Raw genomic sequence first — 57065 nt, 5'->3', positions numbered from 1 at the left:
CAGGTGACCGGGAAGCCGAACATCGTCTGCTCGGGAATGCCGTAAGACCCGTCGGACGGGATGCCCATGCTCACCCACTTCCCCTGGGTGCCCAGCACCCAGTCGTGCATGTGGTCGATGGCGGCATTGGCGGCCGAAGCGGCCGAGCTCAGGCCGCGCGCCTCGATGATGGCCGCGCCGCGCTTGCCCACCGTGGGCAGGAACACGTCGCGGTTCCAGGCGTCGTCGTGGATCAGGTCTTTCACCGACTGGCCGCCGACGGTGGCGAAGCGGTAATCGGCGTACATGCTCGGGGAGTGGTTGCCCCAGACGCAGACTTTTTCGATTTCGGCCACGGGCCTGCCGATCTTCGCGGCCAACTGGCTGAGTGCGCGGTTGTGATCGAGCCGCATCATCGAGGTGAAATTCTTCGCGGGCAGATCGGGGGCCGATTTCATCGCGATATAGGCGTTGGTGTTGGCCGGATTGCCGACCACCAGCGTCTTGACCGAGCGTTTGGCCACGGCATTCAGGGCCTTGCCCTGTGCGGTGAAAATCTGCGCATTGGCCGAGAGCAGGTCGCGCCGCTCCATGCCGGGGCCGCGCGGGCGCGCGCCGACCAGCAGGGCGTAGTCCACATCCCTGAAGGCAGTCATCGGGTCGGAATGCGCGCTCATGTCGGCCAGCAGCGCAAAGGCGCAGTCTTCGAGTTCCATCATCACCCCTCTCAACGCCTTCTGCGCCTTTTCGTCGGGAATTTCCAGGAGCTGCAGAATCACGGGCTGATCGGCGCCCAGCATCTGGCCGGAGGCGATGCGAAACAGCAGGGCGTAGCCGATCTGGCCGGCGGCGCCGCTGACGGTGATGCGCACGGGGGCTTTGGACATGGTGAGGCTCCTGGTAAGTTGTTTGTCAGTCGAGGGCGCTTCGATTCTTTGTGCGCCGCAATGCGCAAGAAGTGTAGGCTGGTGATGGCATGCAGTCAATTACTCTTCTATCTTATATAAGACATTTTTTATCAAACTCTGGACAAGGCGGGGTGGGCTATGCTGCAATACAGACCTGATGGCTACGCATACCGTTCCCGATCCCGCGCCCGAGTTGCAGGCCACTCATGTGTCCACTGCGGCGCTCAACCCGAGCTTCAGTCCCTTGTATCGGCAGATCAAGGGATTGATCACTCGCAGTCTGCAGCAGGGCGAATGGAAGCCGGGGGAGATCATTCCCAGCGAGGCCGATCTGGCGCGGCGTTTCGGCGTCAGCCAGGGCACGGTGCGCAAGGCGGTGGACGAACTCGCCGCAGACGGCCTGCTGCTGCGTCGACAGGGGCGCGGCACGTTTGTCTCGACGCATCATGAAGAGCGGGTGAAGTTTCGCTTTCTACGCCTCGTGCCTGATGCCATCGCCGAAGGTGCGCGTGCGATGCCGCAGCCCATGGAGCGGCAATTCCTGGAGTGCAAGCGCATTCGTGCCTCTCAGGATGTGGCGCGTGCGCTGGGGATCAAGGCAGGTGAGGGCATCACGCAGATTCGCCGCCTGCTGCTGCTTGCGGGCGAGCCCGTGGTGTATGAGGACATTTATCTGCCCGGCCCAGCCTTTCGCGGCCTGACCGCAGAACGGCTGGAGAGTTATCGCGGCCCGCTCTACGCTTTGTTCGAGTCCGAGTTTTCGACCCGCATGGTGCGGGCGGAGGAAAAACTGCGCGCGGTCAACGCCAGTGCACAAGAGGCCGAGCTGCTGCGGGTGCGCGAAGCCGAGGCCCTGCTGCTCGTCGAACGCCTGTCATTCAGTTATGGTGAACTGCCTGCGGAGTACCGCCGTGGGCTCTACAACACGAGGCATCATCACTATCGCAACGAATTGAATTGAGCGCCCCCAGACCTGCCGCATTCGCGTCAGGCCCCCCGAGGGGGATGAGAAAACTTGGGGCGGCCCTACGTTTTCTCATGAGCGCCCCCAGGGTCGGCTCGCCGACCCGCCCCCCGTGGGGGTCAAGAAAACTTGGGGCGGCCCTGCGTTTCCTTGAGAGCCATGTGGACGATTGAAAACCGGTGCCGACGAGCAGCTTGTCGGCATGCTGCAATGCAATAGACTGGAAACATCAACAAAACTTCGAAGCGATTCGCCACGGCTTCGAATCAGGCCATAACGGCATCTCGCCATGCGATTTCTGTTCACAACGAGGTCAGCGTCATGACAAAACCTGCTTCGCCACCGGCTCGGCCGGTCTACCGCAACATCCACATCACCCAGATCGTGACCTACCGGCTGCCGCTGGCGGGCATCGTCTCCATCCTGCACCGCGTCAGCGGCGCGGTGCTGTTTCTGGCGCTGCCGCTGGTGCTCTGGGTGTTCGATGACAGCCTGCGCAGTGCCGACAGCTTTGCTGCCATCGCGCAATTTCTTTCACACTGGTTCGTCAAGCTCATTCTGCTCGGCCTGTTCTGGGCGCTGATGCACCACCTCGTCGCCGGGGTGCGGCATCTGTGGATGGATGCCTTCCATGCCGTGAGCAAGGCGCAGGGCCTGCAACTGGCGATCATCACGCTTGCGGTGTCGCTGGGCCTCACGGCGCTGTTCGGTCTCAAGCTGCTGGGGGTGTACTGAAATGGGTACTGAAAGGATCGCAAACAAGCGCCTGGTCGTCGGCGCGCACTACGGGCTGCGCGACTGGTTGGCGCAGCGCGTCACCGCCGCCGTGATCGCGGTGTTCACGCTGGTGCTGCTGGTCTATTTCCTCGCGCCCGGCTCGCTCGACTACGCCCGCTGGCACGGCCTGTTCGCGCAGCAGTGGATGAAACTGTTGACTTTCGTCACGGTGCTGGCGCTGATCTACCACGTCTGGGTAGGCATGCGCGACATCTGGATGGATTACGTCAAACCGGTGGGTGTGCGGCTGCTGCTGCAGATCGGCACCATTCTGTGGCTATTGGCTTGCGCGGGCTGGGCCCTGCAAGTGTTGTGGAGGGCGTAATGCAGGTCAGCAATCGCAAATTCGATGTGGTGGTGGTGGGCGCAGGCGGCTCGGGAATGCGCTGCGCACTGCAACTGGCGCGCGCCGGGCTCGACGTGGCGGTGCTGTCCAAGGTGTTTCCCACGCGCTCGCACACGGTGGCCGCGCAGGGCGGGGTGGCCGCCTCGCTGGGCAATATGAGCGAGGACGACTGGTACTGGCATATGTTCGACACCGTCAAAGGGTCGGATTACCTGGGCGACCAGGACGCCATCGAGTTCATGTGCCGCGAGGCCAACAGCGCGGTGTACGAGCTCGAACATTTCGGCATGCCGTTCGACCGCAACCCCGACGGCACCATCTACCAACGCCCCTTCGGCGGCCATACAGCCAACTTCGGCGAAAAGGCGGTGCAGCGTGCCTGCGCCGCGGCCGACCGCACCGGCCATGCCATGCTGCACACGCTCTATCAGCAGAACGTGCAGGCCCGCACCCATTTCTTCGTCGAATGGATGGCGCTCGATCTGATCCGCGACGCCGAGGGCGACGTGCTCGGCGTAGTCGCGCTCGAAATGGAAACCGGCGACGTGACGGTTTTCGAGGGCAAGGCCACGGTGCTGGCCACCGGCGGGGCAGGGCGCATCTTCGCCGCATCGACCAACGCCTTCATCAATACCGGCGACGGCCTGGGCATGGCCGCGCGGGCCGGTCTGCCGCTGCAGGACATGGAGTTCTGGCAGTTCCATCCCACCGGCGTGGCCGGCGCCGGTGTGCTGATCACCGAGGGCGTGCGCGGCGAGGGCGGCATTCTGCTCAACGCCAATGGCGAGCGCTTCATGGAGCGTTATGCCCCGACCTACAAGGATCTGGCGCCGCGCGACTTCGTCTCGCGCTCGATGGACCAGGAGATCAAGGAGGGCCGCGGCGCCGGGCCGCACAAGGACCATGTGCTGCTCAAGCTCGATCACCTCGGCGCCGAGACCATCATGAAGCGGCTGCCTTCCATCCGCGAAATCGCCATCCGCTTCGCCAACGTCGATCCGATCAAGGAGCCGATTCCCGTGGTGCCGACCATTCACTATCAGATGGGCGGCATCCCGGCGAACATCCACAGCCAGGTCGTCGTGCCGCAGGGCGACAACCCCGCGGCGGTGGTGGGTGGGCTCTACGCCATTGGTGAATGTTCCTGCGTGAGCGTGCATGGGGCCAACCGCCTGGGCACCAACTCCTTGCTCGATCTGCTGGTATTCGGCCGCTCTGCGGGCAACCATATTGTTAACAGTGGCATTCACCAACGCAGCCACAAACCGCTGCCCAAGGACGCCGCCGACCGCTCGCTGGCGCGTCTTGCCCAACTCGACGCCTCCAAGAGCGGTGAAGGCAGCCATGTGGTGGCCGACGCCATTCGCGCCGCGATGCAAACCCACTGCGGCGTGTTCCGCACCGAAAAGATCATGGCCGAGGGCGTGAGGGCCCTTGCCGACATCGCCGGCCAGGTCGATCGCATCCACCTCAAGGACAAATCCAAGGTGTTCAACACCGCGCGCATCGAGGCGCTGGAAGTCGACAACCTGATCGAAGTCGCCAAGGCCACGATGGTCTCGGCCGAGGCGCGTCAGGAAAGCCGCGGCGCGCATTATCACAACGACCATACCGAGCGCGACGACCAGAACTGGCTCAAGCACACCCTGTGGTGGCGCGAAGGCAACCGCCTGAGCTACAAGCCGGTGCAGCTCAAGCCGTTGACCGTTGAGCCCTTCAAGCCCAAGGCCCGAACCTTCTGAACCCTCTCTTTTGAACAATGCGCCCGGCAAGACACGGGCAACAGGAGCGCCCATGAACGACACGCGCAAGATGAAGTTTTCGATTTATCGCTACGACCCGGATAAAGACGCCAGGCCCTATATGCAGGACGTCGAGGTGACGCTGCAGCACACCGACAAGATGCTGCTCGACGCCATCCAGCGCATCAAGTGGGAGGTGGACGATTCCCTGTCCATCCGCCGTTCCTGCCGCGAGGGCGTGTGCGGCTCGGACGCGATGAACATCAACGGCAAGAACGGCCTGGCCTGCATCACCAACCTGCTCACCCTCAAGGAGCCGGTGGTGCTCAAGCCGCTGCCGGGGCTGCCGGTCATCCGCGACCTGATCGTCGACATGACGCAGTTCTTCAATCAATATCACTCGATCAAGCCCTATCTGGTCAACAATACCCCGCCGCCGGAAAAAGAGCGCCTGCAAAGCCCGGCCGAGCGCGAGGAGCTCAACGGTCTGTACGAGTGCATTCTGTGCGCGTGCTGTTCCACGTCGTGCCCGAGTTTCTGGTGGAACCCCGACAAGTTCGTCGGCCCGGCAGGTCTGCTGCAGGCCTATCGCTTTCTTGCCGACAGCCGCGACGAAGCCACCGGCGAGCGCCTCGACAATCTGGAAGATCCCTACCGCCTGTTCCGCTGCCACACCATCATGAATTGCGTGGACGTCTGCCCGAAAGAGCTGAACCCGACCCTGGCGATCAGCAAGATCAAGGAAATGATGCTGCGCCGCGCCGTCTGAGCCTGTCATGCCGCCCGCAACCGCAGCCCCTGCCGACGCCGCCGATCTGTCCCGGCTGCGCTGGCGCGCCCGGCGTGGCATGCTGGAGAACGACCTGATCCTGCAGCGCTATTTTGCGCAACGCGAGACGCCGCTCGGCAGCGAGGAAGTGGCCGCGTTGAATGCCCTGCTGGCGCTGGACGACAACACGCTCTTTGACCTGTTGCTGCGCAACGGTCCGCTGCCTCGGGATCTGGATCGGCCGCAGGTGCGGGAATTGCTTGCAACCTTGCAACGCTTGTGAGCCCGACCGGTTCGCGGTTTGCGTCATTCCGTCCCCGGAGGCACGCTCCGGGAGTTCTACAACACAGTCCCCGGAGATTTGAAAATGACTCAATCAAGTGACAAAGCCACCCTCTCGTTCAGCGACGGTTCGCCCAGCGTCGATCTGCCCATCCACAAGGGTACGATCGGCCCGGACGTGATCGACATCCGCAAGCTGTATGGACAAACTGGCAAGTTCACCTACGACCCGGGCTTTCTGTCCACCGCGTCATGCAGCTCGGCCATCACCTATATCGACGGCGACAAGGGCGAACTGCTCTACCGCGGCTATCCCATCGAGCAGATCGCCGTGCAGTGCGACTACCTGGAAACCTGCTATCTGATTCTGTACGGCGAGCTGCCCAACGCGCAGCAGAAAAAGGCCTTCTCGGACCGCGTGACCCAGCACACCATGGTGCACGAGCAGATGCAGTTCTTCCTGCGCGGATTCCGCCGCGACGCCCACCCCATGGCGGTGCTCACCGGCCTGGTCGGGGCGATGTCGGCGTTCTACCCCGATTCGATCAACGTCAACGACCCGCAGCAGCGCGACATCTCGGCCATTCGCCTGATCGCCAAGATGCCCACGCTGGTGGCCATGGCCTACAAGTACAACATGGGCCAGCCCTATATGTACCCGCGCAATGAACTGAGCTACGCGGCCAATTTCATGCGCATGATGTGGGCCACGCCCTGCGAAGACTACACACCGAACCCGGTGATCGAGCGCGCGCTCGACCGCATTTTCATCCTGCATGCCGACCACGAGCAAAACGCCTCCACCTCCACCGTGCGGCTGTGCGCGTCCAGCGGCACCAATCCCTTTGCGGCCATCGCGGCGGGCGTGGCCTGCCTGTGGGGGCCGGCGCACGGCGGCGCCAACGAGGCCTGCCTGAACATGCTCGACGACCTCCAGGCCAAGGGCGGCGTGGCCAGGATCGGCGAGTTCATCGATGAGGTCAAGGACAAGAACTCCTCGGTGCGGCTGATGGGCTTTGGCCACCGCGTCTACAAGAACTACGACCCGCGCGCCAAGCTCATGCGCGAGACCTGTCACGAAGTGCTCGACGCCCTCGGCCTGCACGACGACCCGCTGTTCAAGCTGGCGATGACGCTGGAGAAAATCGCGCTGGAAGACGACTACTTCATCCAGCGCAAGCTCTACCCCAATGTCGATTTCTATTCGGGCATCGTGCAGAAGGCCATCGGCGTGCCGGTGTCGCTGTTCACCGCCAATTTCGCCCTGGCGCGCACCGTGGGCTGGATCGCCCAGCTCAATGAAATGCTCACCGATCCCGAATACAAGATCGGGCGTCCGCGTCAGTTGTTCACCGGCTCGGTGCGCCGCGACGTCAAGCCCATTGCGCAGCGCGGCTGATCGTTTGGCTTATTCGGGTACCGCCAGCGGAAGCAGCATCACCAGTTTGTATTCCGGGTGCAGCGCCGCGCGCAGGGTCAGTTGTTCGTAGACCAGGCGGCCGTGGCGGGGATGGACAAAGCCTCTTTCACCGCCTTCGCGCTCCTGCACATCGTTGAGTTGCCAAAGGGCGTCAAACTCGGGGCTGAGCGCGCTCAGTTCATCGATCAGGGCGCGCAGTAAAGGGGTCTGCAGACGCCCGCCGCAGTCCGCCCGGAATTCCGCGACGAGCCGCTGCGCACGTACCGGCCAGTTCTCGATCAGCTCACGCGCCTGCGGGTTGAAAAACAGAAAGCGCAGCAGGTTCGGGGGCTGCGAATCGGCGGAGGCGGCGGGCTGCGCCTGCCAGCCCAGAAACAGGTCTGCGGCGAGCGCGTTGCCCGCGCCATCTTTGACGCCTTCGTCGCTGCATCGCCTTGGAGCACCCCCATGAAACAACACGCTTTGGCCGCCCATCAGTTCGGCACCAGCGCCGCCGCCTACCTCACCAGCGCCGTGCATGCGCAGGGGCAGGACCTGCAGCGTCTTGGCGCGATGGTGCAGGCAGACCAAACCTGCAGGGCGCTCGACCTCGGTTGCGGGGCCGGACATGCCAGCTTCGCCCTGGCAGCAGCGGGTGCGCAGGTCACCGCCTTGGACCTGTCGCCTGCGATGCTCGACATCGTGGCGCAAGAGGCGCAAGCCCGCGGCCTGCATGGGCTGCAGACTTGCCAGGGGGCTGCCGACAAGCTGCCCTTCGCCGATGCCAGCTTCGACTTTCTGGTCACTCGCTTTTCCGCGCATCACTGGCCTGATGTGCCTGCCGCATTGCGCGAAATGCGCCGCGTCATCGAGCCGGGGGGAACGCTGGTCATCATCGACGTCGTGGCTCTGGAGTCTCCCCTTTGCGACACCCTGCTGCAGACGGTGGAAATATTGCGCGACGCCTCGCATGTGCGCGATTACCGCGTCTCGGAGTGGGGCGCGATGCTGCAGCAGGCCGGTTTTGCCGCGCCCAGCACGGATGATTGGACCCTGACCATGGAGTTCGCCTCTTGGGTGGGGCGCATGCGCACCCCGGCGTTGCGCGTGCAGGCCATCCACGACGTGTGGGCGCGTGCGCCGCAGGAGGCGCGCGAGGCGATGCGCGTTCAGGCCGATGGATCGTTCGATCTGTCGGTGGCGTGGCTGCAGACCCGGTCCAGCGTGGACTCAAAGCGCGCCAACTAAAATCTTTGTTTTTGACAAGTCTTGCGCGGGCCGCGCGCAAGACGCAGGAGAAGCCAATGGGCCGAACGCTGTACGACAAATTGTGGGACGAGCATGTGGTGCGCACCGAGCAGGACGGCACCGCGCTGCTCTACATCGACCGCCACCTGGTGCATGAAGTCACCAGCCCGCAGGCCTTCGAGGGACTGCAGCTCGCGGGCCGCAAGGTCTGGCGGGTGAGTGCGAATCTGGCCGTGGCCGATCACAACGTGCCCACGACCGACCGGGCCGAGGGCATCGCCGACCCGATTTCCCGGCTGCAGGTCGAAACCCTCGACGCCAACTGCGCCGCCAACGGCATCACCGAGTTCCGCATGAACGACCGCCGCCAGGGCATCGTGCATGTCATCGGCCCCGAACAGGGCGCCACCCTGCCGGGCATGACGGTGGTCTGCGGCGATTCGCATACCAGCACGCACGGCGCGTTCGGGGCGCTGGCCTTCGGCATCGGCACCAGTGAAGTCGAGCATGTGCTGGCCACGCAAACCCTGCTGGCGCGCAAGATGAAAAACATGCTGGTGCGCGTGGATGGGCCGCTGCCCGCAGGCTGCCGCGCCAAGGACATCGCGCTGGCCATCATCGGCAGGATCGGCACCGCAGGCGGCACGGGCTACACCCTCGAGTTTGCGGGCAGCACCATCGCCGCGCTCAGCATGGAAGGCCGCATGACGCTGTGCAATATGGCCATCGAGGCCGGCGCGCGCACCGGCCTGGTGGCGGTGGACGACACGACGATCGACTATGTGCGCGGCCGTCCCTTCGCCCCCACCGGCGTGGCCTGGGACAGGGCGGTGCAATACTGGCGCGGCCTGCATTCCGATGCCGACGCGAAGTTCGACCGCGTGGTCACGCTCGATGCGCGCGAACTCGTGCCGCAGGTCACCTGGGGCACTTCGCCGGAAATGGTGCTGCCGATCGACGCCCGCGTGCCCGATCCCGACAAAGAGAAAGACGCCAGCAAGCGCGCGGCGATGGAACGCGCGCTCACCTATATGGGCCTGGAGCCGAACAAGGCCATTGCCGATATCCGCATCGACAAGGTGTTCATCGGTTCCTGCACCAACTCGCGCATCGAAGACCTGCGCGACGCCGCGCAAGTGGTTGCCGGGCGGCGTATCGCGGCGAATGTGCGGCAGGCGCTGGTGGTGCCGGGCTCGGGGCTGGTGAAGGCGCAGGCCGAGGCCGAGGGGCTGGACAGGATATTCAAGGCCGCCGGTTTCGAATGGCGCGAGCCCGGCTGTTCCATGTGTCTGGCGATGAACGCCGACCGCCTGGAGCCGGGTGAGCGCTGCGCCTCCACGTCCAATCGCAACTTCGAAGGTCGGCAGGGGGCGGGCGGGCGGACTCATCTGGTGAGTCCGGCAATGGCTGCGGCTGCGGCGATTGCCGGGCATTTTGTCGACGTGCGCAAACTGTGAAGAACCACTCCATCTTTTTCAGGAGATCGAAATGAAACCATTGCTTTCCCTTCTTCTGCTCGCCGCCACGCTGCTGTCGCTGAGCGCCTGCAATACCGTGGCGGGCGTGGGCCAGGACCTCAAGGCGGGCGGCCAGGCCATCACCAACGCGGCCGACAAGTCGAAATAACCCCCCATCGCCGCGGCAACGCGCAAAGACACCATGGAAAAATTCATCGTCCACAAGGGACTGGTCGCGCCGATGGATCGCGACAACGTCGACACCGATGCCATCATTCCCAAGCAGTTCCTGAAGTCGATCCGGCGCAGCGGCTTCGGCCCGAATCTGTTCGACGAGTGGCGCTACCTCGACCACGGCGAGCCGGGGCAGGACCCGTCCTCGCGCAAGCCCAACCCCGACTTCGCGCTCAACCAGCCGCGCTATCAGGGCGCGAGCGTCCTGCTGACGCGCGACAACTTCGGCTGCGGTTCCTCACGCGAGCATGCGCCCTGGGCGCTGCAGCAATACGGCTTTCGCGCCCTGATCGCCAGCAGCTACGCCGACATCTTCTACAACAACTGCTTCAAGAACGGACTGCTGCCGATCGTTTTGTCCAAGGCGCAGGTGGCGCGGCTGTTCGACGAACTCTATGGTTTCGTCGGCTACACGCTCACCATCGACCTGCCGCGGCAGGTGGTGGTCAAGCCCGATGGCAGCGAGCTGGCCTTCGAGGTGGGCGAATTCCGCAAGCACTGCCTGATCAACGGGCTCGACGACATCGGCCTGACGCTCTCGCATGAGCAGGAGATCCGCGCTTTCGAGGCCGAGCGCCTGACGCGCATGCCCTGGCTCGATAACCGCATCCTTTGACCCGCACGTTGAATCCGCGTTTAACCCGCCTTCGATCCACGTTCGATCCACGCTCAACCCCAATTTCACTCATGAAAATCGCCGTATTGCCCGGAGACGGTATCGGGCCTGAAATCATTGCCGAAGCCGTCAAGGTGCTGCGGCGCATCGCGCAGGATGGGTTCGACTTCACCTTCGAGTTTGCGCCTGTGGGCGGCGCGGCCTATGCCGACAGCGGCCATCCGCTGCCCGAGGCCACGCTGAATCTGGCCAGGTCGGCCGACGCGGTGCTGTTCGGTGCCGTGGGCGACTGGAAGTACGACACCCTGGAGCGCCACCTGCGCCCCGAGCAAGCCATTCTGGGCTTGCGCAAGAACCTGGGCCTGTTCGCCAATCTGCGACCGGCCATCCTCTACGCCGAACTGGCCGATGCCTCCAGCCTGAAGCCCGAAGTGGTTTCGGGCCTGGACATCCTCATCGTGCGCGAGCTGACCGGCGACATTTACTTCGGCCAGCCGCGCGGACGCCGCACCGCGCCCGACGGCGCCTTCGCCGGCCAGCCCGAAGCCTTCGACACCATGCGCTACAGCCGTCCGGAAATCGAGCGCATCGCGCATGTCGCCTTCAAGGCGGCGCAGGGGCGCAACAAGCGTCTGACCAGCGTGGACAAGGCCAATGTGCTGGAGACCTTCCAGTTCTGGAAAGATGTGGTCACCGAAGTCGGCCAGCAGTACCCCGACGTGCAGCTCGACCACATGTATGTGGACAATGCCGCGATGCAGCTCGTCAAGGCGCCGAAAAAGTTCGACGTCATCGTCACCGGCAATCTGTTCGGCGACATCCTCAGCGACGAGGCGTCGATGCTCACCGGCTCCATCGGCATGCTGCCTTCGGCCTCGCTCAACGAAAAGGGACAGGGGCTATACGAACCGAGCCACGGCAGCGCGCCCGATATCGCCGGTCAGGGCATCGCCAATCCGCTGGCGACCATCCTGAGCGCGGCCATGATGTTGCGGCATTCGCTGGGGCTGGCGGAGCAGGCCGACCGCATCGAGACCGCAGTGCAAAAGGCGCTGGCGCAGGGTCTGCGCACGCCCGACATCCACGCACCCGGCACGCAGAGGGTCGGCACCGCGCAAATGGGCGACGCGGTGGTCGCCGCTTTAGGTTGAGCGCGACGAATCAAAACAACACGCAACGGAACGGACGATGGCGACGACTTTGGTGGGCTTGGTGGGATGGCGCGGCATGGTGGGCTCGGTGCTGATGCAACGCATGCGCGAAGAGGGCGATTTCGACCTGATCGAACCGCTGTTTTTCAGCACCAGCAACGCGGGCGGCAAGGCCCCGGCGGAAGCGAAAAACGAAACCACGCTGCAGGATGCGCATGATCTGGAGCAACTGCGCCGCTGCGACATCATCGTCACCGCGCAGGGCGGCGACTACACCACGGCGGTGTTCGACAAGCTGCGCGCTTCCGGCTGGAGGGGCCACTGGATCGACGCCGCTTCCACGCTGCGCATGCGCGACGACTGCGTCATCATTCTCGACCCGGTCAACCGTCCGGTCATCGATGCCGCGCTGGCCAAGGGCGGGGTCAACTGGATCGGCGGCAACTGCACCGTGAGCTGCATGCTCATGGGCGTGGGCGCGCTTTACAAGGCCGGTCTGGTGGAATGGATGACCAGCATGACCTATCAGGCGGCGTCGGGCGGCGGCGCGCAGCACATGCGTGAACTGCTCACGCAGTTCGGGATTCTGGGCGCTGCGGTCAAGCCGCTGCTCGACGACCCGGCCTCGGCCATCCTGGCCATCGACCGCGACGTGCTGGCGCAGCAAAAGGCGCTCGACGCTGCCCAGACCCAGCACTTCGGCGTGCCGCTGGCCGGCAGCCTGATTCCCTGGATCGACAAGGATCTGGGCCACGGCGTGTCGCGCGAGGAGTGGAAGGGCGGCGCCGAGACCAACAAAATCCTCGGGCTGGGGGCCGGGTTCGATTCGCCCGCGGTGCCGGTCGATGGGTTTTGCGTGCGCGTCGGCGCCATGCGCTGCCACAGCCAGGCGCTGACCTTCAAGCTCAAGAAAGATGTGCCGCTCGACGAAATCGAAGGCATGATCGCTGCCGACAACGACTGGGTGCGGGTGGTGCCCAATGAGCGCGAAGCCACCCTGCAGCAGCTCACCCCGGTGGCGGTGACCGGGACGATGCATATTCCGGTCGGCCGCATCCGCAAGCTGGCGATGGGGTCGCAGTATCTGGGCGCATTCACCGTGGGCGATCAATTGCTGTGGGGAGCGGCCGAGCCGCTGCGCCGCATGCTGCGCATCCTGCTCGAGCGTCATTGACCGCCGGTTTCCCACGGCCAGCCAGCCGAAATCGCCGGAATGCCACAGTTGCTGGGGTTCGGCCCGCCTGTCTGGGTGCATCAACTTGTCAGCCTAATTTGTTGATGATATGGTGAAATTTGACGCAATTCGATTCTCCGCCGCAGAGAAATTTGCGCTTTCGACATGATCAAAAATTGGGGGGCAGCCGACATGCTGCGACAGAACACTCGACGCCTGGCACTGGCCATCGCCTTGGGCGCCACCGCGGGCCAGGCCTATGCATTCGGTCTGGGGGGCATCAAGGTGCAGTCGGCCTTGGGCCAGCCCCTGAGGGCGGAAATCGACATCACCCAGATCAGCGCCGACGAGGCGTCCTCGCTGCGGGTAGGCGTCGCGCCGCCCGATGCGTTCCAGGCTGCCAGGCTGCATTACAGCAGTGCGCTCTCTGGCGTGCAGATCAAGCTCGAACGCAGCCCCGATGGGCGCGCCTATCTGCGCGTCACGTCCAACAGCCCGATCAACGAACCCTTTCTCGATCTGCTGATCCGCGCGCAATGGGCCAACGGCCAGTTGAGCCGCGACTACACCCTGCTGCTCGATCCGCCGGACTTCCAGAGCACCCCGAGCCCGACCCAGGTGCCGGTGCAGACGGCAGCGCCATCGCCTGCGTCGGCCATGCCTGCCGTCCCCTCCATCCCCTCCGCGCCCCCGGCTGCGGTCGCCCCGGCGATGCCTGTCGCCCCGGCGCTGCAAACGCCGACGCCTTCGGTTGCGGCGAAAGAATCGCCCGCCAGGCCCTCCGTGGCTGAGGGCCGATATGTGGTCAAGCGCGGTGACACTCTAAGCAAAATCGCCCTCGCTTCGGGCGTGCAGTCCGTCTCGCTCGACCAGATGCTCACCGCCATCTATCGCGCCAACCAGTCGGCCTTCATCGACGACAACATCAATCTGGTCAAGGCCGGCAGTGTGCTGACCATCCCGTCCGCCGAACAGGCGCAAGCCGTGCCTCGGGCCGAAGCACGGCGTTTCGTCGTGGCGCAGAGCGAGAGTTTCAACGCCTATCGCCGCAGACTGGCGGAAATGGGCGGGCAGGTCAAGCCGCAGTCGCAGCGCGAGGTGTCGGGCAAGGTCCAGGCCCAGGTTCAAGAGCCTGCCGCAGCAGGCGCGCAGGCTGAAAGCAAGCTCAAATTGAGCAAGGCCGAGGTGGCTGGCAAGCAGCAGGCGCAGCAGATCGCCGACAAGCAGCAGGAAGCGCTCGACGAACAGAAGATCAAGCAGTTGCAGAAGAACGTCGACGAGCTCGCTGCACTGTCCAAGCAGGCGCAGACCGTCGCGGCGGCCAAGCCGCAAGCCGCTGCGCCTGCGGTAACCGTTGCTGCGACGGCGAGCAAGGCCGCCGCAGCGCTCGCCGTGCCGGCGAAAAGCCCGCTTCCCGCCTCGGCGCCCGCCGCAGCATCGCAGCCGGCCGCAACGTCAAGCGCGGCGCAGGCCCGCGCGGCGGCTTCGGCCGCAGCCACGGCCTCGGCAGCCAAACCCGCGTCGGCGCCCCGTTCTGCTTCGGCCCCGGCGCCTGCGCCTGTGGCCAAGCCTGAAGCGCCCAAGGTTGCCAAGCCCGCTCCGGTGGAGCAGCAGAGCTTTTTTAGCAGTCTGCTGTCCAACCCCTTGCTGTTGCCCGCAGGCGGTGCATTGCTGATTCTGCTGTTGCTGCTCGCCTGGATGTCGCAGCGCAAAAAGGCGGCCAAGTCGCAGCGCGACGTGTCGGTGTTCGACAGCCGCATGAGCGTGGCCGACAGCTTTTTTGGCGGCACCGGGGGCGAGCGCGTCGATACGCGCAACGGTAATATGAGCTCCGCCTTCTCCTCCAGCCAGCTCGACACCAATGATGTCGATCCCGTGGCCGAGGCCGACGTGTACCTTGCTTACGGCCGCGATCTGCAGGCCGAGGAAATTCTCAAGGAGGCCGTCAAGGCCAACCCCGACCGTCTGGCGGCGCGGCTCAAACTGCTGGAAATCTATGCCAAGCGCAAGGATGCGCGCTCCTTCGAAGTCGGCGCCGCGGAACTGTTTGCGCTGACCCAGGGCGCGGGCGAAGACTGGAAGCGCGCCCAGGATCTCGGCCGCACCCTCGATCCGGTGAACCCCCTTTATCACAACACGGTGCTGCCCAGCACGCTGGGGCAGCCCTCGACCCTGCCGCAAACGGAGTTCCCGGCAGCCACCCCCACCGCGTTGGCGGCCTTGACCCCGCAAACCCTGCCCAGCACCGAAATGCTCTCCGGCGTGGAAACCGCCGCGGCCAAGACGCCGTTGCCCGAGCATCTGGACCTCGATCTGAGCCTGCCGATGGGTGAGCCCGCTCCGACCGGCGCGCCGACGCCCCTGGCCAAGGCGGCCCCGCCAGAGATCGAGGCTCCCGCAGTGCCTGCCGCGGCGCGGACAGAGCCCGGAAAACCGGAAGATGCAGACTTCCTCATGTCCAGCGGCCTTGATTTCCATGTGCCGTCCGATTTTGGCGCGCCCGCCTCGACGTTGGGGGCAGACGCCGAGTCCGCTAAGGCCGGAAAGGCCGCCGAGACGTCCGTTCATGGCAACGCGCTCGACTTCGACCTGAGCAGCATTTCTCTGCAGGAGGTCGAAGCCAGGTCACCCGCAGAGCCGCATGCCGAGCTGCCCAGGATCGAGCCGCAGTTCAGCGAGTCCATGCCCTCGCTCGATCTGCGCCTCGAACTCGCCGCCGAGAGCCTGGCCATCGGCGATGACGAGTCGGCGCGCAACCTGCTGGGCGAAGTCATTGCCGAAGGTGACACGCAGCTCAAGCAGCGCGCGCAGGACATGCTCGACAAGATTGGCCACTGATTCATCTTGTCCACAGCCCGGGGCCCGGGTCGCGCTGGGTCTGTGTTACAGCGGCACGTCCTACTGCGGCTGGCAGAGTCAGCCCGGCGGCTGTGGCGTGCAGGATCATCTCGAGAGCGCGCTCGCGCAGTTTCTGGGCTGCCCGACCCGTACCGTTTGCGCCGGGCGCACCGATGCCGGGGTACATGCGCTCGGTCAGGTGGTGCATTTCGATGTCCCCCTGCAGCGCGAGCCCTCATCCTGGGTGCGCGGGGTCAATGCCTTCCTGCCCCGAGACATCGCGGTGCAATGGGCGCGAACCGATCTCCCCACGACATTCGACGCCCGCCGCAGTGCCTATCAGCGCCGGTATCGCTACGTCCTGCGCAACCATCCCGTGCGCCCGGCGCTCGATCATGCGCGGGTGGGCTGGACTCATCGCCCGGTCGATCTCGACCGTTTGCGCGCCGCGGCGCAGTGCCTGCTCGGCGAGCACGATTTCAGCGCGTTTCGCTCCAGCGAGTGTCAGGCGCACAGCCCCGTCAAGACCGTGCAGGCGATCGACATCTGGCGCGAGGGCGACTACTTGATATTCGACCTGCGCGCCAATGCGTTCCTGCACCACATGGTGCGCAATATCGTGGGCAGTTTGCTGGCCGTGGGCAATGGCTCCAAACCGGTGTCCTGGCTTGCCGAGGTGCTGAACAACCGCGACCGCCGCCTGGCGGCGCCGACCTTCATGGCCGACGGGCTTTATTTCATCGGGCCGGATTACCCGGCAGAATTCAACCTTCCCCCGACTCCCACCCGGATCGGCCTGCTGATCTGATGACCCATGTCCGACACCCCGCTATCGCTGCCCTCGCACTCCCGAACCCGCGTCAAGATCTGCGGCATCACGCGGGTGGAAGACGCGCAGGCCGCCGCACAGGCCGGCGCGGATGCCATCGGCCTGGTGTTCTATCCGCCCAGTCCGCGCAACGTCGGCGTGGCGCAGGCGCGCGAGATTGCGCTCAGCCTGCCGCCTTTCGTTTCGGTCGTCGCGCTGTTCGTGAATGCCGCGCCGCAGCGGGTGGAGGAGGTGATCGACGCGGTGCGGCCCGCGCTGCTGCAGTTTCACGGCGATGAAACGCCCGAAGACTGCACCCGCTATCGCCACCCCTACCTTCGCGCCGCGCGCATGCGCGAGGGGCTGGATTTGTTAGACTTCAGCTCTCGTTTTTCCACATCACACGCCCTCGTTCTGGACGCCTTTGTGCCGGAATATGGCGGCGGCGGCGAGGTCTTCGATTGGTCATGCATTCCCGCAAACGTCGCGCATCCCCTCGTTTTGTCTGGTGGGTTGCATGCTGCAAATGTGACGCAGGCCATTCGGCAGGTGCGACCTTGGGCGATTGACGTCAGTTCCGGCGTCGAGGCGTCCAAGGGCATCAAGAGCGCGCAGCGCATCGCCGAGTTCATCGCCGCGGTTCGCGCTGCGGACCTGTAGATCGCGCCCGGGCACATCTTCTGCCCGGCGCCAGACGAGATCCCACCATGTTTGACTATGCCTATCCCGACGCCAGCGGCCACTTTGGCCCCTACGGCGGCAGCTTCATCGCCGAAACCCTGAGCCATGCGCTGGAAGAACTCCAGGCGGCTTACGATCATTACAAGAACGACCCGGACTTCCTCGCCGAATTCCGCTACGAGCTCAAGCACTACGTCGGCCGCCCCAGTCCGGTGTATCACGCTGCGCGGCTGAGCGACAGACTCGGCGGCGCGCGCATCTACCTCAAGCGCGAGGACCTCAACCACACCGGCGCGCACAAGATCAACAACACCATCGGCCAGGCCATGCTGGCCCGGCGCATGGGCAAGCCGCGCGTCATCGCCGAAACCGGCGCCGGGCAGCACGGCGTGGCCACGGCCACCATTGCCGCGCGGTATGGCATGGAATGCGTGGTGTACATGGGCAGCGAGGATGTCAGGCGCCAGTCACCCAACGTCTATCGCATGAATCTGCTGGGCGCGCGCGTGGTGCCGGTGGAGTCGGGCAGCAGGACGCTCAAGGATGCGCTCAACGAGGCGCTGCGCGACTGGGTGACGCATGTGGAGAACACCTTCTACATCATCGGCACCGTCGCCGGGCCGCATCCCTACCCGCAGATGGTGCGCGATTTCCAGCGCGTCATCGGCGATGAATGCCTGCAGCAGATGCCCGAGATGACCGGGGGGCGGCAGCCCGATGTGATCGTCGCCGCCGTGGGCGGGGGCAGCAATGCCATGGGCATCTTCTATCCCTACATCCCGCATGAATCGGTGCGGCTCATCGGCGTCGAAGCCGCCGGGCTGGGGCTGGAAACGGGCCGGCATGCCGCCTCGATCTCCGCAGGCACCCCAGGTGTGCTGCACGGCAACCGCACCTATCTGCTGCAGGACGCCAACGGCCAGATCATGCAGACGCATTCGGTGTCGGCCGGGCTCGACTACCCCGGCGTCGGCCCCGAACACGCCTGGCTCCATGACATCGGGCGCGCCGAGTACGTCGGCATCACCGATGACGAGGCGCTGGCCGCCTTCCATGAACTGTGCCGCATCGAAGGCATCATCCCGGCGCTGGAATCCAGCCACGCGCTGGCGCATGCCATCAAGCTGGCGCCGCAAATGCGCCCAGACCAGATCATCCTGGTCAATCTATCGGGGCGGGGCGACAAGGACATCAACACCGTGGCCGAGCGCGAGGGCGTGAACTTCGACACCCTGTTCGCCCGCCAGCCCGGAGCCGCAAAATGAAACAGCCCCCTGACTCGCTGCGCTCATCTCCCCCCGAGGGGGTGTCGGTTCCTTCGGGGCGGCCGCGCGGAACCGACCTGAACCGCATCGACCAACGCTTCGCCCAGCTTCGCGCCCAGGGCCGCAAGGCGCTTATTCCCTACATCGCCGCAGGCGATCCCGCGCCTGCGGTCACCGTCGAGGTGATGCACGCGCTGGTGCAGGGCGGCGCCGACGTGATCGAACTCGGCGTGCCGTTTTCCGACCCGATGGCCGACGGGCCGGTGATCCAGCGCGCCACCGAGCGCGCCATCGCCCAGGGGGTCGGCCTGCCGCAGACGCTCGATTTCGTGCGCGATTTTCGCCAGGCCGATGCCGTTACTCCCGTGGTGCTGATGGGCTACGCCAATCCGGTGGAGCGTTTCGGCGTGGATTCCTTTGTCGCCGCCGCCAGGACCGCCGGTGTCGATGGCGTGCTCATCGTCGACTATCCGCCCGCGGAAAGCGAGGCCTTCGCCGCGGCGCTCAAGGCCGCGGACATTGCCCCGATCTTTCTGCTCGCCCCCACCAGCACCGACGCGCGCATGGCCGATGTGGGCCGTATCGCCAGCGGCTATGTGTATTACGTCTCGCTCAAGGGCGTGACGGGCGCGGGCCATCTCGACACTTCAGCCGTGGCCGCCATGCTGCCCCGCATCCGCGCCCAGGTGAGCGTGCCCGTGGGAGTAGGATTTGGCATTCGCGACGCGCAGACCGCGCGTGCGATCGGCCAGTTGGCCGATGCCGTGGTCATCGGTTCACGTCTGATCGAACTGATGGAGGCGCAGCCCGCGGAACGAGCTGCGGACATTGCGCGCGGCTTCATCCAGGACATTCGCCAGGCGCTAGACGCTTGAGGCTTCAGGAGAAACAGACATGAGTTGGCTGGAAAAGCTCCTCCCTCCCAAGATTCAACAGACCAGCCCGCAGGACCGGCGCCAGGTGCCCGAAGGTCTGTGGGTCAAGTGCCCGTCGTGTGAAACGGTGCTTTACAAATCGGATCTGGAGATCAACCAGAACGTCTGCCCGAAGTGCGGCCACCACATGCGCATCGGTGCGCGCGCGCGGATCGATGCGCTGCTCGATCCCGAAGGCCGGTTCGAGATCGGCCAGGAAGTCCTGCCCGTCGATGCGCTGAAATTCAAGGACAGCCGCAAGTATCCCGACCGTCTCAAGGAGGCGCTGGAAAACACGCAGGAGACCGATGCGCTGGTCGTCATGGGCGGCGCCATTCAGACGCTGCCGGTGGTGGTGGCCTGCTTCGAGTTCGAGTTCATGGGCGGGTCGATGGGCTCGGTGGTGGGCGAGCGCTTCGTGCGCGGGGTGCGCACGGCCATCGAACAGAAAGTGCCCTTCATCTGCTTTACCGCCACGGGCGGCGCGCGCATGCAGGAAGGGCTGCTCAGCCTGATGCAGATGGCCAAGACCAACGCGGCGCTCACCCAGCTTTCCGCGGCCGGGCTGCCTTTCATCAGCGTGCTCACCGACCCGACCATGGGCGGGGTGTCGGCCAGCTTCGCCTTCATCGGTGATGTCGTGCTCGCCGAGCCCAAGGCGCTGATCGGTTTCGCCGGTCCGCGGGTGATCGAGAACACCGTGCGCGAAAAGCTGCCCGAGGGCTTTCAGCGCGCCGAATTCCTGCTGCACAAGGGTGCGATCGACCGCATCGTCGATCGCCGCGAACTGCGCCGCGAACTGGCGCAGATGCTGGCCATGCTGTTGCGTCAGCCGACCGACGCCATCGCTTCCTGATTTCCTCGACTTACCCGTCGCGCGCGACTGCGGCGGCGGGCGTTGCGTATGCCCCCGATACCCCAAACCCTGGACGGCTGGCTGGCCCATGCCGAGTCGCTCCACGCCCGCGTCATCGACATGGGGCTCGAACGGGTGCAGGCGGTGCGCGAGGTCATGCGCTTGTCGTTCGCCTGCCCGGTCGTCACCGTGGCCGGGACCAACGGCAAGGGATCGACCTGCGCGATGCTCGAAGCCATCCTGCTGGCCGCGGGGTATCGCGTGGGCGTTTACACCTCGCCGCATCTGGTGCATTTCGAGGAACGCTGCCGCATTGCGGGTCAGAGCGTGAAAGCGCAGGATCTGCTGCCGCATTTCGCGGCGGTCGAACGAGCCCGGTTGGCGGCAGGCGAGGGCGGCGCGGCAGTGAGTCTGAGCTATTTCGAGTTCACCACCCTGGCCATCCTGTCGCTGCTCGCGGCGCAACGACTCGATGCGGTCATTCTCGAAGTCGGCCTGGGCGGGCGGCTCGACGCGGTCAACGTCATCGACACCGACTGCGCCATTCTCACCAGCATCGATCTCGATCACATGGCGTTTCTCGGCCCGGACCGGGAGTCCATCGGCCGCGAAAAGGCGGGCATCATGCGGCGGGCCAAACCGGCCATCGTCAGCGATCCGCAGGCGCCGGCATCGGTGCTGGCCCACGTGCAGGGCATCGGTGCCGATCTCTGGCTGGCGGGGCGAGACTTTCATTACACCCATCTGCCGCAGCAATGGGGCTGGCAGGGACGTGCGCAGCGCCGGCACAGCCTGGCCTTTCCGGCCCTGCGCGGCGCCAATCAGTTGCTCAACGCCAGCGGCGTGCTCGCGGCGCTGGAGGCCTTGCAAAGGGTTTTGCCGGTGGCTGCGCAGGCGGTGCGCGAGGGGTTTGCCCGCGCCGAGCTGCCCGGACGCTTCCAGGTGCTCGCCGGGCAGCCCACGCTGGTGCTCGATGTCGGTCACAACCCGCATGCCATCGCCGTGCTGGCGGAGAACCTCGACAGCATGGGCTACTTTCCCGTCACCCACGCGGTGTTCGGCGCCTTGGCCGACAAGGACATTCCCGGCATGCTGCGCCGCATGCTGCCGCTGATCGATGTCTGGCATCTGTGCGATCTGCCGACGCCGCGCGCCGCAGACGCCAAGGAGATGGCAGCCCACCTGCGCGTCTTGAAGCCGCAAGCCCGCATCGTGCTGCACGCCGACCCGTTGCAGGCGTTGCGGGCGGCGGCTGCCGAGGTCGAGCTGACCGATAGAATCGTGGTGTTCGGCTCCTTCTACACCGTGGGCGGTGTGATGCAGCAGGGGCTGCCCCGACTTCATGGCAAGCATCTCGATTCCTCACCGCAATGACCTTCGGCGCTTCCCGCAATTCCGCCCGTCGCTCCCCGAGAGGCGATGACTCCGACGCGCAAAGCCAGGACGCGCTGCGCGCGCGCGCGCGCAGGCGCCTGATCGGTGCCGTGGCGCTGGTGCTGGCCGGGGTGATCGTGTTCCCGCTGGTGTTCGACTCCAGGCCCAGGCCGGTGCCGTCGAACATCGAACTCGATATTCCGTCGCAGAACAAGGCGCCGGGCCTGACCGTACCCGCTTCTGCGCCCATGCTGCCCGCAGCGTCGAGCGTGGCCGTGCCGACGGGCGAGCGTGCGGCCGTGGCGCATGCCGCGAGCGCTGCGGCTGCGGCTTCCCAATCTGCTCCGCCCGCACCCGCGCCCGCGCCGCAGGCGGTCTCGAAGCCCGCGCCCCAGCCGACACCGGCAGCACCCAAGCCCGGCGCCTTGCAACAGGTGCAGCCGGTCGTCACCCGGCCCGCGCCCAAGCCGCCAACCCCCACGCCGGATCAGGCCCGGCAACTCGCCAGTGCGCGCCAGGCCCTTGCTGCGCTCGAAGGCAAATCGCCTGACCAGATTTCCCTCGCCCAGGCCGAGGCCGCGCTGGCGAGCAAACCCCACGCGCCGCAGGAAGATGCGGCCCCCTCGAAGGCCCGCTATGTGGTCCAGGCCGGCGCGTTTGCCGACGCGCATGCGGCCCAGTCGGTGCGCACCCGGATCGAAAAGGCCGGATTCAAGACCTACACCCAGGTGGTCGATACCGCGCAAGGCAAGCGCATCCGGGTGAGGGTTGGCCCGTTCACCACCCGCGACGAGGCCGATCGCGTGTTGCGCAAGCTGCAGGCGCTGGGTCTGAGCGGCGCGGTGCTGGCGCTGTGAGTCCGCTGGACTGGTTTCTGCTGGTGGTGATGGGGCTGAGTGTGCTGATCAGTCTGTTGCGCGGTGCGGTCTATGAAATCGTCACCCTGCTGGGCTGGATCGCAGGCGTCTGGTTCGCGGCGCATTTCGCGCCCAGTCTGGGTGCAAGGTATTTGCAGGCCATCGACAATACCGACATGCGTTTGCTGGCGGCGTATGCGATGTGTTTCATCGTCGTGGTGCTGAGTGCGGGCATCCTCGCGTCGATGCTGCGCTTGCTGTTGCGGGCAAGCGGTCTGGGTATTTTCGATCGCAGCATGGGGGCGTTGATCGGTCTGGTCAAGGGCGTGGCGTTGTCCTTGCTGCTGGTCGCGCTGGCTGCGCAGACGGCGCTCTCGCACAGCGCCATGTGGAAAACCGCGGTGCTCATCCCGCCGGCGCAATCCTTGTTGCTGGCGATCCGCCCCTGGCTGCCCGCAGCTTTCGTGGTCCACTTGCCGCAAGGTGAAGTGCACGGTTTTTCCCCCGTTTCCTGAAAGAACCTCTCCATGTGCGGCGTCGTCGGTGTCATCTCGCAGCAACCCGTGAACCAGCTCCTGTACGACGCGCTGCTGCTGCTGCAGCATCGCGGGCAGGATGCTGCGGGCATCGTCACCGGTTCGGGATCCAAGCTCTACATGCACAAGGCGCGCGGCATGGTGCGCGATGTGTTTCGCACGCGCAATATGCGCGCATTGCCGGGGAATTACGGCATCGGACAGGTGCGCTATCCCACCGCGGGCAATGCGGAAAGCGAGGAAGAGGCGCAGCCGTTCTACGTCAACGCGCCCTTCGGTCTGGTGCTGGCGCACAACGGCAATCTGATCAACGCTGTGGCGCTCAAGCGCGAGTTGTTCAACAACGATCATCGCCACATCAACACCGAGTCGGACACGGAAGTGCTGATCAATGTGCTGGCGCACGAGCTCGAACGCCGCACGCACGGGCTGCCGCTCTCAGGCGACGACATCTTCGCCGCGGTGCGCGCGGTGCACCAGCGTTTGCGCGGCTCGTATGCGGTGGTGGCGTTGATCGCCGGGCACGGCCTGCTGGCCTTCCGCGATCCGTTCGGCATCCGGCCGCTGTGCTATGGCACCGCGGGGGAGGGCGAGGTCATGGTGGCGAGCGAGTCGGTCGCGCTCGAAGGCACCGGCTACAGATTCGAGCGCGACATCGCGCCGGGCGAGGCGGTTTTCGTCGATCTGCAAGGCCGGTTGCGCAGCGAGCAGTGCGCCATCTCGCCGCAGCGCAATCCCTGCATTTTCGAGTACGTCTATCTCGCCCGCCCCGACTCGGTGCTCGATGGCGTGTCGGTCTACCGTGCCCGTCTGCGCATGGGCGAGACGCTGGCGCAGCGCGTGATCTCGGTGCTGCCGCCCAGCGAGATCGACGTGGTCATTCCCGTTCCCGAATCCAGCCGCCCGTCGGCCATGCAACTGGCGCACAAGATCGGACGCCCTTACCGCGAAGGTTTCGTCAAAAACCGCTATGTGGGGCGAACCTTCATCATGCCCGGACAGGCGGTGCGCAAAAAGTCGGTCAGGCAGAAGCTCAACGCCATCGGTCAGGAATTCGCCGGCCGCAACGTGCTGCTGGTGGACGACTCCATCGTGCGCGGCACCACCTCGCGCGAGATCGTGCAGATGGCGCGCGAGGCCGGTGCGCGCAAGGTGTATCTGGCGTCCGCGGCGCCGCCGGTGCGCTATCCCAATATCTACGGCATCGACATGCCCACGGCCTCGGAACTGGTGGCGCACAACCGCAGTGTCGAGGAGATCCGGCAGATCATCGGCGCCGATGTGTTGATTTACCAGGATCTCGACGCGATGAAACGGGTGATCCGCGAGATCAACCCCGGGATCAAAGAGTTCGAGGCCTCGTGTTTCGATGGTTGCTACATCGCCGGCACGCTGCCGCCTGATGAAGGCAAGAACCGGGACGACTGCGTCGCGCCCAACACGGGACGGCTCAGCCTGCAAGGGGCCCAGGAGCAGGGGCAGCCGTCATGAAGAAGGAAGATCGAGGCGACCCTGCGCTCGCGCTGGACACCCTGGCGGTACGCGAGGCCTTGCCGCGTTCGCAGTACGGCGAAAACAGCGAGGCCTTGTTCCTGACCAGCAGCTTCGTGCACCCCGATGCGGCCACTGCCGCCGCACGCTTTGCCGGGGAGCAGGAGGGTTTCGTCTATTCGCGTTTTTCCAACCCCACCGTGTCCAGCTTCGAGCAGCGGCTGGCGGCGCTCGAAGGCGCCGAAGGCTGCATGGCCACGGGCAGCGGCATGGCCGCCATCCTGTTGCTGGCAATGGCTCTGCTCAAGGCGGGCGATCAGGTGATCTGCTCGCAGGGGGTGTTCGGTTCGACGATCAATCTGTTCGGCCGCGAACTGGCGAAATTCGGCGTGGAGACCACCTTCGTCTCGCAGACCGATGTCAGTCAGTGGGCGGCGGCACTGCGTCCCAACACCCGGCTGCTGTTTGCCGAAACGCCGTCCAATCCGCTGACCGAGGTCTGCGACATCGCCGCACTGGCCGATCTGGCGCATGGCGCCGGCGCCCAACTGGCGGTGGACAACTGTTTCTGTTCACCGGCTCTGCAGCGACCGCTGGACTTCGGCGCCGACTGGGTGATTCATTCCGGCACCAAATACCTCGACGGCCAGGGGCGGGTGATCGCCGGCGCCGTGTGCGGCAGGGCCGCGACCATCCACGACAGGCTGCTTCCCGTGCAACGCACCGTGGGGCTTTCCCTTTCGCCCTTCAACGCCTGGGTGGTGCTCAAGGGCCTGGAGACCCTGGGTGTGCGCATGATGGCGCACAGCGCCGCGGCCTTGGCGATGGCGCAGTGGCTGCAGTCGCAGCCCGCCGTCGGCCGCGTGTTCTATCCCGGCCTCGATACCCACCCGCAGCATGCGCTGGCCATGCGTCAGCAGAAGACCGGCGGCGCCGTGCTGTCTTTCGAACTCAAGGCCACCGATGCGCAGCAGGCGAAGGCGCGAGCGTTCCACGTCATCGACCAAACCCGCATCTGCTCCATCACCGCCAACCTGGGCGATACCAAAACGACCATCACTCACCCGGCGACGACCACGCATGGCCGCCTGAGCGAGGCCCGGCGGCAGGCCGCGGGCATCGGCCAGGGGCTGATCCGCCTGGCCGTCGGGCTGGAGGATGTGGGCGATCTTCAGCGCGATCTGAGCCGAGGTCTGGAGACTCTGGCCTGACTGCTTTTCCCGGCCTTCCTCATTCCTGTGACTTTTTTTTCGAATTCGACGATGACCACCCAGCCGCACCGCGTCCGTACCCGCTTTGCCCCCAGCCCGACCGGATTCATGCATCTGGGCAATATCCGGTCGGCGCTTTATCCGTGGGCGTTCGCCCGCCATCACGGCGGCGACTTCATTCTGCGCATCGAAGATTCGGACACCGAACGTTCGTCCGAAGAGGCGGTGCAGGTCATCCTCCAGGCGATGGACTGGCTCGGGCTCGATTACGACGAAGGCCCGTTCTATCAGATGCAGCGCATGCCGCGTTACCGCGAAGTGCTAGATCAGTTGCGACAGGCTGGCTACGTCTACCCCTGCTATATGTCGACCGCCGAGCTCGATGCCTTGCGCGAACGCCAGCTCGCCGCCAGGCAAAAGCCCCGCTACGACGGCACCTGGCGCCCGGAGCCGGGCAAGATCCTGCCGCCCATTCCCGAAGGCGTGCAGCCGGTGTGGCGCTTCAAGACGCCGACCACCGGCGTCGTGTCCTGGCACGACTTCGTCAAAGGCCGGGTCGAGATTCGCAACGAAGAACTCGACGATCTCGTGGTCGCCCGACCCGATGGCACGCCGACCTACAACTTCTGCGTGGTGGTGGACGACATCGACATGCGCATCACCGATGTGATTCGCGGTGACGACCATGTCAACAACACGCCGCGGCAATTGCATATTTTCCACGCCCTGAACGCCAAGCCGCCGCGCTATGCCCACCTGCCCACCGTGCTCAACGAGCAGGGCGAGAAGCTGTCCAAGCGTCATGGCGCCAAGAGCGTGCTGCAGTATCGCGACGAGGGCTTTCTGCCCGATGCCGTGATCAACTACCTGGCGCGGCTGGGCTGGTCGCACGGCGATGCGGAAATTTTTTCGCGCCAGCAGTTTCTGCAATGGTTTGATCTCGACCATCTGGGCAGTTCGCCCGCCCAGTTCGACGAGGCCAAGCTGCGTTGGCTGAATGCGCATTACATCAAGCACACTCCGGCGGAGGAACTCGCAGCACTCGTGCGTCCCTTGCTGGACAAACAGGGCATCGCTCACCAGTCGCCGGATCTCGCGGCCGTCTGCGCCCTGTTGCACGACCGCGCCCAGACGCTGCTGGAATTGGCCCAGCAGACGCTGTTGTTCTATCGCCCCGCCGAGCCCGACGGCGCTGCACTCGAGCAGTATCTGAATGCGCAGGGCAAAGCGGCGGTGGCGGATTTGCGCGCCCGACTCGCAGCCCTGCACGACTGGTCGCGTGAGGCCATCGGCGCGGCCCTCAAGAACGTGCTCAAGCAACACGGCATCAAGATGCCGCAACTGGCCATGCCCGTGCGCCTCATGGTCACTGGGCGGGAGCAGACGCCCGCGGTGGACGCGGTGCTGGCGCTGCTCGGGCGGGATGTGGTGCTGCAGCGTCTGGAAAAATATCTCGGCTGATTCAGCAAGGGCGGTGGAACGGAGTGGGCGCTGGAGCTTACTTTCGGTTATAATGATTGAGTGTTTAACGGGGCCAAATTTTCTGTTGCATGTGGTATGCGGCAGACAGTATTGCCCCACAGTTCCATCAGAGGGGTAAACGTGGCAAAAGCGACGACCACAGGCAAAACCAACGGTGTTGAACTCAAAGAGTCAAACTCCCCCACCTTGACAAAATCAGCAGATCCCTGGGATTTGATGATGCAGAACGCGGAGGAAGTGGCTTCCACATTTCGCAAGCGGCCACAGGTGAAGGTCTCTTCACCCTGGCGTGAAGGGTTCGGCAGACCGCTCTCCCAGCGATCCCGTGAAATTTACGAGCACATCACGGCCAACAAAACCCGGCTGAAGCAAAAATAAGCGATTTTTGAAGTTTTGCACTTTTTGCTAGATTTTTCCAACAAAAAGCGCCTGCAGTGACCTTGCAGGCGCTTTTTGTTTGTGCGCTACCCATGTGACGCACATCGGATTCAGACCCGACCGCCTCGGCTGGCTTCGAGCGCCAGTGCCTTGGCGCATTCCCCCACCAGTTCCGGGCCACGGTAGATCAGGCCGGTGTAGAGCTGAACCAGATCGGCGCCTGCGCGGAGTTTGTCGACGGCATCCGCTCCGCTCAAAATGCCGCCGACACCGATGATCGGCATCTTGCGGCCCAGACGCTGGCGCAGGCGCGCGATCACCCGGGTCGAGGCCGCACGCAGCGGCGCGCCGCTCAGTCCGCCCGCCTCCTGCGCATGCGCCAATCCGGCCACGCCTTCGCGGGAAAGGGTGGTGTTCGTCGCGATCACCCCATCGAGCCCATGGGCCAGCACCTGGTCGGCGATGACATCGATGTCAGCATCGTCCAGGTCGGGCGCGATTTTCAGCAGCATGGGCACATGACGACTGTGTTGCTGGCGCAGGCGTTCGCGGGTCTCGGCAAGGCCCTGCAGCAAACCCTGCAGCGCAGCATCGGCTTGCAACTGGCGAAGGTTGCGGGTGTTGGGCGAGGAAACATTGATGCTGACGTAATCGGCCTGCGTATACACGGCTTCCAGCCCCAGACGGTAGTCATCGAGCGCGTGCTCGACCGGGGTGCTGGCATTCTTGCCGATGTTCAGGCCGATGGGCACAGGGCGATGGCTGCGGCGCACATGGCGCAAAAAGGCGTCCAGCCCGGCATTGTTGAAACCCATGCGATTGATCAGCGCCTGCGCCTGCGGCAGCCGGAACATGCGCGGCTTGGGGTTGCCGGGCTGGGCGCGCGGGGTCACGGTGCCGACTTCGACAAAACCGAAACCCATGGCCGCAAGGGCGTCGATGGCCTCGCCATTCTTGTCCAGCCCCGCAGCCAGACCGACGCGATTGGCGAAACGCAGGCCCAGCAGTTCCACCGGATCGTGCACCGGCGCATGGGCGTAGAGAATCGAAAGCCCGGCGGAATGTGCCATGCGAATGCCGCTTAGCGTGAGGTGATGCGCCCATTCAGGATTGAGGCGGAACAAAATCGGGCGAATCAGGGAGTAGGAGAGCGGCATGGAGGGCAGACGAGGTCGCTGCAAGCCGGGTGGCGCAGCGATAATGAGGTCTGACATTTTTAGTGAATACCCGACATGACGCAAGACGAACTCAAACAGCAGGTCGCCGCGGCGGCGCTTACCCAGGTGCCGCAAGGCGAAATCATCGGGGTCGGCACCGGCTCGACGGTGAATTTTTTCATCGACGCGCTGGCGGGCATGAAACACCGGATCAAGGGCGCCGTGTCGAGCTCCGAGCGCTCCACCGAGCGCCTGCGCGCGCACGGCATCACGGTGTATGACCTCAATGAAGTGGCGCAGCTTTCGGTTTATGTCGATGGCGCCGACGAAATCGACCCCACTGGTGCGATGATCAAAGGCGGCGGCGGCGCCCTCACGCGCGAAAAGATCATCGCCGAAGCCGCGGAGCGCTTCATCTGCATCGTCGATCAGAGCAAGCTGGTGCCGGTGCTGGGCAAATTCCCCCTGCCGGTCGAAGTGGTGCCGATGGCGCGGGAACTGGTGGCGCGCCGGTTGCGCGCCCTGGGTGGCGATCCGCGCGTGCGCGCGGGCTATATCACCGACAACGGTAACCTGATTCTCGATGTGCACGGTCTTGCCATTGCGCAGCCGCGCGAATTGGAAACCCAGGTGAATCAGATTCCGGGCGTGGTGACCGTGGGCCTGTTTGCGCTGCGCGCTGCGAATGTCGCCCTGATCGGCACGGCCGAAGGCGTGCAGCGGCGTGATTTTGTCTGAAATACGGAAGGCGTTCCGGTCAGAACTGAAAGCCCTTGGGGGCGTTCGGGTTCGGCGGCGGGAGCACCGAAGGTTCGGTCGGCGCGCGCTTTGTTTCGGGTGCTGACGCTTTCTTGGCTGGGGCGGGCGCCAGCGCTGCAGGCTGCGGGCGCACATAGCCGCGCGGCAGCTCGCTCTTCTTCGGATAGCCTGCCGCATCGAGCGCGATGTCCCAGTTGCTGGAACTGAAACCGGTGTTCAGCTTGGTGCTGCCGATGATGAGCAGCGGGAGTTGGTCGCTGCCGTTCGACAGGGTTTTGTACGCCTTGATGTCGGCATGGGTGGTGATGGTTTTTTCGGCGAAGGGAATGCCGCGCTGAATCAGGTAGTCGCGCGCGGCATCGCAGGCCTCGCACTGGGGTGCGGTGTAGAGCGTGACCGGGTATTTGCGCGCCGCTTCACGCAGCGCGGCAGGGAAACCGGCAAAACGATCGGGCGCAGCGCTGTTGCCCGCTGACAGTGATTGCACGGCCTTGCCCTGGGTGTTGCTGGGGGGCACGTCGCTGAAGGTGACCGAGCCGTCCGGGCCGACGATCTTGTAGATCGCCCAGGCGGGTGTGCCTGCCGCCAGAGTGGACGCCAGTGCGGCGGAAAACGCGAGGGCGTGGCGCAAGGGTCGTTTGGTCAGTCGTTTCATCGGTCTGTGCAGCATAGGGCGATATTTTTGCAAGTGTGCCATGACAGCGCCGAAGCCAGGTGTCGGGCGCAGTGTTTTCGCCACAGACGCCGCGGAGCTTGGTGCTGCACTGCCATGGTGAACCGCATCAGGCTGCTGCGGTTTCGGCTGTCATGCCGCTGTGGCGCAGCAGGGCGTCGATGCGCGGTTCGCGGCCACGGAAGGCCTTGAACGAATCGATGGCATCGCGGCTGCCGCCCACGGCGAGAATGGCCTGCTGATAGCGCTGGCCTACTTCGGGGTTGAGCGGGCCTTCCTCTTCGAAGCGCTCATAGGCGTCGGCCGACAGCACCTCGGCCCATTTGTAGCTGTAATAGCCCGCGGCATAGCCGCCGGCGAAGATGTGCGAGAAGCTGCAGAGAAAGCGATTGAACGGCGGCGGCTGCAGCACGGCGATTTCGTCGCGGTTCTCCGCCACCAGCGCTTCGATCGCTTCTCGGGTGTAGCTGCGAAGATCGTGGTGCAGGCGCATGTCGAGCAGAGCGAATTCGACTTGCCTGAGGGTCTGCATGCCCGACTGGAAGTTCTTCGCGGCCAGCATCTTGTCGAACAGGGCGCGCGGCAGCGGCTCGCCGGTGTCCACGTGGCGGGTGAGGAAGCGCAGCACCTCCCATTCCCAGCAGAAGTTTTCCATGATCTGGCTGGGCAGTTCGACCGCGTCCCATTCCACGCCCGAGATGCCCGATACGGCGATGTCGTCCACCTGGGTGAGCAGGTGGTGCAGGCCGTGGCCGAATTCGTGGAACAGCGTCTGCACGTCGTCGTGACTGAGCAGCGCCGGTTTGCCGCCCACGGGCGACGGGAAGTTGCAGGTCAGGGTGGCGACCGGGGTTTGCAGCGTGCCGTCCGCACGCAGCCAGCGCGAGCGCACATGATCCATCCACGCCCCCGAGCGTTTGCCGTCGCGGGCGTACAGGTCGAAATAGAACAGGCCGATGGTGCGTCCCGTGGCGTTTTCGATGCGATACAACTCCACGTCGGGATGCCAGGCGTGAATGTCGCCTTGCACCCTTTGCAAGTTCACGCTGAACAGGGTCTCGACCACGCGGAACAGCCCGGCGATGACGGTCGGCAGGGTGAAATACTGCCGCACTTCCTGCTCGGACAGGGCGTAATGCGATTGCCGCAGTTTTTCCGAGGCCCAGGCGATGTCCCAGGCTTCGAGCTGTGCCATGCCGAGCTCTTTTTGCGCAAAGGCGCGCAGGGTGTCGAGGTCGCGCTGGGCGAAGGGCCGGGCGCGGGCGGCGAGGTCGCGCAGGAAGTGCATGACCTGTTCGGGGGTGTCGGCCATTTTGGGCACCAGCGAGACTTCGGCGTAATTGGCGTAGCCAAGCAGGCGGGCTTCCTCATCGCGCAGGGCAAGGATTTCGGCCATGACTGCCGAGTTGTCGAACTGCGGATCGCCCAGTTCGCTCGCGCGGGTGACATAGGCGCGGTAAAGGCGCTCGCGCAACGGCCGGTGTTCACCATGCTGCAGCACGGGCATGTACGACGGATAGTGCAGGGTGAACTTGTAGCCGGCTCTGCCGTCCTGCTCGGCGGCTTGGCGCGCAGCTTGCAAGACATCGGCGGGAATGCCCGCGATCTGGTCTTCGCCGACGTACTCGGCGTGCGCGGCGGTGGCATCGAGCACGTGTTCGGAGAAGGTCTGGCCGAGGGCGGCCAGGCATTCCTGAATCTCGGCATAACGGCTGCGGGCGGCACCTTCGAGCAGCGCGCCGCTCAAGCGGAAGTCGCGCAGAGCATGGTCGATGATGCGCTGGCGTGTCGGGCTGAGGCGCGAAAACTCGGCACTGTCGCGCAGGGCTTGATATTGCCGCAGCAGGCCTTGGTTCTGGCCCAGCCGGGTCCAGAACTCGGTGACTCGGGGCAGCATGGCGTTGTAGGCGGCGCGCAAGGCGGGGGTGTCGGCCACGGCGTTGAGGTGGGAGACGACGCCCCAGGCGCGACCCAGGTGTTCGGTGGCGCGCTCCAGCGGTTCGACGACGTTCGACCAGGTGGGGGGTGTATGGGGCGCGGCAACCTGCTCCAGAGTTTGCTCGGCGCTCAGGATGAGCGCGTCTATTGCAGGCTCGATGTGCTCGGGCTTGACTGCGGCGTAGTCGGGAAGATCGCTGAAATCACACAGTGGGTTGTCGGCGTTTGGGGAGAGGGTCATGTTGGCGCGGAGCATCAGGTCGGATCATGGGTCGAATGCGCAGAGGTTGAAGATTATGGGCTGGCGTGGGCCCGCTCGCATGACTCCAGGGTATTGACCAGCAGCATCGCAATGGTCATGGGGCCCACGCCGCCGGGTACCGGGGTGATCCAGCCCGCGACTTGGCTCACGCCCTCGAAATCCACATCGCCGCAGAGCTTGCCTGCGGCGTTGCGATTCATGCCCACGTCGATCACCACGGCACCGGGCTTGACCATATCGGCGGTGATGAGGTTTTCGCGCCCGACGGCGGCCACCAGAATGTCGGCCTGGCGGCACACGGCGCCCAGATCGGCCGTGCCGCTGTGCGCGATGGTGACCGTGGCATTGGCCGCCAGCAGCATCAGCGCCATCGGCTTGCCGACGATGTTCGAGCGCCCCACCACCACGGCCGACTTGCCGCGCAGATCGCGCAGGCCGATGGATTCGAGCATCTTCATGCAGCCGTAGGGGGTGCAGGGCTTGAAGCCGGGCTGCCCCACCATCAAGGCGCCCGCGCTGGCGACGTGAAATCCGTCCACGTCCTTGGACGGGGCGATGGCCTCGATCACCTTGTTGGCATCGATGTGCCGCGGCAGGGGCAGTTGCACCAGAATGCCGTGGATCTTTGGGTCGGCGTTGAGGGCGGCGATGCGCTGCAACAGCGCCGCTTCCTCCAGGTTGGCGCCATACTGTTCGAGCACCGAGTGGATGCCGGTCTGCTCGCAGGCCTTGATCTTGTTGCGCACATAGACCTGGCTGGCCGGGTTGTCGCCCACCAGGATGACGGCCAGACCAGGGCGATGTCCCGCAGCGGTGCAGGCCTGCGCGCGTTGCGCGACCTGCTGGCGGATTTGGGCGGAGAGGGCGAGACCGTCGATGCGTTGGGCTGTCATGGCGCGTGCAGGGCTGGGAGCTGTAGAGTGGCTGGAAATGCACACGCCCGCAGCGGCGGGCGTGTGCAAAGGGTGAGCGGGGATTTACTTCGGGGCGCCGAGCGCAATCTTGAGCAGATCGGCCACCGTGCTGACGCCCAGCTTTTCCATGATGTTGGCACGGTGTGCCTCGACCGTCTTGATGCTGATGCTCAGGTCGTCGGCGATCTGCTTGTTCAGCCGCCCGGCGACGATGCGTTCGAGCACCTGGGATTCGCGCGCGGTGAGGCGGCCCAGCAAGGCACCACGACTGGCCTCGGCCTGTTGCTGCTCGGCGTTTTGCCGCGCCTTTTGCAGCATGCGATCGACCAGGTCGCGCAGCACGATTTCGTTGAACGGTTTTTCGATGAAGTCGATCGCGCCCTTTTTCATGGTGTCCACCGCCATGGGCACATCGCCGTGGCCGGTGATGAACACCAGCGGCATGCCGCAGCCGCGGCGCAGCAATTCATCCTGCAGTTCGAGGCCGTTCATGCCGGGCATGCGCACATCGACGATGAGGCAGGCGACTTCGCGCGGATCGAACCGGGCGAGGAAAATCTCGGCGGATTCAAAGCAGCGCACGCGGTAATCGTTGCCTTCGAGCAGCCATTGCAGCGAATCGCGCACGGCTTCGTCGTCATCCACCACATACACGGTACCTTTGTTGGCTGTTTTCATGGGCGATCGGGAAGGATGGGAGGCTGGGCTTGAGTTTTGTCGGGAGTCACAAGCGGGACGCAAGGAAGTCGGGATGTGCCGAATCGCCGGAAGGGGCCGGCGGCCGAGGCCGCTCTTTGGGAGTACCGAGCGGCAGGGTGAAGCTGAAGACGCATCCGGCAATCTGCCCCTGATTGTAATAATTCTCGGCCCATAGCCGTCCCTGGTGATACTCGACGATGGAGCGGCAGATGTTCAGGCCGATGCCCAGGCCTTCGGTCTTGGTGGTGTAGAAGGCTTCGAACAGTCGGTCCATCACGGCTTCGTCGATGCCGGTGCCATGATCCTTGACCGTGAACAGCACCCGTTCGGCATCGGATGTGACCTTGAGTTCGATGCTGCGCAGATTGCCCTGCCGCCCGGCCTTGTCCACCGCCTCGGCCGCATTGCGCAGCAGGTTGAGCAGCACCTGTTCGATCAGAATCGGGTCGGCATACAGCGTGGGAATGCCGGGGGCGACGAAGTTGAGCAGCCGCACATTGCGCCGGGTGAGTTCGATGTCGGCCAGCTCCAGGGTGTTGCGCACGATGTCCTGCACGCGGCAGGACACCCGCGCGGGTTCGCTTTTTTTCACGAAATCGCGCACCCGCTTGATGACCCCGGCCGCCCGTTGCGCCTGCCGCCTGGTCTTTTCGAGTGCGTCGACAAGCTCCTGCTGCGTCATGCCGTGGGTCTTGATTCGAGCGATCATGCCCGAGGCGTAGTTGCTGATGGCGGTGAGCGGCTGGTTGAGCTCGTGCGCCAGCGAGGAGGCCATCTCGCCCATGGTGATCAGGCGGCTGGTGATCTGGGCTTTTTCTTCCTGCCTGCGCGCGGTTTCTTCGGCGCGCTTGCGCGGCGTGATGTCGGTGGCGATGAGCAGTTGCGCCACCCGGCCGTCCACCCATTGCATATAACGCTGGCGCACGTCGAACCAGCGGTCCAGCGCTTCGACGTAGGTTTCGTGCGCGCTTGCGCGGCCATCGAGAAGTTCGTCGGCGGGCAGGCCGGCGAATGAATCGACGGTATCGGCATGGTCGTCCCCCGCCATCGAGGTCATCTGTCCGCCATTGAGCATGAGGTGTCCATGCACCGAGGCGCCGAACCACTGGCGATAGAGCTTGTTGGCGAACAAGGGTTCTTCGGTGCCCAGCGAAATGACCGACACCGCCGCGTCCAGCCCTTCGAGCACGGCAACGAAGCGCTCGTGCGATGCGGCCAGCTCCTGACGGATGCGGGTCGGCTCGGTGATGTCGGTGACCGACATGATCCAGCCGGTTTGCTTTTCGCGCACGTCCATCAGTGGCGAGACATAGACCCGCGCGTCGAATTCGCTGCCGTTCTTGCGGCGGATTTTCAGCGCGAAGCCCGAAGGCGGCGCCAGGCCGTCGAGGCTTTGCTGGACGGCCAGGGCCATTTCCGCGCCCTGGTGCGCCGGCCAGTAGGGATAGGGCGGCTGGCTGCCGATCAGGTCGCTGTCTTCAAACCCGGTCATGCGGCAGAACGACAGGTTCACGTATTGGATGCGCCCTTGCATGTCCACGGCCTGCATGCCGGTGGACAGCGAGTTTTCGATGGCGCGGCGGAAGGCCGTCTCGCGGGTGAGCGCTTGCTGCGCGCTCAGGCGCTGGCGCAGTTGGTTCCAGCTCGTCAACAACGTCCACAGCGTGAGCGCCGACAGCAGGAACACGCTCCAGTACAGGCCCTTGGTCGTCCAGCTCGGGCTGCTTCGGTAGCTGCTGACCTGCAGCACCAGTCCGGGCTCGAACGGCGGCAGCGGGGCGCGGTATTGCAGCGCCTTGTCGCGGATGGGTTGGCTCGACGCGCTCACCAGCAACCGGTTGTCGGGGCCGAGCAGCGAAACGGCGTAGCTGGCATTGAGGTCTTCGGGCACCGAGTTGCGCAGGATGCCCTCGACGGAGTAAATGATTCCCACGATGCCTGCGAGCTGGTCGCTGCGCATCACGGGCGTGGCGGTTTCGAGCAGCCACCCGCTGCTCTCGGTCTTGAAGGGCAGTGAATAGGCAGTGCGCTGGCTGATGAGCGCCTGTTGCACCAACTGCAGGCTGTTGGCCCGCTTGAGGGTCCTGCCCAACAGGGTGGCGGTCTGCTCGGCGGCGAGGTTGGGGCTGCCCTTCCTGAACACCACGGCGCCATCGGGATGCGCGTAGTAGACGAGCAGGATCTGCGGGTAGCGCCGCAGCAGACGCAGCGCCTGGACGTCGAAGGGGCCGGAGCGATCGTCATGCAGGGAGAGGTTGTTGGCGATGGCCTGCACCTGGTCCTGGGCGAGCGTGAGGTCGAGGCTGACGCGCTGCTGCGCCCACTCGCTGTCACGCTGCAGATTGTCTCTGTCGCGCTGCAGATCGGCTTGCTGCGAATAGCGCACCAATGCGGCCATCGCCGCCAGGAACAGGATGAAGACGACCAGCGGCAGCACCAGCAGCACGCGGTCGGACTGCATGCGCCGCAGCAAGGCGCGTGCGCGCAGCAGACCGAGGCGTTGCGTCCAACGGCGACGACGCAGGGTGAGGGCGGTCTTGGAAGGATTCACACGATCAGTCTAGAGTGTCGGCGTTCGCAAATGGAGCGACGGTCGGCGGCGTTGGCAGATTTTGCGCTGACGCAGTCTGCACTTCGGACGATGCAGCAGCATGCCGAAACGGGATGCTTAATTTCACTATACGAAATCAAATCTTGTAGTTTGAAAATTTGTTTGCGATACTGGCAAAAATTCATCAGGAGAACAGCATGGCCGCCTTACCCGAGATGCAACCGAGTCCATTTTCCACCGCAGCGGGAGATACCGATCCCCAGGAAACCCGCGAATGGCTGGACGCGCTGGACGCGCTGATCGCCGCCGAAGGCCCGCAGCGGGCGCACTTCGTCCTTGAATCGCTGCTCGACGAGGCGCGGCAGAACGGGGTCGACATGCCATTTTCCGCCAACACCGCCTACGTCAACACGATCCCCCCCGACGAGGAGGTGCGCAGCCCGGGCAATGTCGAAATCGAGGAGCGCCTGCGTGCCTACATGCGCTGGAACGCGATGGCCATGGTGGTGCGCGCCAACCGCCTGCACCCTGCCGATGGCGGCGATCTGGGCGGGCATATGGCCTCGTTCGCTTCGGTGGCGACGATGTACGGCACCGGCTTCAATCACTTCTGGCACGCGCCGACCGCCGATCACGGCGGCGATCTGATTTTTTTCCAGGGTCACAGTTCGCCGGGCATCTACGCCCGCGCCTTCATGGAGGGCCGGCTGACCGAAGACCAGCTCGCGCATTTCCGCCAGGAAGTCGGCGGCAAGGGGCTGTCGAGCTATCCCCATCCCAAGCTCATGCCCGATTTCTGGCAGTTCTCCACCGTGAGCATGGGGCTGGGGCCGATCATGGCGATCTACCATGCCCGCTACCTCAAATACCTGCACGCCCGCGGCATTGCCGACACCTCCCGGCGCAAGGTCTGGGTGTTCTGCGGCGATGGCGAGATGGACGAGCCCGAGGCCAAGGGCGCCATCGGGCTGGCAGCGCGGGAAAAACTCGACAACCTGGTGTTCGTCGTCAACTGCAATCTGCAGCGGCTCGACGGCCCGGTGCGCGGCAACGGCAAGATCATCCAGGAACTGGAGTCCGACTTCCGCGGTGCCGGGTGGAATGTGATCAAGCTGATCTGGGGTTCGTATTGGGACCCGCTGCTGGCGCGAGACAAGGACGGCATCCTGCGCCAGGTGATGATGGACGTACTCGACGGCGACTACCAGGCCATGAAGGCCAATGACGGCGCCTTCGTGCGCAAGCACTTCTTCGGCCGCGATCCGCGTCTGCTCAAGATGGTCGAGCACATGAGCGACGAGGACATCTGGCGTCTGAACCGCGGCGGCCACGATCCGCAGAAGGTCTATGCCGCCTTCCATGCCGCGGCTCACCATCAGGGCGATCCCACGGTGCTGCTGGTCAAGACCATCAAGGGCTACGGCATGGGCCGTGCCGCCGAAGCGCGCAACGTGGCCCATCAGGTGAAAAAGCTCACCGACGACGACATCCGCGAGTTCCGCGACCGCTTCAACATCCCGGTGCCCGACAGCGAATTGCCCAAGCTGCCGTTCTTCAAGCCCGCCGACGACACGCCGGAAATGAAGTACCTGATGGAACGCCGCAAGGCCCTGGGCGGGCCGCTGCCGCAGCGACGCAGGAAAGCCGACGAGCATCTGCCCGTGCCCGATCTGAAGGAGATTTTCCATCCCATGCTCGAAGCCACCGCCGAGGGCCGCGAGATCTCCACCACCCAGGCCTATGTGCGCTGCCTCAACCAGTTGCTGCGCGACAAGACGCTGGGTCCGCGCGTGGTGCCCATTCTGGTGGACGAAACCCGCACCTTCGGCATGGAGGGTCTGTATCGACAGATCGGCATCTACGCGCCCGAAGGGCAGAAGTACACCCCGGTCGATCGCGGCGAGGTCATGTATTACCGCGAGGACAAGCAGGGGCAGATCCTGCAGGAAGGCATCACCGAAGCGGGCGGCATGTGCTCGTGGATTGCCGCGGCCACGAGCTATTCGCACAGCAACCGCATCACCATTCCCTTCTATATCTTCTATTCGATGTTCGGCTTCCAGCGCATCGGCGACCTGATCTGGGCCGCGGGCGACATGCTCTCGCGCGGCTTCCTGCTGGGCGGCACCTCCGGGCGCACCACGCTCAATGGCGAAGGACTGCAGCACGAGGACGGCCACAGCCAGGTCATGGCGGCCAACGTGCCCAACTGCATCAGCTACGACCCGACCTTCGCGCACGAGGTGGCCGTCATCCTGCACGCCGGCCTCAAGCGCATGGTCGAGAATCAGGAAGACGTCTTCTATTACCTCACCCTGCTCAACGAGAACTACGCCCAGCCCGGGCTGCAGCAGGGCACCGAGGAGCAGATTCTCAAGGGCATGTATCTGTGCAAGCCGGGCAAGGCCAAGGTCAAGCAGCGCGTGCAGTTGCTCGGCTCGGGTTCCATCCTGCGCGAGAGTCTGGCCGCGCAGGAATTGCTGCAACAGGATTGGGGCGTGGCCGCCGATGTGTGGAGCTGCCCCAGCTTCAACGAACTGGCGCGCGACGGCCAGGCCGCGCAGCGCTGGAACCTGCTGCACCCTACCGAGGCGCCGCGTGTGCCTTTTGTTGCGCAGCAACTGGAGCAGCACGCAGGCCCGGTGGTCGCCAGCACCGACTATGTGCGTCTGTTCGCCGAGCAGATTCGCCCCTACCTGCCCAAGGGTCGCAGCTACCGCGTGCTCGGCACCGACGGCTTCGGCCGTTCGGATACCCGTACCGAACTGCGCCGCCACTTCGAGGTCGATCGCCACTACATCGTGCTGGCCGCGCTGCGCGGCCTGGTCGACGAAGGCGCGCTGCCCGTGGCCAAGTTGTCCGAGGCCATCGCCAAGTATGGCATCGACACCGAAAAAGCGTTCTCGCTCTACGCTTGAGCGGCCGCCCATTACAACGAGACGAGGAGAAACGCCATGGCCGTCGTCGAGGTCAAGGTTCCCGACATCGGGGACTTCAAGGATGTGGAAGTGATCGAGGTACTGGTCAAGGCCGGAGACAAGATCGCGGTGGATCAATCGCTGGTCACGGTGGAGAGTGACAAGGCGAGCATGGAGATTCCCAGCAGCGCCGCCGGTGTGGTGAAGGCGCTGCGGGTGAAGCTGGGTGACAAGGTCAGCGAGGGCACAGTCCTGCTCGATCTGGAAACCGATGGCGCTTCGACCGTGCCGGCTTCCGAGGTGGCGCAAGAGCCAGCGCCCGCGCCCGCAGCCCCGGTCGAGGCCGTTGCGCCGCATGCCGTGCCGCCCGCCGCGGTCGGCGTGGGCTTCGCTTCCGAGCCGCGCCAGCACACGCCGCCGACGGCCACACTGCCGATGCACGAACCCGCGGCATCTGCAGCGCAGTTGCCTCACGCCTCCCCCAGCGTGCGCAAGCTGGCGCGCGAACTGGGCGTTGCGCTGGCCGAAGTGAAGGGCAGCGGGGCGAAAGGCCGCATCACCGCGGACGATGTGCAGAACTTTGTCAAAGCCGTGATGTCCGGTCAGGTGGTCCCCCAGGCCGCTGCGCTGGCCGGTGTGGCGGCCGGCAAGGGCGGCGGGGGCGGCCTCGATCTGCTGCCCTGGCCCAAGGTGGACTTCGCCAAATTCGGCCCGATTCGCACCGAGCCGCTGTCGCGCATCAAAAAGCTCTCCGGCCCGAATCTGGCGCGCAACTGGGCCATGATTCCGCATGTCACCCAGTTCGATGAGGCCGACATCACCGAACTGGAGGAGTTTCGCAAGAGCAGCAATGAGCGCATGGCCAGGCAGGGCGTGAAACTCACCCTGCTCGCCTTTGTCATGAAAGCCTGCGTGACGGTGCTCAAGCAGATGCCCGCATTCAACAGCTCGCTCGACGACAGCGGCGAAAACCTGATTCTGAAGGACTACATCCACCTCGGCTTCGCTGCCGATACACCGCAAGGCCTGGTCGTGCCGGTGCTCAAGGATGTTGACAAGAAGGGTCTGGCGCAAATCGCCAGGGAAATGGGCGAGCTGGCTGCGACGGCGCGCGAAGGCAAGCTCAAGCCTTCGGACATGCAGGGCGCGAGCTTCACCATTTCCAGCCTGGGCGGCGTGGGCGGTACGGCCTTCACCCCCATCATCAATGCGCCGGAGGTGGCGATTCTCGGCCTGTCCAAATCGCAGATCAAGCCGGTCTGGGATGGCGCGGCATTTCAACCGAGGCTGATGCTGCCGCTGTCGCTGTCGTACGACCATCGCGTCATCGACGGCGCCATGGCGGCGCGCTTCACCACCGTACTCGGCGAATTGCTCGCCGACCTGCGGCGTGTGCTGATCTGACCGGGAGCGTGACATGGCCATCATCGAAGTCAAGGTTCCCGACATCGGGGATTTCAAGGATGTGGAAGTGATCGAGGTACTGGTGAAGGCCGGGGACACGGTCGCAGTCGATCAATCGCTGGTCACGGTGGAGAGTGACAAGGCGAGCATGGAGATTCCCAGCAGTGCCGCAGGTGTAGTCAAGGCACTGCGGGTGAAGCTGGGCGACAAGGTCAGCGAGGGCTCGGTGCTGCTGGAGCTGGAGACCGCAGGCGCTGAGCAAGCTGATGCCGCTGCAGCCCCGGCAGCCGCTGTACCGACGCCTGCGGCCGCACCGCCGCCCGCTGCGCAGCAGGCCCCGTCCGCGCCACAGGCTGCCGCCGCATTTGCGGGCAAGGCCGATGTGGAGTGCGATGTGTTGGTGCTCGGCGCCGGGCCTGGTGGCTATTCCGCGGCGTTTCGCGCCGCCGATCTGGGTTTGAACGTGGTGCTGGTCGAGCGCTACGCCGCTTTGGGCGGGGTCTGCCTCAACGTCGGCTGCATCCCCAGCAAGGCGCTGCTGCATGTGGCCTCGGTCATCGACGAAGCGGCGCATTTCGCCGAGCTCGGCGTGGAATTCGGCGCGCCCAGAGTCGATCGCGCCAAGCTGGCCGCATACAAGGCCAAGGTGGTGGGCAAGCTCACCGGCGGACTGGCGGCCATGGCCAAGATGCGCAAGGTGACGGTGTTGCGCGGCTATGGCGCCTTTGTCGATGCGCATCATGTGCAGGTCGAACTGACCGAGGGCGAAGGCCAGCACAAGACCGGCGCCACGCAGACCGTGCGTTTCCAGCGCGCCATCATCGCCGCAGGCTCGCAGGCGGTGCGCCTGCCCTTCCTGCCAGACGATCCGCGCATCGTCGACTCCACCGGCGCGCTCCTGCTCGACCAAGAACCGAAGAACATGCTCATCGTCGGCGGCGGCATCATCGGGCTGGAAATGGGCACGGTCTACTCCACACTCGGCGCACGGCTGAACGTGGTGGAAATGCAGGATGGCCTGATGCCTGGAGCCGACCGCGATCTGGTCAAGGTATGGCAGAAATTCAATGCCAGGCGCTTCGACCGCATCATGCTCAAGACCAAGACGGTGGCCGCCGAAGCCAGGCCCGACGGCATCTGGGTGAGCTTCGAGGGCGAAGGCGCGCCTGCCGAGCCACAGCGCTACGACCTGGTGCTGCAGGCCGTGGGCCGCGCGCCGAATGGCCGCAAGATCGGCGCCGACCAGGCGGGCGTGGCGGTGAACGAGCGCGGGTTCATTCCAGTGGATGCGCAGATGCGCACCAATGTGCCGCACATCCATGCCATTGGCGACATCGTCGGCCAGCCCATGCTGGCGCACAAGGCGGTGCATGAGGGGCATGTGGCCGCCGAGGTCTGTGCGGGAGAACTCTCAAGGAAACGCCGGGCCGCCCCAAGTTTCCTTGACCCCCACGGGGGGCGGGTCGGCGGCGAGCCGACCCTGGGGGCGCTCAAGAGTGACGAGGCGCTGGCCAAGGCCGCCTTCGACGCGCGGGTGATTCCCGGCGTGGCCTATACCGACCCCGAGATTGCCTGGGTGGGGTTGACCGAAGATACGGCCAAGGCCCAGGGCATCGCCGTGACCAAGGGGCTGTTTCCTTGGAGCGCCTCGGGCCGGGCCATCGCCAACGGCCGCGACGAAGGTTTCACCAAGCTGTTGTTCGACCAGGCGACGCACCGCATCGTCGGCGGCGGCATCGTCGGCACGCACGCGGGCGACCTCATCGGCGAAATCGCCCTGGCCATCGAGATGGGGGCCGACGCGGTGGACATCGGCCGCACCATCCATCCGCATCCCACTCTGGGCGAATCCGTGGGCCTGGCGGCGGAAGTGGCAGAGGGCAGTTGCACCGATCTGCCGCCGACGCGGAGATGAAAACCGGGCCTCGGCCCGGGTTGGGTTTACTGCCCCGGCTGCGCGGTCGAATCACCCGGGTTGCTGCCGAGGTCGCCCTGCGCCACCTCGGTGTGCTGCCCGGTCAGGATGCGGCGCGCGCCGTCGAAGCGTTTGGCCCAATAGGGCGAATCGAGATCTTCGACGCGGACGGTCTGTCCCGGTCGCGGCGAGTGGATGAACTGGCCGTCTCCGATATAGATGCCCACATGCGAGAAGGCCCGGCGCAAGGTGTTGAAAAACACCAGATCGCCGGGCCTGAGCTGGCTCTCGGGAATCCTTTCGCCCTCCCGCGCCTGTTGCGCCGCGTTGTGCGGCAGCACGGTACCCAGCGTTTCCTGATAGACGTAGCGCACAAAACCCGAGCAGTCAAAGCCGCTGCGCGCCGTGTCGCCTCCATAACGATATTTCACACCGAGGAAACTCAGCGCATTGATCACCAGATCGGATGCGCGGGTGGAAACCTGATGCACGAATCCGTTTTGCATCAGCCACTGGTGCAGCGAAGCATCGTCGCGCTGGGCGTTCTGGACGTCCCGCACCGCTTGTTCGGACGGCTGGGCCGGATCGAACTGCGGCAGCGCAGACGGATCGGCCCAGGCCGAAGCGCTGCCTGCACCGATCAGGCAGCAGACCAGGGCAATCTGAGCGAACAAGGGGTTGACACGCATAAGCGCGTGAATTTAGATAGATTGTCTGCATGTGTCAATCATTGTGCAGCGCAGGATGCGCCGCCTTCGCCATAGGAAACCCCACGATGTTCACTGCCTGGAAGCTCGACCAAACAGAACAAGGATTCAAAGCCGCGCTGGCGGCCCTGCGGGATGAAGAGCTCCCGGAGGGGGATGTGACCGTTGCGGTGGACTATTCCACGCTGAACTACAAGGACGCTCTGGCGCTGACGAATCGCGGCGCGGTCGTGCGGCGCTGGCCCATGGTGCCGGGCATCGACGGCGCGGGCACGGTGCTTCAAAGCACGCATCCCGGCTGGCAGCCTGGCGACCGCTGGGTGCTCAACGGCTGGGGCGTGGGTGAAACGCATTGGGGCTGCCTGAGCCAGCGCGCGCGGCTCAAGGGCGACTGGTTGATCCGCTTGCCCCGGGCCTTCACCGCCCGCCAGTCCATGGCGCTGGGCACGGCCGGCTATACCGCCGCGCTGTGCGTGCTGGCCATCGAACGGCATGGCGCCGTGCCCGCGCAAGGCAGCGTGCTGGTGACGGGAGCGAGCGGCGGCGTGGGCAGCGTGGCGGTGGCGCTGCTGGCCAGGATGGGTTGGACGGTCGTGGCCTCCACCGGCAAGTTGCAGGAGCAAGCCTATTTGCGCGCACTGGGGGCCGCCGAAGTGATCGACCGCAACACGCTGTCAACCCCCGGCAAGCCTTTGCAGAAAGAGCGTTGGGCGGCGGTGGTCGACACGGTGGGCAGCCATACCCTGGCCAACGCCTGCGCGCAAACCCGCTGGGGCGGCGTGGTGGCTGCCTGCGGGCTGGCCGGCGGGATGGATTTCCCGGCCACGGTGGCCCCCTTCATTCTGCGCGGCGTGACGCTGGCGGGAATCGACAGCGTGATGCAGCCGCAGCCCGCGCGTGACAACGCCTGGCAGAAACTCGCGGATCTGATCGATGCCTCGATGCTCGACCAGATCGCCCACGACATACCGCTCGATCAGGCCGAGGCGGCCGCACATGAACTGCTCGACGGCAGGGTGCGGGGGCGGCTGGTGGTGAAGATTTGATTGCGGCCTGACGCCGGCTCATCGACGAGTCAGTTGCACGTCAGCCCCCCTTCCTAGGCTGGCCTGATTCATACAACACAGGAGACAGCGCGATGTGGGATGCGCCTTTCGCCGATTTTTATCGCCGCAGCATCGATTCCCCAGAGGCATTCTGGGCCGAGCAGGCGCAGGCCATCGATTGGAGGCGGCCGTGGGACGGCGTGCTCGATCGCAGCAGGCCGCCATTCGCCGCCTGGTTCAAGGGCGGCCTGACCAATCTCTGCCACAACGCGGTCGACCGTCATCTGCCCGAGCGCGGCGGGCAGGCTGCGCTGGTCTATGTGTCCACCGAAACCGGGCAGGAGCGCAGCTACTCCTACGCCGAACTGCACCGCGAAGTGCAGGTCATGGCGGCCAGTCTGCAGAGCCTGGGCGTGAGCCAGGGCGATCGGGTGCTCATCTACATGCCGATGATTCCCGAGGCGGTATTTGCCATGCTGTCTTGCGTGCGCCTGGGCGCGGTGCATTCGGTGGTGTTCGGCGGGTTCGCCTCGGTGAGTCTGGCGGCGCGCATCGACGATGCGCGGCCCAGGGCCATCGTCAGCGCCGACGCGGGTTCGCGCGCAGGCAAGGTCGTGCCGTACAAGCCCCTGCTCGACGAAGCGCTGCGTCTGTCGCAGCATCCGCCCGAGCACGTCATCGTCGTCGATCGCGGCCTGGCGGATTGGGCAAGGCGGACGCCGCGCGATGTCGCCTACACCGATCTATACGCGCAACACGCCCAGGCGGAAGTGCCCTGCGTCTGGGTGGATTCCACCCATCCGAGCTACATTCTCTACACCTCGGGCACGACGGGCAAACCCAAGGGGGTGCAGCGCGATACTGGCGGATATGCGGTGGCATTGCGCATGTCCATGCCCGTGATTTTCGGGGCGCAGCCGGGCGAGACGTTTTTCTGCACCAGCGATATCGGCTGGGTCGTGGGGCATGGCTACATCGTGTACGCGCCCTTGCTCAGCGGCATGACCACCGTACTTTACGAGGGTACCCCCATACGCCCGGATGCAGCCGTGTTCTGGCGCATCGTCGAGCAGTACCGCGTCAATCTGCTGTTTTCCGCGCCTACCGCCATGCGCGTGCTCAAGCGCCATGATGCCGCGCTGCTGCACCGTCACGATCTGTCGAGCCTGCGCGCGATTTTCCTGGCGGGAGAGCCGCTGGACGAACCCACGGGACGCTGGGCAGCCGAATCGCTGGGCAAGCCGGTGATCGACAACTACTGGCAGACCGAAACGGGCTGGCCGATCATGGCTACCCCGCAGGGATTTCCCGAAGTGATCGCCCGCATGGGCTCCCCAGGGGTTGCCATGCCGGGCTACAAGGTCTGTCTGCGCAATGAAACCGACGGCGAACCGGTCGCTCCTGGCGAAAAGGGCGTGGTGACGATCGACTGGCCGCTGCCGCCCGGCTGTCTGCAAACCGTCTGGGGCGACGATGCCCGGTTTGTTCATACCTATTGGAGTACATACCCCAACCGGCAGGTGTATTCCACGTTCGACTGGGGCCGCCAGGATGCCGATGGCTATATCTACATCCTCGGCCGCACCGACGATGTCATCAACGTGGCCGGGCATCGGCTCGGCACGCGCGAAATCGAGGAAAGCATCAGCGCGCACCCCGCCGTGGCCGAGGTCGCCGTCGTCGGCGTGCAGGATGCGCTCAAAGGGCAGGCCGCCTGGGCCTTCGTGGTTCTGCGTCCGGGGCAGGAAGACGTTTCGCCACAGGCTCAGCAGACCTCCATCGCAGCCCATGTGGATGCCCAGCTCGGCGCCGTCGCCCGTCCTCAGCGCATTCTCCTGGTGACGGCGCTGCCGAAGACGCGCTCGGGGAAAATGTTGCGCCGCGCGATCCAGGCGATTTGCGAAGGTCGTGACCCCGGCGACCTCACGACACTGGAAGACCCGCTTGCCCTCCAGCAAATTCCTGATGCAATTGCGCGCGGCTGACTAGGGAAACTCCTAGCCGCCAAGGGTGGACAAGCGCGGTGAGGGTTTGAAAAATATCAGTGCTTGCTTATAAGCAAATCCATATGCCACAAACTGACACGCTCCCGGAACTGGTGACGTCGCCCGCGGATGATCTCTCGGTCGATGTGAACAGGGTGTTCGATACCGCCGCTGAACTCTTCGGCGTCCTCGCCACCCCGTTGCGCCTGCGCATCCTCAATTCCATCTGTACCGGCGAAAAAAGCGTGACAGAAATCATGGACGCGGTCGATTCGACCCAGCCCAACGTGTCTCAGCATCTCAAGGTGTTGTATCAAGCCGGTGTCGTCGCCAAGCGCCGCGTCGGCAATCAGGTTTATTACCGTGTGCAGAGCGAGAAGGCAGTGCAGTTGTGCCGGACCGTGTGCACTCAAATTGCCATCGAGCTCGACGATCCCGAATCGGTTTCGCAGACGGATCGCCTGGCCCGACGTGCCTACTAAGCGAGAAAGAGGATGAGTGACTACACAAAAAAGCTAGGCCGGCTGCGCAAGGCGCCGGAAAACTTCCTGAGCGCTGAGCAGATCGCCCAGGTTCAGGGAGGTCGCCGCGACTTTTTGCGTAAAGCGTTCCTGACGGCCAGCGCCACCATGGCCGCTGGCGGCGCAGCGAACGTCTACGCAGCCGATCGCAAAAACTGGGAGGGTGACAAGGGCAGCAAGTTCATCCTCAAGGAGCAGGAGTGGCGCACCACTCTGGGCGCTCCGGTGAACGAGCCGCCCTACGGCATGCCCTCCAAGTACGAGAAGGATCTGGTGCGTCGCATCAGTCCCGGTCTGGCTGCGGTGAATCAGGCCAATGTGGCGTTCGCGCCGCTGCAGGGCATGTTCGGCATCGTCACTCCGGCCGGTCTGCACTTCAACCGCTCGCACCAGGGCTGGTACGATATCAATCCCGAAGACTTCCGCTTCATGGTGATGGGGGAGAAGGACCTCATCAAGAACCCGAAGGTCTATACCGTCGGCGACATCATGCGCATGCAGCCGGTGTCGCGTTTCCACTTCATCGAGTGCGGTGCCAACTCCGCGATGGAATGGGGCAATGTGGCGCTGCCCACCGTGCAATACACGCACGGCATGGTGTCCTGCTCCGAGTTCACCGGCGTGCCGCTGATCGACATTCTCGAAGACTGCGGCGCCAGCCTCAAGGGCGTGCGTTTCATCATGGCCGAGGGGGCCGATGGTGCGGCGGAAAACCGCACCATCCCGATGTCGCTCGTGCTGTCGGGTGAAGTGCTGGTGGCCTACGGCCAGAACGGTGAAATGCTCCGTCCGGAAAACGGCTACCCGCTGCGTCTGGTGGTGCCCGGTGTCGAGGGCGTTTCCAACATCAAGTATCTGCGCCGCATCAAGCTAGGCACCCAGCCTTTCGCCACCAAGGACGAAACCGTGGGCTACGTCGATCTGATGCCCGATGGCCGCCTGCGCCAGTACACCTCGGTGATGGAAGTCAAGTCGGTGATCACCTCGCCGTCCGGCGGGCAAGTGCTGCTCGACAAAGGGCTGTACAACGTGTCGGGTCTGGCCTGGTCGGGTCGCGGCAAGATCAAGCGCGTCGACGTGTCGTTCGACGGCGGCGTCAACTGGCAGCCCGCCCGTCTCGAGGGGCCGATCCTGAACAAGGCTTTCACCCGCTTCAACATTCCCTGGGTTTGGAAGGGGCAAGTCGCTTTTCTGCAAAGTCGCGCGATCGACGAAACCGGCATGGTGCAGCCCACTTACGAGCAACTGCGCAAGGTGCGCGGCACCCGGTCCGTCTATCACAACAACGCAATCCAAACCTGGCAAGTCGAAGAAAATGGAGATGTTCGCAATGTCCAACTCGCGAATTCGTAAAGCCGCGCTGGCGGTCATTCTGGGTGGCGTGTTTGCCGCAGGCGCTTCGCTGGCGCAGGCTCAGGGCATGCCCGTCCATCCCCAAGTTCCCGCAAGGGATGTGAAGCTCGACGCCACCCTGGGGCGTGCGGCAACTGCGGATGAAATCAAGGCCTGGAACATCGACGTGCGTCCGGACTTCCAGGGTCTGCCGGCGGGTTCCGGCAGCGTGGCGACGGGCACCAAGCTGTGGGAAGCCAAGTGCGCGTCCTGTCATGGCGACTTCGCCGATTCCAACGCGGTGTTCCCGCCGCTGGTTGGCGCCTACCAGGCGACCAAGCAGGACATCAAGACGGGCCGCGTGGCCAAGCTGGCCGACATCAACGATGGCGCGACCACCGTCGAGAAGCTGTCCACCCTGTCGACGCTGTTCGACTACATCCACCGCGCCATGCCGTGGAACGAGCCGGGCTCGCTGACCTGGGATGACACCTATGCGCTGGTGGCCTACCTGATGAACCTGGCCAATGTGGTGCCCGGTAACTTCGTGCTGACCCGCGACAACGTGCAACAGGTTCAGGACATGCTGCCCAACCGCAATGGCATGATCTGGAACCACGGCATGTGGCCGGGCAAGGAGATTGGGAATGGGGGTATCCCGGATACCCACAACACCGATTGCATGAAAAACTGTGCCCCAGCTCCCAAAATCACCAGCTTCATTCCTGAGTTTGCGCTGAACAACAATGGCAACCTCGCTGATCAATACCGTCAATGGGGTCCGATCCGCGGCATGGTGACCGAATCAGCCGCAGAGCAGGAAAAGAAAGCGAAGGAAAAAGCCGCGGCAGCCAACAATCCTGACGCCAAGGTGGTCGCTCTTTTGAAAGACAAGTCCTGTCTGGCTTGCCACAGCCTGGGTGACAACAAGCTGGTGGGTCCGGGCTACAAGGAGGTTGCGGCCAAATACGGTGGCAAGAAAGACATGGTCGCCGAGTTGACCACACGCATCATCAAGGGTGGTTCGGGTGTCTGGGGTTCCATCCCCATGCCGCCGCAGACCATCAGCGAGGCCGATGCCAAGATGATTGCGCAGTGGATTGTCGACGGCGCGAAGCAGTAATACGTTAGCAAAATACAGGCAAGTTCCTGTTCACTTCAAGGAGAAGACTGATGAATCAAACTCGTCGCCAGGTCATGCAGATCGGCGCAGGCGCAGCCGCCTTGGGCGTTGCTGCAACCGCGGGCCTCATGCCCAATGTCGCCCTGGCCGCTGATGCCCCGGGCTGGAATGCTCCTCTGTTCGAAGCCAAGTCGTTTGCCGACGCGGCCAAGATCTGGGGCGGCACGCCTACCGAGAGCACCGATGTCACCATCATCGGCCCGGACATCGCCGAAAACGGCGCTGTGGTGCCCGTGGGCATCAAGAGCAATGCAGCCGGCACCACCGCGCTGGGCATCGTGATCGAAAAGAACCCCACCGTTCTCGCCGGCCTGTTCAACATGACCGACGCTTCGGTGCCGAATGTGGCCACCCGCGTCAAGATGGCGCAGACTTCCAATGTCTACGCTGTGGCCAAGGTCGGCGACAAGCTGCTGTTCAGCAAAAAGGAAATCAAGGTCACGCTCGGCGGCTGCGGCGGCTGATCGGCCCGCGGCAGCCTGAAGCGTCTGCACTGTTTTGAATCCTGCTGATTCCAGCAAATCCCCATTTAAGGAGTAGAAGAATGGCATTTCCGATGCGCATGCGCGCGAACGTCGAAGGCGACACGGTGGTCGTCCGCGTTCTGATGACCCACCCCGAAGATACCGGCCTGATCAAGGACAAAGAGGGCAAGATCATTCCCGCCCATTTCATCCAGTCGGTGACCTGCAAGAACAACGACAAGACCGTGCTGACCTGCGACTGGGGTACGGCCATTTCCAAGAACCCCTTCCTGGAATTTCGCTTCAAGGGCGGTAAATCCGGCGACAAGGTGACCGTGTCCTGGATCGACAACAAGGGCGATACGTCCACTGCAGACACGACTGTGTCCTGAAGCGGCCAGGGTGTTTCGAGCCAGGCGGATGTGCAGAAGAAATCGGCTGTTCCGCCTGTGTTCGTCCACCCAATATCCACTCAACGCTGTGAGGAGACTATGAAAAAACGGCTTTTTGGTATTACAAGCTCGGCTGCGGCGGCAGCTTCGTTCTGTGCCCTGACTTTGGGTGCCGGCCTTATGCCCGCCGTGGCGCATGCCGATTCCTATATCGACATGCTCAATGCGATGGGCGGAAATCCCGCCGAGTTCAACGCTGCGGCCGGTGAGAAACTCTGGAACGAAAAGCGAGGCCCGAATCACGTCAGCCTCAAGCAGTGTGATCTTGGCCTGGGGCCGGGCGTGTTGAAGGGGGCTTACGCGCAATTGCCGCGCTACTTCCCCGATACGGGCAAGGTGCAGGATGTCGAGTCGCGTATTGTGACCTGTATGGAGAAACTGCAGGGCTTCACCCCGGAGCAGATCGCCAAGGAAGTCACGAAAAACCCGTTTGACAAGAAGGGGGGCAACGCGACGGATATCGTCAATATGGCAGTCTATGTCGCCCACCAGTCTGACGGCATGCCCATGGAGGTGCCGCAAAATACTCCCCAGGAAAAATTGTCCTTCGAGAATGGCAAGAAGTTTTTCTGGTATCGCGCCGGTCCGTACAACTTTTCCTGTGCAACCTGTCATTCTGAAAACGGCAAGCAGATCAAGATTTCCAAGTTGCCTAACCTCGTTTCGCCCGATGGCGAAAAGGCCTGGGTTGCGGCAACGTGGCCGGCCTATCCTGATTCTCAGGGAGTTGTGAGGACTTTGGAATGGCGCATGAACGATTGTATGCGCCAGCAGCGCATCGCCGAGCCCAAGTATCTGTCCCAGGTGGTGATCGATCTGGAAACCTATATGGGTATTATGGCGAAAGGTCATAAGATCCTGACCCCATCGTTCAAGCGTTGAGAGGAGACATAATGAAACGAATCGCAGTAATGTCTGCAATGGCCCTTTCCGTCGGAATGATGGGTTGCGCCACACAAGCCGGAGGGATAGGCGGTGAAGATGCCTCGACCTATATGACCAAGTCGTTCAAAGAGGTTATCGCGACGTCCTTCCAGGCCAAGGGCTCGGCTGGATTGGACAGGTTGGTGCAAACCGAGGCACAGCACGAATGTTCCAAGTACGATTATCTTGGTAAGCCAATTCCCAAGGATATCGCTGCCCGAATCGAAAAAGACCATTACAGCAAGGTGGTCTATCCGGCTGACGGCAAGTATTTTGGCGATTGGAAGGCGGGAATGAAGATTGCCGAGAGCGGCAAGGGAATGACATGGAACGACAAGCCCGGCACTCCCAATGGCGGCAACTGCATCAACTGTCATGCGATGCTGCCGAACAACCCGTCGCAGGGCAATCTGGGTCCGTCCTTGGTCGGCTACGGCAAGACCCGCGGTAATTCCGAGCAGATCGTCAAGTACACTTGGGCACGGATTTACGATTCCACCTCGTTCAACGCCTGTTCGCAAATGCCGCCGCTAGGGGCCAGCCATGCCCTGACCCCGCAGCAGATGAAAGATGTCATGGCGTTTCTGTTTGATCCGCAATCGCCCGTGAACAAGTAAAACTGACGTCAGGGGCCGTTTCGGTATAAGGACTTCCCGCCGAATCTGCTTTGATTTGGCGGGATTTTTATTTATTAAGAGGATATTTGAATGAGCCTGACCCGTCGTGAATTTATGGGTGTATTGGCGGCTGCTGCGGCCACTGGTTTTCCCATGACCCGCGAAGCAACCGCTGCGGAAGTCAAAAACCTGTACAACCCGCCCAAGAGTGGCAATGTGCATTTTCTGCACATGACGGATAGTCACGCGCATTTGCGCCCTGTGTATTTCCGTGAACCGAATGTGAACATCGGTATTGCCGGAATGAAGGGGCATTTGCCACACCTCGTCGGCACGAATTATCTGAAGCGCGTCGGCTTTGAGCCCAATACCCGTGAGTCTTATGGCTTCACCTATCTCGATTTCGAACGCGCGGCCAGGCAGTATGGCAAGATGGGCGGCTATGCGCATATTGCGACCCTGGTGAAGCAATTGAAGGCGTCGCGTCCCGGTGCGCTGCTGCTGGATGGCGGCGATACCTGGCAGGGTACGGCGCTGTCACTGTGGACCAAGGGGCAGGACATGGTCGATGCCCAGTTGAAACTGGGTGTGGACGTGATGACGGCGCACTGGGAATTCACCTATGGCCAGGACCGGGTGGAGGAGATCGTCAACAAGGACTTCAAGGGCAAGATCGACTTTGTCGCGCAGAACGTCAAGACGGCCGACTTCGGCGACCCGGTGTTTCCGAACTATGTGATGAAGCAGATGAATGGCGTGCAAGTCGCCATCATCGGCCAGGCTTTCCCCTATACCCCGATCGCCAACCCAGGCTATCTGATCCCCGACTGGACTTTCGGCATCGATACCGACCACATGCAGAAAGTGGTCAAGGAGGTGAAGCAGAAGGGCGCCGAACTGGTCGTGGTGATCTCGCACAACGGCATGGACGTGGACCGCAAGATGGCCAGTCTGGTGGAAGGCATCGACTGCATCTTCGGCGGCCATACTCATGATGGCGAAGCCGTCGCGGTGGAAATCCGCCGTCCGTCCGGCGGCATGACCTTGGTGACCAACGCCGGTTCTCACGGCAAGTTCCTGGGCGTGATGGATTTCGACGTTCGCGGCGGCAAGATGGTGGGCTACAAATACAAGCTCCTGCCGGTGTTCTCCGATCTGCTGCCCGCCGATCCCGAAATGGAAGCGCTGATCAGCAAGCTGCGTGCGCCTTACGAGAGCAAGCTCACCGAAGTGCTGGCTCACACGGAGGGTCTGCTGTATCGCCGCGGCAACTTCAACGGCACCTGGGATCAGTTGGTCGTCGATGCGATGCTGGCTGTTCGTGGCGGCGATCTGGCTTTTTCTCCCGGGTTCCGCTGGGGCGGCAGTCTGTTGCCCAACTCGCCCATCACCCGTGAGGACATGATGACGCAGTTGGCCATCACCTATCCGTACTGCACCCTGACCGAAATGACGGGCGAGACGGTCAAGAACGTGATGGAAGACGTGTGCGACAACCTGTTCAACCCCGATCCCTACTACCAGCAGGGTGGGGACATGGTGCGTGTGGGTGCGCTCGAATATAGTTGTGCGCCCAATGAGAAAATCGGCAACCGCATCCAGGACATGCGACTGAGTGGCAAGCCGATCGATCCGAAGAAGACCTACAAGGTCGCCGGTTGGGCTCCAGTGCAAAAAGCCAGCGCCACGCCGGAAAATCCGCCGATCTGGGATATCGTCGAGGAGTACCTCAAGCACCAGAAGGTCATCAAACCGCTGAAGGTGAACGAACCCAAGCTCATCGGCGTGAAGGGCAATCCGGGCCTGGCGAACTACAGCAAGATGTTCTGATGCCCCGCTGCGATGCACAAACGGCCCGCCAAAGTCCAGCGGGCCGTTTGCTATGGGTGCAGGAAATGGTGAGGTGTTTTATCGTTACTTGAGAAACACAAGCCAAGTTTCTGATCTTGCTTGTTTTTGCGGCCTTTGATAGGCTGGTCGCATTCTTTCACCTTGCCTTGCGGCCATCATGCAGTCGTCCTTTTTTCGAAATTTGTTGCATGGGTCGGGCTTTCTGCTTGCGGTTTTGTTCGCCGTGTCCCTGACGATGAGGCCTGCTTTTGCCGCAATCGGTAAGGAGACGACAAAACGCCCGACCGTCCAGAAGCAGGTTGCGAAAAAGCTGAGCAGCAAAAAATCCCCTCTGCAACCCACCCGTCTGGCCAGGCCCGTCAAGCGCGAAAAAATCAAGGAGAAGGCCAGGCCGGTCCGGACACTGGCGACGAAGAGAGGCAGGGCTGAAAAACCTGCGGTGGCCAAAACCTCGCGCTTTGGCGCCCGCCCGATGGTGACGAAGAAGCGCAAAGACGCCGTCGCCAGCCGAGTCGTCATGTCTGTTCGCAGCAAGGCGACGGTGTCGGGCAGGCTGCCGGCCAAACGGGTTGCGGCTGAGCGACGCCGCCCGCAATCCCGCGTGGTGAAGACCGCGTTCTCAACAGGGGCAGCCTCGTCGGTGTTGCCGGCTGCGGATGAATTGCAGGTTTCGCCGGCTTCCACCGCAAGCAATGATGACCCACTGAACTTGCGTTCCGGTTCCGCTCTGGTCGTCGACGAGGGAACGGATCGCGTGCTTCTGAGCAAGAACGCCGACATCGCGCGCCCGATTGCCTCGCTCACCAAGCTGATGACCGCCGCGGTGATTCTCGATGCCCATCAGCCGATGGATCAGATCCTCGAAATCACCGATGCCGATATCGACACGCTCAAATGGAGTTCCTCGCGTCTGCGTCCCGGCACCAGACTCACGCGGGAAGAACTGCTCAAGCTGGCCCTGATGTCCTCCGAAAACAGGGCAGCGCATGCCTTGGCGCGCAACTATCCGGGAGGAATGGGCGCCTTCATCGCGGCGATGAATGCCAAGGCGCGGTCTCTGGGGATGAATGCAACACGCTATGTCGAGCCGACGGGCCTGTCGCCGCAGAACGAGTCGACCGCGCATGACCTCGCCTTATTGGTCAAGGCCGCTTATCACTATCCCTTGATCCGCGAATTTTCCACCCATCCCGAGAGCGAGGTGGATGTCGGTGCGCGCACCCTGCAATACCGCAATACCGATCATCTGGTGTTCAACCGCGGGTGGGACATCCTGCTGCAGAAAACCGGCTACATCAACGAAGCCGGGCATTGCCTGGTGCTGCAGACCAGGTTCGAGGGGCGCCGGGTGATCGTGGTGCTGCTCGATGCCTGGGGCAGGTATTCGCATTTTGGCGATGCCCAGCGCATTCGGACCTGGCTGGAAGCCAAGGGATTCGGCGCCCTGCATGATCCGGTCGCCCGTACCGGGACACTGCCTTCCCGGGGCGAAGAGGCCGCAGCACCAGGCTTGGTGCGCACCGCATTCGTGGAAAAGGATTCGTCGGCCTACCGCGGCGAGTGAGTTTGCCCAAGCGCTTTCTGGAAGGGTCAAGCGATTCAGCGCCGCCTGTCTTTGTAGCCGAGAGCCGCTGAAATGCGCTGTGCCGTGAGCTGCACTTTCTCCAGCCAGTCTTCCATCAGACGGTCGGCCGGGGCGGACAGAGAAAGACCCGCCACCAGATCGCCGCTGTCGTCGTAAATGCCAGCCGCCATGCAGCGCACGCCGAGTTCGAGCTCCTCATTGTCGCGCGCAAAGCCGTCGTGACGCACCTTGGCCAGTTCGCGTTCGAGCAGTTGCGGTTGGGTGATGCTGTTGCGCGTCTGGCCCGCAAGACCGGTGCGCAGGATGTAGGCCTTGACCCGGGCGACATCATCGGCCGCGAGAAAAAGTTTGCCGACCGAGGTCAGATGCAGCGGCGCGCGACCGCCCACGGAGCGGATGACCTGCATGCCCGAATGCTCGCTGAAAGTGCGTTCGATGTAGACGATTTCGTCGCCCTGGCGCACGCTGAGATTGACCGGCTGGTGGGTGAGTCGATGAAGTTCGCGCATGGGTCCGAGCGCCGCTTCGCGCACGCTCAGGCGGGCTTTGACCAGATTGCCGTATTCGAGCAGGCGCATGCCCAAGCGGTAGGTTCCGGATTCGACCCGCTCGACCATGCGGCCCACGACCAGATCGTTGAGGATGCGATGTGCCGTGGACGGGTGCAGCCCGGTTGCGGCGCCGATGTCCTTGAGCTGCATCGGATCGGAGTTTTGCGCCAGCACTTCCAGCAGTGCAAAGGCGCGGCCCAGCACTTGAATGGACGGCTCGGCAGGCTTTGCAGGCGTTTCGGATTTGCGGGAGACAGAGGCTTGCTGCATCGCGGCAATTTTATATGCTGGGACAGACTTTTGTATATCGGAAAAACCCGCCGCTCCGCCCGTATGTGCGCAGCTTTCGTCAGCACTCGTCAAGTCAGCCGACCGATAATGCACGCATGAAAAAGCGTGTTGGATTGTTCATTACCTGTCTTGCCGATGTCATGCGGCCCAGCATTCCGATGGCCGCGGTAGAGTTGCTGGAAGCGGCGCATTTCGAGGTGCATGTGCCCATGTCGCAGACCTGTTGCGGGCAACCGGCCTACAACTCCGGCGATCGCCGCACGACGATGACGCTGGCGGAAAAATTTCTCGACGAATTCGAGTCGTTCGACTATGTGGTTGCTCCGTCCGGCTCCTGCATGGGCACCATCAAGACGCATTACCCCGATGTGCTCAAAGACCAGCCCGATCTGCTGCGCCGTTTCGCCGCGTTGCAGCCGAGGTTGTTCGAGTTGACCGATTTTCTGGTGCATGTGGCCAGGTTGACCGAAGTGCCGGGCCGGTTCGACGGCAAAGTGACCTACTGCGCATTTCAGCGATCGTGGACGCCTGTTTCATTCTGATCGTGGACGGCGTTTCAGGCTGATCGTGGACGCGCCGGGGGTGCGCGCAAGCGATGGGTTTACTGTATCTCAATCGTCCACGATCAG

51 protein-coding genes and 1 pseudogene (1 of these 52 running past the window's edge) are annotated in these 57065 nt (G+C 63.9%); 42 read left to right on the top strand and 10 right to left on the bottom strand.

What is annotated here, in order from left to right; all coding sequences use genetic code 11:
• Positions 1-866: the 5' portion of a malate dehydrogenase gene (locus RBR52_RS09665; RefSeq protein ID WP_320377004.1), read on the bottom strand. The gene continues 121 nt to the left of window position 1, outside the view; 866 of the gene's 987 nt are visible here — the first part of the coding sequence; the start codon lies at positions 864-866; its stop codon lies off the left edge, out of view.
• A gap of 178 nt (positions 867-1044) precedes the next feature.
• Between RBR52_RS09665 and RBR52_RS09660 the strand changes: the two genes are divergently transcribed.
• The 7 genes from RBR52_RS09660 to gltA all read left to right on the top strand — a co-directional run bounded on the left by RBR52_RS09660 (position 1045) and on the right by gltA (position 7166).
• On the top strand, positions 1045-1848 hold the full coding sequence (locus RBR52_RS09660) for a GntR family transcriptional regulator (RefSeq protein ID WP_320377003.1): 804 nt from the start codon (positions 1045-1047) through the stop codon (positions 1846-1848).
• A gap of 324 nt (positions 1849-2172) precedes the next feature.
• On the top strand, positions 2173-2586 hold the full coding sequence (sdhC, locus tag RBR52_RS09655; protein WP_320377002.1) for a succinate dehydrogenase, cytochrome b556 subunit: 414 nt from the start codon (positions 2173-2175) through the stop codon (positions 2584-2586).
• A 1-nt stretch (position 2587) separates the two neighbouring features.
• On the top strand, positions 2588-2953 hold the full coding sequence (sdhD, locus tag RBR52_RS09650) for a succinate dehydrogenase, hydrophobic membrane anchor protein (protein WP_320377001.1): 366 nt from the start codon (positions 2588-2590) through the stop codon (positions 2951-2953).
• Positions 2953-4716, top strand: coding sequence for a succinate dehydrogenase flavoprotein subunit (sdhA, locus tag RBR52_RS09645; RefSeq protein WP_320377000.1), 1764 nt, complete (start codon positions 2953-2955; stop codon positions 4714-4716). The genes sdhD and sdhA overlap by 1 nt, the downstream gene beginning before the upstream one ends.
• A 52-nt stretch (positions 4717-4768) precedes the next feature.
• Complete coding sequence (locus tag RBR52_RS09640; protein WP_320376999.1) at positions 4769-5485, top strand: succinate dehydrogenase iron-sulfur subunit; 717 nt, start codon at positions 4769-4771, stop codon at positions 5483-5485.
• Positions 5486-5492: 7 nt separating this feature from the next.
• Positions 5493-5768, top strand: coding sequence for a succinate dehydrogenase assembly factor 2 (locus tag RBR52_RS09635; protein WP_320376998.1), 276 nt, complete (start codon positions 5493-5495; stop codon positions 5766-5768).
• 84 nt (positions 5769-5852) lie between these two features.
• Complete coding sequence (gene gltA / locus RBR52_RS09630; RefSeq protein WP_320376997.1) at positions 5853-7166, top strand: citrate synthase; 1314 nt, start codon at positions 5853-5855, stop codon at positions 7164-7166.
• A gap of 9 nt (positions 7167-7175) precedes the next feature.
• Here the strand turns inward: gltA and RBR52_RS09625 are convergent, their stop codons facing one another.
• Entirely contained in the window at positions 7176-7661 is a 486-nt protein-coding gene (locus RBR52_RS09625) for a hypothetical protein (RefSeq protein ID WP_320376996.1), read from the bottom strand.
• Between RBR52_RS09625 and RBR52_RS09620 the strand changes: the two genes are divergently transcribed.
• The 19 genes from RBR52_RS09620 (at position 7635) to RBR52_RS09530 (ending at position 27737) form a co-directional block, all read left to right on the top strand.
• Positions 7635-8414 (top strand): class I SAM-dependent methyltransferase, encoded by a 780-nt coding sequence (locus tag RBR52_RS09620; protein ID WP_320376995.1) that lies wholly within the window; start codon positions 7635-7637, stop codon positions 8412-8414. The genes RBR52_RS09625 and RBR52_RS09620 overlap by 27 nt on opposite strands.
• A 56-nt stretch (positions 8415-8470) precedes the next feature.
• Complete coding sequence (gene leuC, locus RBR52_RS09615; RefSeq protein ID WP_320376994.1) at positions 8471-9871, top strand: 3-isopropylmalate dehydratase large subunit; 1401 nt, start codon at positions 8471-8473, stop codon at positions 9869-9871.
• 31 nt (positions 9872-9902) lie between these two features.
• On the top strand, positions 9903-10040 hold the full coding sequence (locus RBR52_RS09610) for an entericidin A/B family lipoprotein (protein ID WP_320376993.1): 138 nt from the start codon (positions 9903-9905) through the stop codon (positions 10038-10040).
• Positions 10041-10073: 33 nt separating this feature from the next.
• Positions 10074-10721, top strand: a complete 648-nt coding sequence (leuD, locus tag RBR52_RS09605; RefSeq protein ID WP_320376992.1) for a 3-isopropylmalate dehydratase small subunit — start codon at positions 10074-10076, stop codon at positions 10719-10721.
• Between the two features lie 71 nt (positions 10722-10792).
• Positions 10793-11872 (top strand): 3-isopropylmalate dehydrogenase, encoded by a 1080-nt coding sequence (gene leuB / locus RBR52_RS09600; protein ID WP_320376991.1) that lies wholly within the window; start codon positions 10793-10795, stop codon positions 11870-11872.
• A gap of 37 nt (positions 11873-11909) precedes the next feature.
• Positions 11910-13046, top strand: a complete 1137-nt coding sequence (gene asd / locus RBR52_RS09595) for an aspartate-semialdehyde dehydrogenase (RefSeq protein ID WP_320376990.1) — start codon at positions 11910-11912, stop codon at positions 13044-13046.
• Between the two features lie 192 nt (positions 13047-13238).
• Positions 13239-15884 carry a FimV/HubP family polar landmark protein gene (locus RBR52_RS09590; protein ID WP_320376989.1) on the top strand — a complete coding sequence of 882 codons (2646 nt, stop codon included), beginning with the start codon at positions 13239-13241 and terminating at the stop codon, positions 15882-15884.
• 34 nt (positions 15885-15918) lie between these two features.
• Positions 15919-16692 carry a tRNA pseudouridine(38-40) synthase TruA gene (gene truA, locus RBR52_RS09585; protein ID WP_320377072.1) on the top strand — a complete coding sequence of 258 codons (774 nt, stop codon included), beginning with the start codon at positions 15919-15921 and terminating at the stop codon, positions 16690-16692.
• 6 nt (positions 16693-16698) lie between these two features.
• Positions 16699-17352 (top strand): phosphoribosylanthranilate isomerase, encoded by a 654-nt coding sequence (locus RBR52_RS09580; RefSeq protein ID WP_320376988.1) that lies wholly within the window; start codon positions 16699-16701, stop codon positions 17350-17352.
• Positions 17353-17399: 47 nt separating this feature from the next.
• Positions 17400-18638, top strand: a complete 1239-nt coding sequence (gene trpB, locus RBR52_RS09575; RefSeq protein ID WP_320376987.1) for a tryptophan synthase subunit beta — start codon at positions 17400-17402, stop codon at positions 18636-18638.
• A 77-nt stretch (positions 18639-18715) separates the two neighbouring features.
• Positions 18716-19513, top strand: a complete 798-nt coding sequence (gene trpA, locus RBR52_RS09570; RefSeq protein ID WP_320377071.1) for a tryptophan synthase subunit alpha — start codon at positions 18716-18718, stop codon at positions 19511-19513.
• Positions 19514-19532: 19 nt separating this feature from the next.
• Positions 19533-20408: an acetyl-CoA carboxylase, carboxyltransferase subunit beta gene (accD, locus tag RBR52_RS09565; RefSeq protein WP_320376986.1), complete on the top strand. Its 876-nt coding sequence runs from the start codon at positions 19533-19535 to the stop codon at positions 20406-20408.
• A 48-nt stretch (positions 20409-20456) separates the two neighbouring features.
• Positions 20457-21782 carry a bifunctional tetrahydrofolate synthase/dihydrofolate synthase gene (gene folC / locus RBR52_RS09560; protein ID WP_320376985.1) on the top strand — a complete coding sequence of 442 codons (1326 nt, stop codon included), beginning with the start codon at positions 20457-20459 and terminating at the stop codon, positions 21780-21782.
• Positions 21779-22639: an SPOR domain-containing protein gene (locus RBR52_RS09555; protein ID WP_320376984.1), complete on the top strand. Its 861-nt coding sequence runs from the start codon at positions 21779-21781 to the stop codon at positions 22637-22639. The genes folC and RBR52_RS09555 overlap by 4 nt, the downstream gene beginning before the upstream one ends.
• A complete protein-coding gene (locus RBR52_RS09550; protein ID WP_320376983.1) occupies positions 22636-23154 on the top strand; it encodes a CvpA family protein in 519 nt (172 codons plus the stop codon). Before RBR52_RS09555 ends, RBR52_RS09550 begins: the two co-directional genes overlap by 4 nt.
• Positions 23155-23166: 12 nt before the next feature.
• Entirely contained in the window at positions 23167-24666 is a 1500-nt protein-coding gene (gene purF / locus RBR52_RS09545) for an amidophosphoribosyltransferase (protein ID WP_320376982.1), read from the top strand.
• A complete protein-coding gene (locus tag RBR52_RS09540; RefSeq protein ID WP_320376981.1) occupies positions 24663-25877 on the top strand; it encodes an O-succinylhomoserine sulfhydrylase in 1215 nt (404 codons plus the stop codon). Before purF ends, RBR52_RS09540 begins: the two co-directional genes overlap by 4 nt.
• A gap of 51 nt (positions 25878-25928) precedes the next feature.
• Positions 25929-27338, top strand: coding sequence for a glutamate--tRNA ligase (gene gltX, locus RBR52_RS09535; RefSeq protein ID WP_320376980.1), 1410 nt, complete (start codon positions 25929-25931; stop codon positions 27336-27338).
• Positions 27339-27479: 141 nt separating this feature from the next.
• Positions 27480-27737: a hypothetical protein gene (locus RBR52_RS09530; protein WP_320376979.1), complete on the top strand. Its 258-nt coding sequence runs from the start codon at positions 27480-27482 to the stop codon at positions 27735-27737.
• Positions 27738-27847: 110 nt separating this feature from the next.
• Here RBR52_RS09530 and RBR52_RS09525 read toward each other — a convergent pair whose 3' ends face one another.
• Positions 27848-28894 (bottom strand): quinone-dependent dihydroorotate dehydrogenase, encoded by a 1047-nt coding sequence (locus RBR52_RS09525; protein WP_320376978.1) that lies wholly within the window; start codon positions 28892-28894, stop codon positions 27848-27850.
• A gap of 75 nt (positions 28895-28969) precedes the next feature.
• Here RBR52_RS09525 and rpiA point away from each other — a divergent pair, with 75 nt between their 5' ends.
• Positions 28970-29632, top strand: coding sequence for a ribose-5-phosphate isomerase RpiA (gene rpiA / locus RBR52_RS09520; RefSeq protein WP_320376977.1), 663 nt, complete (start codon positions 28970-28972; stop codon positions 29630-29632).
• A gap of 19 nt (positions 29633-29651) precedes the next feature.
• On the opposite strand, the gene RBR52_RS09515 is transcribed toward rpiA, so the two are convergent.
• The 5 genes from RBR52_RS09515 to RBR52_RS09495 all read right to left on the bottom strand — a co-directional run bounded on the left by RBR52_RS09515 (position 29652) and on the right by RBR52_RS09495 (position 36690).
• Positions 29652-30308 (bottom strand): glutaredoxin domain-containing protein, encoded by a 657-nt coding sequence (locus RBR52_RS09515; RefSeq protein ID WP_320376976.1) that lies wholly within the window; start codon positions 30306-30308, stop codon positions 29652-29654.
• A 127-nt stretch (positions 30309-30435) separates the two neighbouring features.
• Positions 30436-32505, bottom strand: a complete 2070-nt coding sequence (locus tag RBR52_RS09510; protein ID WP_320376975.1) for a M3 family metallopeptidase — start codon at positions 32503-32505, stop codon at positions 30436-30438.
• 53 nt (positions 32506-32558) lie between these two features.
• Complete coding sequence (gene folD / locus RBR52_RS09505) at positions 32559-33419, bottom strand: bifunctional methylenetetrahydrofolate dehydrogenase/methenyltetrahydrofolate cyclohydrolase FolD (protein ID WP_320376974.1); 861 nt, start codon at positions 33417-33419, stop codon at positions 32559-32561.
• 84 nt (positions 33420-33503) lie between these two features.
• Positions 33504-34118, bottom strand: a complete 615-nt coding sequence (locus RBR52_RS09500) for a response regulator transcription factor (RefSeq protein WP_320376973.1) — start codon at positions 34116-34118, stop codon at positions 33504-33506.
• Positions 34119-34164: 46 nt separating this feature from the next.
• A complete protein-coding gene (locus RBR52_RS09495; protein ID WP_320376972.1) occupies positions 34165-36690 on the bottom strand; it encodes a PAS domain-containing sensor histidine kinase in 2526 nt (841 codons plus the stop codon).
• Between the two features lie 197 nt (positions 36691-36887).
• Between RBR52_RS09495 and aceE the strand changes: the two genes are divergently transcribed.
• Genes aceE through RBR52_RS09480 form a run of 3 tightly spaced genes read left to right on the top strand, consistent with a single transcriptional unit; the run spans position 36888 to position 42927 of the window.
• Positions 36888-39608 (top strand): pyruvate dehydrogenase (acetyl-transferring), homodimeric type, encoded by a 2721-nt coding sequence (gene aceE / locus RBR52_RS09490; protein WP_320376971.1) that lies wholly within the window; start codon positions 36888-36890, stop codon positions 39606-39608.
• Positions 39609-39644: 36 nt separating this feature from the next.
• On the top strand, positions 39645-41012 hold the full coding sequence (aceF, locus tag RBR52_RS09485; protein WP_320376970.1) for a dihydrolipoyllysine-residue acetyltransferase: 1368 nt from the start codon (positions 39645-39647) through the stop codon (positions 41010-41012).
• Positions 41013-41025: 13 nt separating this feature from the next.
• A complete protein-coding gene (locus RBR52_RS09480; RefSeq protein WP_320376969.1) occupies positions 41026-42927 on the top strand; it encodes a dihydrolipoyl dehydrogenase family protein in 1902 nt (633 codons plus the stop codon).
• A gap of 26 nt (positions 42928-42953) precedes the next feature.
• On the opposite strand, the gene RBR52_RS09475 is transcribed toward RBR52_RS09480, so the two are convergent.
• Positions 42954-43616, bottom strand: coding sequence for a C40 family peptidase (locus tag RBR52_RS09475; RefSeq protein ID WP_320376968.1), 663 nt, complete (start codon positions 43614-43616; stop codon positions 42954-42956).
• A gap of 86 nt (positions 43617-43702) precedes the next feature.
• On the opposite strand from RBR52_RS09475, the gene RBR52_RS09470 reads away from it, so the two are divergent.
• From RBR52_RS09470 to pbpG, 11 genes are all read left to right on the top strand, one after another.
• A complete protein-coding gene (locus tag RBR52_RS09470; protein WP_320376967.1) occupies positions 43703-44680 on the top strand; it encodes an MDR family oxidoreductase in 978 nt (325 codons plus the stop codon).
• Between the two features lie 92 nt (positions 44681-44772).
• Positions 44773-46665 carry a propionate--CoA ligase gene (locus RBR52_RS09465; protein WP_320376966.1) on the top strand — a complete coding sequence of 631 codons (1893 nt, stop codon included), beginning with the start codon at positions 44773-44775 and terminating at the stop codon, positions 46663-46665.
• Positions 46666-46748: 83 nt separating this feature from the next.
• Positions 46749-47147 (top strand): metalloregulator ArsR/SmtB family transcription factor, encoded by a 399-nt coding sequence (locus RBR52_RS09460; protein WP_320376965.1) that lies wholly within the window; start codon positions 46749-46751, stop codon positions 47145-47147.
• Positions 47148-47159: 12 nt separating this feature from the next.
• Positions 47160-48539, top strand: a complete 1380-nt coding sequence (gene soxC, locus RBR52_RS09455; RefSeq protein ID WP_320376964.1) for a sulfite dehydrogenase — start codon at positions 47160-47162, stop codon at positions 48537-48539.
• Positions 48517-49641: a c-type cytochrome gene (locus RBR52_RS09450; RefSeq protein ID WP_320376963.1), complete on the top strand. Its 1125-nt coding sequence runs from the start codon at positions 48517-48519 to the stop codon at positions 49639-49641. The genes soxC and RBR52_RS09450 overlap by 23 nt, the downstream gene beginning before the upstream one ends.
• A 50-nt stretch (positions 49642-49691) precedes the next feature.
• Positions 49692-50165 (top strand): thiosulfate oxidation carrier protein SoxY, encoded by a 474-nt coding sequence (soxY, locus tag RBR52_RS09445; RefSeq protein WP_320376962.1) that lies wholly within the window; start codon positions 49692-49694, stop codon positions 50163-50165.
• Between the two features lie 80 nt (positions 50166-50245).
• Entirely contained in the window at positions 50246-50557 is a 312-nt protein-coding gene (soxZ, locus tag RBR52_RS09440) for a thiosulfate oxidation carrier complex protein SoxZ (protein ID WP_320376961.1), read from the top strand.
• 99 nt (positions 50558-50656) lie between these two features.
• Positions 50657-51499 carry a sulfur oxidation c-type cytochrome SoxA gene (gene soxA, locus RBR52_RS09435; protein ID WP_320376960.1) on the top strand — a complete coding sequence of 281 codons (843 nt, stop codon included), beginning with the start codon at positions 50657-50659 and terminating at the stop codon, positions 51497-51499.
• An 11-nt stretch (positions 51500-51510) separates the two neighbouring features.
• The gene (gene soxX / locus RBR52_RS09430; protein ID WP_320376959.1) at positions 51511-52158 is read left to right on the top strand and encodes a sulfur oxidation c-type cytochrome SoxX; all 648 of its coding nucleotides are present in this window, start codon (positions 51511-51513) and stop codon (positions 52156-52158) included.
• A gap of 90 nt (positions 52159-52248) precedes the next feature.
• Complete coding sequence (gene soxB, locus RBR52_RS09425) at positions 52249-53988, top strand: thiosulfohydrolase SoxB (RefSeq protein ID WP_320376958.1); 1740 nt, start codon at positions 52249-52251, stop codon at positions 53986-53988.
• A 178-nt stretch (positions 53989-54166) separates the two neighbouring features.
• A complete protein-coding gene (gene pbpG / locus RBR52_RS09420) occupies positions 54167-55573 on the top strand; it encodes a D-alanyl-D-alanine endopeptidase (protein ID WP_320376957.1) in 1407 nt (468 codons plus the stop codon).
• 35 nt (positions 55574-55608) lie between these two features.
• Here the strand turns inward: pbpG and RBR52_RS09415 are convergent, their stop codons facing one another.
• A complete protein-coding gene (locus RBR52_RS09415) occupies positions 55609-56415 on the bottom strand; it encodes an IclR family transcriptional regulator (protein ID WP_320376956.1) in 807 nt (268 codons plus the stop codon).
• 116 nt (positions 56416-56531) lie between these two features.
• Here RBR52_RS09415 and RBR52_RS09410 point away from each other — a divergent pair.
• Positions 56532-56939 (top strand): annotated as a pseudogene (locus tag RBR52_RS09410) (heterodisulfide reductase-related iron-sulfur binding cluster); the annotation flags it as partial.
• Positions 56940-57065: the final 126 nt, after the last annotated feature.

Source organism: Thiomonas sp. (assembly GCF_034007205.1).
Lineage (GTDB): Bacteria > Pseudomonadota > Gammaproteobacteria > Burkholderiales > Burkholderiaceae_C > Thiomonas.
The sequence above is the reverse complement of the archived record's forward strand: the minus strand, read 5'-3'. Positions and strand labels throughout refer to the sequence as shown.

Excerpts from the sequence above, each read along its gene's own strand:
- RBR52_RS09660 (WP_320377003.1), top strand. The coding sequence starts at position 1,045 with ATGGCTACGCATACCGTTCCCGATCCCGCGCCCGAGTTGCAGGCCACT.
- sdhC (WP_320377002.1), top strand. The coding sequence starts at position 2,173 with ATGACAAAACCTGCTTCGCCACCGGCTCGGCCGGTCTACCGCAACATC.
- sdhD (WP_320377001.1), top strand. The coding sequence starts at position 2,588 with ATGGGTACTGAAAGGATCGCAAACAAGCGCCTGGTCGTCGGCGCGCAC.
- sdhA (WP_320377000.1), top strand. The coding sequence starts at position 2,953 with ATGCAGGTCAGCAATCGCAAATTCGATGTGGTGGTGGTGGGCGCAGGC.
- RBR52_RS09640 (WP_320376999.1), top strand. The coding sequence starts at position 4,769 with ATGAACGACACGCGCAAGATGAAGTTTTCGATTTATCGCTACGACCCG.
- RBR52_RS09635 (WP_320376998.1), top strand. The coding sequence starts at position 5,493 with ATGCCGCCCGCAACCGCAGCCCCTGCCGACGCCGCCGATCTGTCCCGG.
- gltA (WP_320376997.1), top strand. The coding sequence starts at position 5,853 with ATGACTCAATCAAGTGACAAAGCCACCCTCTCGTTCAGCGACGGTTCG.
- RBR52_RS09620 (WP_320376995.1), top strand. The coding sequence starts at position 7,635 with ATGAAACAACACGCTTTGGCCGCCCATCAGTTCGGCACCAGCGCCGCC.
- RBR52_RS09625 (WP_320376996.1), bottom strand. The coding sequence starts at position 7,661 with ATGGGCGGCCAAAGCGTGTTGTTTCATGGGGGTGCTCCAAGGCGATGC.
- leuC (WP_320376994.1), top strand. The coding sequence starts at position 8,471 with ATGGGCCGAACGCTGTACGACAAATTGTGGGACGAGCATGTGGTGCGC.
- RBR52_RS09610 (WP_320376993.1), top strand. The coding sequence starts at position 9,903 with ATGAAACCATTGCTTTCCCTTCTTCTGCTCGCCGCCACGCTGCTGTCG.
- leuD (WP_320376992.1), top strand. The coding sequence starts at position 10,074 with ATGGAAAAATTCATCGTCCACAAGGGACTGGTCGCGCCGATGGATCGC.
- leuB (WP_320376991.1), top strand. The coding sequence starts at position 10,793 with ATGAAAATCGCCGTATTGCCCGGAGACGGTATCGGGCCTGAAATCATT.
- asd (WP_320376990.1), top strand. The coding sequence starts at position 11,910 with ATGGCGACGACTTTGGTGGGCTTGGTGGGATGGCGCGGCATGGTGGGC.
- RBR52_RS09590 (WP_320376989.1), top strand. The coding sequence starts at position 13,239 with ATGCTGCGACAGAACACTCGACGCCTGGCACTGGCCATCGCCTTGGGC.
- RBR52_RS09580 (WP_320376988.1), top strand. The coding sequence starts at position 16,699 with ATGTCCGACACCCCGCTATCGCTGCCCTCGCACTCCCGAACCCGCGTC.
- trpB (WP_320376987.1), top strand. The coding sequence starts at position 17,400 with ATGTTTGACTATGCCTATCCCGACGCCAGCGGCCACTTTGGCCCCTAC.
- accD (WP_320376986.1), top strand. The coding sequence starts at position 19,533 with ATGAGTTGGCTGGAAAAGCTCCTCCCTCCCAAGATTCAACAGACCAGC.
- folC (WP_320376985.1), top strand. The coding sequence starts at position 20,457 with ATGCCCCCGATACCCCAAACCCTGGACGGCTGGCTGGCCCATGCCGAG.
- RBR52_RS09555 (WP_320376984.1), top strand. The coding sequence starts at position 21,779 with ATGACCTTCGGCGCTTCCCGCAATTCCGCCCGTCGCTCCCCGAGAGGC.
- purF (WP_320376982.1), top strand. The coding sequence starts at position 23,167 with ATGTGCGGCGTCGTCGGTGTCATCTCGCAGCAACCCGTGAACCAGCTC.
- RBR52_RS09540 (WP_320376981.1), top strand. The coding sequence starts at position 24,663 with ATGAAGAAGGAAGATCGAGGCGACCCTGCGCTCGCGCTGGACACCCTG.
- gltX (WP_320376980.1), top strand. The coding sequence starts at position 25,929 with ATGACCACCCAGCCGCACCGCGTCCGTACCCGCTTTGCCCCCAGCCCG.
- RBR52_RS09525 (WP_320376978.1), bottom strand. The coding sequence starts at position 28,894 with ATGCCGCTCTCCTACTCCCTGATTCGCCCGATTTTGTTCCGCCTCAAT.
- rpiA (WP_320376977.1), top strand. The coding sequence starts at position 28,970 with ATGACGCAAGACGAACTCAAACAGCAGGTCGCCGCGGCGGCGCTTACC.
- RBR52_RS09515 (WP_320376976.1), bottom strand. The coding sequence starts at position 30,308 with ATGAAACGACTGACCAAACGACCCTTGCGCCACGCCCTCGCGTTTTCC.
- RBR52_RS09510 (WP_320376975.1), bottom strand. The coding sequence starts at position 32,505 with ATGACCCTCTCCCCAAACGCCGACAACCCACTGTGTGATTTCAGCGAT.
- folD (WP_320376974.1), bottom strand. The coding sequence starts at position 33,419 with ATGACAGCCCAACGCATCGACGGTCTCGCCCTCTCCGCCCAAATCCGC.
- RBR52_RS09500 (WP_320376973.1), bottom strand. The coding sequence starts at position 34,118 with ATGAAAACAGCCAACAAAGGTACCGTGTATGTGGTGGATGACGACGAA.
- aceE (WP_320376971.1), top strand. The coding sequence starts at position 36,888 with ATGGCCGCCTTACCCGAGATGCAACCGAGTCCATTTTCCACCGCAGCG.
- aceF (WP_320376970.1), top strand. The coding sequence starts at position 39,645 with ATGGCCGTCGTCGAGGTCAAGGTTCCCGACATCGGGGACTTCAAGGAT.
- RBR52_RS09480 (WP_320376969.1), top strand. The coding sequence starts at position 41,026 with ATGGCCATCATCGAAGTCAAGGTTCCCGACATCGGGGATTTCAAGGAT.
- RBR52_RS09475 (WP_320376968.1), bottom strand. The coding sequence starts at position 43,616 with ATGCGTGTCAACCCCTTGTTCGCTCAGATTGCCCTGGTCTGCTGCCTG.
- RBR52_RS09470 (WP_320376967.1), top strand. The coding sequence starts at position 43,703 with ATGTTCACTGCCTGGAAGCTCGACCAAACAGAACAAGGATTCAAAGCC.
- RBR52_RS09465 (WP_320376966.1), top strand. The coding sequence starts at position 44,773 with ATGTGGGATGCGCCTTTCGCCGATTTTTATCGCCGCAGCATCGATTCC.
- RBR52_RS09460 (WP_320376965.1), top strand. The coding sequence starts at position 46,749 with ATGCCACAAACTGACACGCTCCCGGAACTGGTGACGTCGCCCGCGGAT.
- soxC (WP_320376964.1), top strand. The coding sequence starts at position 47,160 with ATGAGTGACTACACAAAAAAGCTAGGCCGGCTGCGCAAGGCGCCGGAA.
- RBR52_RS09450 (WP_320376963.1), top strand. The coding sequence starts at position 48,517 with ATGTCCAACTCGCGAATTCGTAAAGCCGCGCTGGCGGTCATTCTGGGT.
- soxY (WP_320376962.1), top strand. The coding sequence starts at position 49,692 with ATGAATCAAACTCGTCGCCAGGTCATGCAGATCGGCGCAGGCGCAGCC.
- soxZ (WP_320376961.1), top strand. The coding sequence starts at position 50,246 with ATGGCATTTCCGATGCGCATGCGCGCGAACGTCGAAGGCGACACGGTG.
- soxA (WP_320376960.1), top strand. The coding sequence starts at position 50,657 with ATGAAAAAACGGCTTTTTGGTATTACAAGCTCGGCTGCGGCGGCAGCT.
- soxX (WP_320376959.1), top strand. The coding sequence starts at position 51,511 with ATGAAACGAATCGCAGTAATGTCTGCAATGGCCCTTTCCGTCGGAATG.
- soxB (WP_320376958.1), top strand. The coding sequence starts at position 52,249 with ATGAGCCTGACCCGTCGTGAATTTATGGGTGTATTGGCGGCTGCTGCG.
- pbpG (WP_320376957.1), top strand. The coding sequence starts at position 54,167 with ATGCAGTCGTCCTTTTTTCGAAATTTGTTGCATGGGTCGGGCTTTCTG.
- RBR52_RS09415 (WP_320376956.1), bottom strand. The coding sequence starts at position 56,415 with ATGCAGCAAGCCTCTGTCTCCCGCAAATCCGAAACGCCTGCAAAGCCT.